This is a genomic window from Vibrio sp. Vb2880 (assembly GCF_033337975.1).
Taxonomy (GTDB): domain Bacteria; phylum Pseudomonadota; class Gammaproteobacteria; order Enterobacterales; family Vibrionaceae; genus Vibrio; species Vibrio alginolyticus.
In genome coordinates, this window is record NZ_JAWORT010000002.1 from 402,245 (window position 1) to 444,869 (window position 42,625).

The window sequence follows — 42,625 nt, forward strand, 5'->3', positions numbered from 1 at the left end:
CAACTTCGCGCTGGTTATGAAATTGACCTAGAAAATAATCTCGATAACTCAGTGACAGGTGGCATTGGCATCAGTCCTTTTGATGTGATCAGTTTAGACCTCGCTGGCTCTTACGCTGGCGATAACCAGTTTGGTGCGGCGGCGAATTTAGCATTTACGTTTTGAATATGAATGCCAATCTAAATTCACTTAGGTTGGCATTGTTAACAACCATCCTATATATCAATGTTTATCATTACTGACGTTTGGTGATGAACTGATAAAAATACGATCTCGATACAAGTATCGAGGTGTCTCCTACACTATTCTCAAGCAATAAATCCACAAACATTTCCTAAATATAAAGAGTGAGAAGCATGATTAAGTTTCCTGAACATTTTCTTTGGGGTGGTGCCATTGCTGCAAACCAAGTAGAAGGGGCGTACAACCTTGGGGGTAAAGGGTTATCGACATCAGACATGCTGCCAAACGGTATTTTGAGTCCGCATCAAACCCGTGAAGAGCGTACACCGGGTATCAAAGACGTGGCGATCGACTTCTACAATCGCTACCCAGAAGACATCGCGCTGTTCAAAGAGATGGGCTTTAACTGTCTGCGTCTCTCTTTGGCATGGAGCCGCATCTTCCCGAACGGGGACGAGTTAGAACCGAACGAAGAAGGTTTGGCGTTCTACGATAAAATTTTTGACAAACTTGCCGAGCACAACATCCAACCTTTCGTGACCTTATCTCACTACGAAATGCCTTACGCACTGGTTGAAAACTATGGCGGTTGGGGCGATCGTCGCGTCATCGAATTCTTCGAACGTTATGCTCGCACCGTGCTGGAACGCTACAAAGACAAAGTGAAGCTGTGGTTAACCTTCAACGAAATCAACATGTCTCTACACGCACCATTTACTGGTGTTGGTTTGCAAGAAGACGCCAATGAACAAGAGATTTACCAAGCGATTCACCACCAGCTAGTCGCAAACGCAAAAGCGGTAAAACTGTGTCAGAAAATCGTACCAAACGGCAAGATTGGTAACATGCTGCTTGGCGCAATCAACTACCCATACACCTGTAACCCTGATGACGTGCTTGCTGCCATGCATGAAAACAACAAGTGGTTGTTCTTCGGTGATGTGCAAACACGTGGTCAGTACCCTGGCTACATGAAGCGTTACTTCCGTGAAAACGGTATCGAAATTCAGATGGAAGCAGGCGACTTAGAAGAAATTGCATCGGCAAGTGTCGATTTCATCTCATTCAGCTACTACGCAAGTGGCTGTGCAAGTGCAGACCCGAAACAGAAGGAAGTGGGTAACATTGTCGATAGCGTACCAAACCCATATCTTGAGAAGAGCCAATGGGGCTGGCTGATCGATCCAAAAGGCCTGCGCATTCTGCTGAACTTCCTTCACGATCGCTACCAAAAACCACTGTTTGTCGTAGAAAACGGCTTAGGTGCACGTGATGAAATCGATGAAAACGGTGAGATTCAAGATGATTACCGCATCGCTTACTTGAACGACCACCTTGTGCAAGCACACGAAGCGATTCTGGATGGCGTTGAGTTGATGGGCTTTACCAGCTGGGGGCCAATCGATTTGGTCGCGAACTCAACCGCTGAGATGAGCAAACGTTACGGCTTTATCTATGTCGATCGTCATGATGATGGGCAAGGAACGCTAGAACGTAAACGTAAGAAAAGCTTTTTCTGGTATCAAGACGTGATTCGTACTTCAGGCGGTTCATTGAAAAGCTAAGCCTGTTGTCTAGGTATAAAGTGCAACTAGGCATTCGCCTAAACCATCAAGCCCTGCAATTGCAGGGCTTGAATTTTAAGGTGTTTATTCATTTAGAGATTAAACTGCAATCTCTCCACCGTCTTCACGGCGAATAACCACTGTCGCCGCTCGTGGGCGCACAGAAACACCAGCAGGCGTTTCTTCGGCTGCATCTTCACTGTATGGCCAGTTGCCTGGGTGCTGAATATTCACAAACAATGATTTGTAATCAGGGCTGATGGTAAAGCCTGTTACTTCACAACCATTTGGTCCGACAAAGAAGCGTTTCAATTCAGCTTGATTATCCGCACCAATCACAGCTTGATCACCATTCTCATCTGTTAGCTTAGATGGCACAACAGCCAACATTTGATCATTGGTGTAAGACGTAACTTCATCTGCGCCGTTATCAGTCTGAATCCACAAAATACCACGGCCATCAAACGCTAATCCGTCTGGGCTCGCGAACTGGTTAAGCTCGGTCAAGCTCGAACGGTTAGTGTCCGCATCACCGTTTGCCGGAGAGCCAAACACGAAGATATCCCAAGTAAAGTCAGTTGCTGAAGCACCTTCATCCCAACGAATAACATGACCAAACTTATTATTCAAACGTGGATTCGCAGGATTGGTTTCATCTGTACGGCGCGTATTGTTCGTCAATGTTAAATATACTGAACCCGTGAATGGATCAACCGTACACCACTCTGGTCGATCCATTGGTGTTGCCCCAACTAAATCCGCCGCACCCGCAGTATTGATGATAATTTCAGCCAGTGAATCAAAGTGATCCGCTAACGTACCACCAGCGGTTGTTACGCTATCAAGCGTTAATGGTAACCAAGTACCTGTGCTGTCTTCATTGAAGCGCGCCACATACAGTGTGCCTTCGTCCATGTACTTGTCACCCATCGCCAAGCGATTATCAGGGTTAGCATCTGCTGGATCCCACGCTGCCGCAGATTCAAATTTGTATAGGTATTCAAAGCGAGAATCGTGGCCAGAATAAAATACCACTGGTTTGCCTTCTTCAAGCTTACCGAAAGTACAGCCTTCGTGACGGAAACGACCTAGCGCAGTACGTTTCTTCGCACGTGAGTTTTGCGTGTAAGGGTCAATCTCGACAATGTAACCGTGACCATTGGCTTCATTACGGTAATCATCCATCGCACTTGCTCCTGTTGGAGCCACATTAAAGCGAGAGAACTCATCAAGACGCTCTTCTGCATTTCCTGCTAATGTCTCCCACAAGTAGCGTGTACTTTGATCATCGACACCAATGCGATCTTGCTCTTCTGTACGAGTCCCGGCATTAACAAAGTAACCTGGCCAGTTCTCTTCACACGTTAAGTACGTGCCCCACGGCGTGTAGCCGTTGCCACAGTTGTTTAACGTACCACGCGCTTGGCTGCCATCTGGCGAGAAACGAGTGACAGTTAAAGATGTGTGGGCCACCGGGCCAGACAAATCCATGACGGTCGCACCAGTATAACGACGGTTTAGTGGATCGGTATCAACCAACTTCCACATGTTGTCTTCCAGTTGAATGCGAACCACTGACACACCGTGCGCGTTAATCTCTTTACGCACTTCATCTACAATGGTACGTACGCCATTTTCAACCGTCGGACCATTTGGATGCAGTGCTGATGTGTCGATGTACTCGTGGTTAATACATAGCAAGCCATCTGTAGTGCTATCGTTCAATGGGAAAAAATGCATGCCGTCATGGTGCATGCCTAGCGCATTTAACTGATCGGTACTGGTGTTGGTACCATCATTTTGCCATGCGCTGCCTTGTGCATTAAGTGGTGTTCCCCAAGGTACTAGTACTTGTGCGGTGTAACCTTGTGGAATTGAAACTGCGTCAGTGAGTGAGCCAGGGATAGATTCAAAGTTAAGAACGGCTTTAGATGCGCCCGAACCACTGCTTACTGTACTCCCTGAGTCAGACGAGTTACAACCAGCCAATCCGAAAGCACCAAACGCTGTCATCGCACTGATACCTAAACCACCTTTCAGAATGCTGCGTCGAGATAGGCTCGCTTCTAATACTTCTTCAAATGGTTTGTTTTCACTTTGGTTATAACGCGTCGCGTCAAAGGTTTCCTTGCTCATTTTTACTTTCCCGATCTTATAGTTTAATTAATAAATAAGTGATTAGTTGAACGGCAAGAAGTTTGGATAAGAAAAATGACAAAAGTGCTTAAAACATATGAAACTTGTGTTTCAACAATACTGCGAACCAACCAACACAGCTAACGAAGCAATTAAATTCTGGTCACATAATCACCAACTGTATCGCTTCATTCTGATTTTACTTGGGCTAAAGTGTGATAGAAGGTATAAGGTGTACGAAATCAAATCATCTACGAGAGATAATCATGAAATTAGACAAGATCGATAACAAGAGCCGTCGTATCCGTAAAAAGCTGTTCTTAGGTGAGTTCGCAATCCTAGGTTTCGAGATCAGCTGTGAAACAGACATTAACGACTTCGACCGTTACGATGCATTCGTTGATGACTTTATCGACTACATTGACGAGCTTGGTCTTTGCTTCGGTGGCGGTGGTCTAGAACTGTTTGAAGGCTTCCTATGTTCTACTGACCGTTACGGCAGTGCGACTGAAGAACAGAAAGCGCAAGTTATCAAATGGTTAGAAGCACGCCCAGAAGTGAAAAGCGCGCAAGCGGGCGAACTAGTTGACGCCAACTACCTGTAACTAAAGGGCAACCTGTAATACGCAGAGCTCAGTAAATGGTAGAGAAAGCTGGTCTTAAGACTGGCTTTTTTATTTTTTGAAGAATGCGATAGTGAAAATAGGGTGCTTGGGAAGTTGCGCGGAGTGATTGTGGCGTTTTTGAGCTGGCAATCAACGGGAAACTGCGTTCCACAGCCAGCTCGTGCCTTTAGGTATAATTAACTATGATTTTTTAGCTGGGGCGTCTTTCGTGTCTTTCCAGTATTGAATACGCACACGATGTAGCTGAGCTCTTCTAGTCTTTTTCATAGTAAAGTCCCTCATCTTATATAAGTAACGCTCCTCATGGAGCTTATTGTCTAAGGTCGTATCCCCTTCAATCTATAAGGGAATCAATCATTTAACCGTGACCAATTTCACAACATAATGATAATTACCGGTTTCTTGCAGCCTGTTTTTACTGGCAAACGGCATATTATCTATCTGACACAGTTAACTTACTCACCAGATATGACAGAAAAATGGCAATCAAGTTCCCTACTTATACTGTCATTGAATCTTAATAAGGATTAACAAGGTGGGCATTTCAGATTTACCATACTGTTTATAAAAACCGCAAGATTTTTTATTTCTTTTCAAACAAATCTCTACTCAAGATCAATTCACTTTCATCTTTATCGTCTCCCTTTTAACGCATTGTGATCCAGTTCAATCCACAGAACTCGGAACAAAAAGCGCTCATTAATACATTCACCACCAAACTTGTGCGAGATCTCTTACAAGAGTTGTAAGCAAATAGATTAACCACGTCTAAGAGCAATGCCAGAAAAAACATTAAACATATGATTTAACGGTAATATTTAAATTCACTTAAAATAATAAGTAAAAATAATTTAGAAAAGTTAATTGAGTCAAATCAGCAAAACATCAATACTCAATTTGTCGACAGGATGTTGGCGGGAACAGGAAAAAAGCCTAAAGGATTGGGTATCTTCAGGATGAAGGTTTGATAGCTTAGGATGAGTTGTCAGCAAGGATGTAGTTAAGCTCTAGGATAGAGTTCGCCCGTCAGGATGATAGGCAAGAATGGACACCGCTAGGAAGGCGATGAACAAGGAACTCGGTTAAAGGACTTAGCCACAATCAAGGATAGATGCAGGGAGCACCTATTAGTAGCTGGATTGCTGCGAAAAAGAATAAGCCCCGTCTGGGAAACCAGGCGGGGTTTTATTTTGTCTGTAATGTATTGATAACGATTCATCTTTTATCGTTTAAGTCTTCTCTGTTTTCATAAAACACCGTGCTATCATTTTCTTTACGTCTCCCAACAAAGCTCTCAGAAAATCACACACTATGCTTAATCCTGTTTGGTTACATACATTTAAGACATTGATTGAAGTCGGTCATTTTACGCAAACGGCAGAAAAACTTTTTATGACTCAGCCTGGCGTCAGCCAACACATCAAAAAATTAGAGCAAAGTTGTCAGCATGCCTTGATCAAGCGCGAAAACAAAAGCTTCGAATTAACCGAGCAAGGCAGGATTGTCTACGCATATGCGCTCGAGTTAGAAGATAGAGAGAAGAAGTTGCTCGAAGAGCTCAGTTTTGATGATGCGTTTTCAGGCCATTGTAAACTGGCTTGTTCTGGTGCAATGGCGTTAATGTTGTATGGGCCCATTTTGGAGAAGCAAAAACAGCACCCGAGCTTATCGTTACATTTAGAAGCCGCGCCAAATCAATCTATTCTCAATGCCATAACGCAAGGGCACATTGATATTGGTATCGTGACTGACGTTCCCAACAAAGGTCTGTTTCACAGTGAGCGAATTGGTAAAGAGAGGTTGTGCTTGGTTCTGCCAAAGCATTATCAAAATAAGCAGATAACGCCACAACTCTTGCATGACTGTGGTGTCATTAGCCACCCTGATGCCGAGCATTACATGACACTTTTTTTTGACCAATGTGAAGAACCACAGCTCCAAGAAATTAAGATGAGCGATTTACCATTATCCGGCTACGTAAATCAATTGAGCCAAATTTTGCTGCCTGTCAGCAAAGGACTTGGCTTCACCGTGCTGCCTCAAAGTGCGGTCGACAATTTTCCACTAAAAGACACGTTATACATTGCTCAACTGAAAAACACTGTATGTGAAGAGCTATTTCTGGTTCGTAAGCGCAGTCGTGCTCTACCTCTCCGCTATCAGACCATCAAAGAAGTGTTATTGGATGTGATCGGTGGCGCGCATCAATGATGTTAGCCACTCTTCGCTGGTAATGGGTTCCTCTTGGCAATCCACCCAATATGGTTTGCCAGATAACCAGCTCTTTGACGCGACCTCTTTTATAAACACATCCACGGAATCAACGTCATCTTTGGCGTAATCCCATTTATTGCGCATGTGTTCTGCCGCTTCTTGATTAGTGTACGCCTTGCCGTTGCGGATAAAGGTGCAAGAGGATTGCTCAACTCGTTTTATCAACGTCGAGATATCTTGCTCTACCCCTGCTAGTGCAAAGGTAGGCAGAATGCTTAATGTAAGTAACAATGTCCACTTTGCTTTCATCGCACCTTTATCCTTATCCCTGACCACGTAACTACTAATAGTAACTACTGATAAGTGACTTAACTATTCTGATGTTTGGCTGCTTAGCTCAGCAATTATTGCCACCATGCCTTAGCAGGCTGAGGCTCCGCAATCGCCAAGCGTTGACCAATCTCAGGGCTCACTAACGTTACACCGCGCTCTTCACTAATATCTAACGCGCGTTGCATCGGTTCATTCCAATCGTGCATCGACAGATCAAACGTGCTGTTATGGATCGGCATCATCACTTTGCCCTGCACATCGATGTGTGCTTGAACGCTTTGCTCTGGGAACATGTGAATGTCTGACCAGAGTTCATTGTACGCACCTGTTTCAATCATGGTGAAGTCAAACGGACCGTACTTTTCGCCAATCTCTTTAAAGCCATTGAAGTAACCAGAGTCACCACTGAAGAACACTTTATGTTGCTGTGCATTGATAACCCAACTGCCCCACAGCGTCGTATCGCGGTCTGTCAAACCTCGACCAGAGAAATGCTGAGTCGGAGTTAGTGTATATTCAATGCCGTCAACAGAGTGTGACTCCCACCAGTCTAGTTCGATCACTTTCTCTTTGGGTACACCCCAATTCACCAGTAATTGGCCAACTTTTAACGGCACCAAGAAAGTGCCCACCTTGTCGCCTAGCACTTTAATAGAAGCTTTATCTAGGTGATCGTAATGGTCATGACTGATCACCACCACATCGATAGTTGGCAAATCTTCTATCGTGATGGGGGTTTGGTGAAAGCGTTTTGGCCCTGCCCATTGTACAGGAGACGCGCGATCACTGAATACAGGGTCGGTCATCACCAGTTTTCCATCGAGCTTCATTAATACGCTTGAGTGACCCAGACGATAGATGACGTCATCTTGCTCTTCTAACAGTTGCCGCGCTGTGATCGCATGCACTGGAATTTCAATCGTTGGTGTTGGGTTAAGGCGCTCAGTCGTAAAATACGCTTTCATGATTTCGAACATGTCGCCCAAACCGCTTTTGTATTCCAACTCTGTATTTGCAAATTTGTCCGGGTATGTTGGCGCTTTTTCAGTATCAACATTAGAACAAGAAATCATTGATGTACCCATCGCGAACGCTCCTACTGTGGCTAGCAAAGTTTTTTTCATAAAAAGTTAACCCGAACAAAAGTAAACTACACGGTGCAGTTTACATTCTAATTATCAAAAGTAAACTACTTAGTGTAAAATAGATCAAGAAATGATCTTCTTAACTTAGCAAGCTTATGAATGTAAAAAGAAAAAGTCGTAGCGAAACCAAAAGAGAAGCCATCTTGTGCGCGGCAAGGCAAGCGTTCCAAGAGTTTGGGGTGCAAAACACCAGCATGGATAAGCTCTCTGCAATCGCACAAGTCTCTAAGCGCACGGTCTATAATCACTTCCCTTCTAAGGAAGCGATCGTGACGGAGTTGCTGACTGAGCTTTGGCGTTCGTCAATGATGGAAAGCGATATTAAACGCTTGGCCACTCTGCCACTCAAAGATCAATTGATTGAATTACTCTACAGCGAGATCATTGTGGTAACGGAACCAAACTATATTGAGCTGGCAAAAGTGGCATTTGGGCACTTCTTATTTAAGCCGGAAGATCTCAAAGAACAAGCAGAACAAATGTCGAAACAGGAAACCGCCCTGTACCGCTGGCTTACGGAGAAATCGAACAGTGGCGCTTTGCAAATTGATGATGTACATATAGCAAGCACTCAATTGCACAACTTACTTAAAGGCAGTGCATTCTGGCCGCAGTTAATGGGAATTCGCCCCTCTTTGTCGAATGAAGAATCTAGGCTGTTAGCTACCCAAACGGCGGAACTTTTTTTAAGTCACTATCAAAACAGCTAAAAACAGCGGTCAAATTGGCCGCTTTTTTAAGCGATAATTCGTGACAAAACGATGAAATTTTTGCTCAATTTTATTTATCTCACCCTTGACAGTCTCATACCGCAAGGCGTGAGCGTTCGATAAAATATTTTTGTCGTGTCGACGATGCTTTTTCGTTTTCATCTCACAAAAAAACGCCCTAAGGTGCGCACCTCTGACGACGTGGTTGTTCAACCACAATTCTAAATCGTTGAAGTAAGTAGGTTATGTCATAACATGATCACCTGCCTACTGCATTCTATGCTCTATACTTATATTTTAATTTGGTACTGACTTACTAAGGAATTGCCATGCGTATTGCTATTCTCTCTCGTAATGAGAATTTATATTCAACCATGCGCCTAAAACAGGCGGGTGAAGAACGTGGGCATCAAATCGATGTGATCGACACGCTTCACTGTTATATGGACATTACGAGCAACAACCCTAAGATCCGCTACAAGGGTGAAGAATTACCGCAATACGATGCTGTTATTCCACGTATTGGGGCATCTATTACGTTTTACGGCACTGCTGTTGTACGTCAGTTTGAAATGATGGGTACATTTTGTGTCAACGAATCTGTCGCGATCAGCCGCTCTCGTGACAAGTTGCGCTCATTACAACTGCTATCACGTAAAGGCATCGGTTTGCCACGCACTGGCTTTGCTCACCATCCTGACAACATTCAGGACGTGATCAAAAACGTTGGTGGCGCACCTCTAGTGATTAAATTGCTAGAAGGCACTCAAGGCATTGGTGTTGTACTTGCTGAAACAAATAAAGCGGCAGAAAGCGTGATTGAAGCTTTCATGGGTTTGAAAGCTAACATCATGGTGCAAGAATTTATCGAAGAAGCAAAAGGCGCGGACATCCGTTGTTTTGTTGTCGGAAATAAGGTGATTGCCGCAATGAAGCGCCAAGCAAAAGAAGGCGAGTTCCGTTCCAACCTTCACCGTGGTGGCTCTGCACAACTCGTGCGTTTGAGCAAAGAAGAGCGTGCGACCGCTGTAAATGCAGCGAAAGTGATGGGCTTGAACCTTTGTGGTGTGGATATCCTTCAATCTAAAAATGGCCCAGTGGTAATGGAAGTGAACTCTTCCCCTGGTCTAGAAGGCATCGAACTAGCAACTGGTAAAAACATTGCAGGTATGATCTTCGATTTTATCGAGAAAAACGCTAAGCCAAATTCAAACCGTACTCGCGGTAAAGGTTGATTTTTGTTTAACGCACAAGAGAGCCAAAAATCGGCTCTCTTGTTACTCGTCGCTAGGATGACACTATGAATCAGAAAATGATCATTGGGAATGCCGAAGCTATTTGCTTGCCAGAGTTAGGGATTACTCACCTTGAAGCGCGTATTGATACAGGCGCTCAAACCTCTTCATTACATGTAGACAATATTGATTGCTTTGAAAAAGATGGTCAGTCTTATGTTGCATTCGATCTACACCCAGATGTATACCATTTAGAACAAGTGGTTCGCTGCACAGCGAAACTAAAAGCAAACCGTAAGGTTAAATCTTCTAACGGTACTTTTGAGCACCGCTGCGTGATCACAACGATACTGCGTATGGGCGACCAACAATGGCCAATCGACATTACGTTGACTAACCGTGAAAAAATGACTTACATGATGTTGTTAGGTCGTCAGGGCATGGCAGACAAAGTGCTCGTTGATCCTAGCCAATCTCACTTATTGGCATCTTAACCCCGTAGCTTCAGATGAGTGATCGAACGTTTTTGTTGAGCATCACTCGTCTGGCTTTATCCTCGCCTACTTCCTACGAAATAACGCAAACAACAATCCCTTCGCTTTAACTTTTGTCACTCGCCAGTGCGTCATTGGCTTAGTCGGCGCTGTATTCAAAATGTGCTGATACGCTTTTTCATCCAAAGTCACCTCTCCCCCATGTGCCAAAAGCAAACATTGCGGATTCATCTCAAACACACGCTTTAATGATTGCCGATATTGATTCGGATGAAATATGGGAAACGGCGCAATCAGATGCTTTTTCACCTGCACCATTAAATCCGCCACATACAACACATCTTGTTCAGAATGATAAACCGACAGATCTCGGTCGGTATGCCCTAGCGTTTCTAGCACCTGCCAATCATCAAATCCAGGAATAAACTGTCCATCAATAAGTTCAATATCTGGCTTTAGCTTGCGGGAATACCACAGGTTTTGCTTTGGTTTACGCATCCGATTCGCCATCCAGCGTGCTAACATCAAATCGGTCAAATGCATTAGCCAACCGTCTACACCGCTATACCACTGGTTCTCTCGCTTTGCGGCCAATAGCTTGCATCCTGTTAAATCACGTAGTTTGTGCGCACCACCAGCATGGTCTGGATGCATGTGGGTCACAACAACCAACTTTAGGTCAGAAAAAGGACGATGGAGTTGATGTTCAATAAAGTCTTTAAGATGAGGGATGTCTGCTCGACTGGCACCATCAAGCAACAATAATTTATCGGGATATTCGGCGAGATACATGGTCTGAATGTACCCCTGAATTCTGTGCAGCTGCAAAATATGTCCTTATTTTAGTGAGATGCTTCATGACCGAATCCTTACTGGTCAGACCAACTATAACAGCAGAATGGACGCTTCGGTAAACAAATATTCACACGTAGCGACGACAACAAATCATAATCGAGATGATAGATTTTAATCATTAGACTCAAGGGCCCTTTTATCCGTTAATGCGCGCACACGGAGTTCGTGTCAGGGTATGAGGTAAATGCCTCATGATTTGCTTTTTTGTACTTTTCCTTCTAATTAATTAAGGAGTTAAGTACATTTTTGTGAGAATCGAGTTGGAAAAAGCAACTAAATTAGACCGCATCCGCGCGGACTACAACGTTCACTACTGGAGCCAAGGTTTCTACGGCATTGATGACCAAGGCGAAGTATATGTATCACCACGTAGTGATCGTGCACATCAAATCCCTTTCAGCGCTATTGTAAATGAGCTAGAAGCGAAGCAGTTAAATCTGCCTGTATTAGTACGCTTCCCGCAAATCGTGCACCAACGTGTGCATGGTATTTGCCACGCATTCAACCAAGCAATTGAAGAATACCAATATCCAAACAAATACTTGTTGGTGTACCCAATTAAAGTAAACCAACAACGTGAAGTGGTGGATGAAATTCTAGCGAGCCAAGCTCAACTAGAAACCAAGCAGCTTGGTCTTGAAGCGGGTAGCAAGCCAGAATTGTTGGCGGTACTTGCATTGGCTCAACAAGGTAGCTCCGTGATCGTGTGTAATGGCTACAAAGACCGTGAGTATGTGCGTCTTGCACTGATCGGTGAAAAGCTGGGTCACAAGGTATTCATCGTACTAGAGAAGCTTTCTGAGCTGGATCTGGTACTAGAAGAAGCGAAAAGTTTGGGCGTAAAACCGCGCCTTGGTTTACGCATTCGCCTAGCCTCTCAAGGCGCAGGGAAATGGCAAGCAAGTGGCGGTGAAAAATCGAAGTTTGGTTTATCAGCATCGCAAGTGCTTAGCGTTATTGAACGTCTTAAACGCGAAGGCAACCTAGACGCGATGCAACTGGTTCACTTCCACCTTGGTTCACAGATGGCAAACATCCGTGATGTACGCAATGGTGTGAACGAGTCTGCACGTTTCTACTGCGAACTACGCGCACTCGGTGCAAACATCGAGTACTTCGATGTGGGCGGCGGCTTGGCAGTGGATTATGACGGCACACGCAGCCAATCATCTAATTCGATGAACTACGGCCTTGCAGAATACGCACGTAATATCGTCAACACAGTGGGCGATGTGTGTCTGCAATACGAACAACCAATGCCAGTGATCATTTCGGAATCGGGTCGCTCGCTAACAGCGCACCACGCTGTGTTGATTTCTAACGTAATTGGTACCGAGTCGTACCTACCGGAAGAAGTACATGAGCTTGATGATGACGCTCCGCTTTTGCTACAAAACATGTGGCGAAACTGGGAAAACTTGCAAGATGGTACAGACGCTCGTGCGTTAATTGAGATTTACAATGATACCCAAAGTGATTTGGCAGAAGTGCACTCTCAATTTGCTACAGGTGTGCTTAACTTGGAACAACGTGCGTGGGCAGAACAATTGTCACTACGCATTTACTTCGAATTAAGCCGCAAGATGAGCACTAAGAATCGCTTCCACCGTCCGATTCTGGACGAGTTGAGCGAACGTCTTGCGGATAAGTTCTTCGTGAACTTCTCTCTCTTCCAATCTCTACCAGATGCTTGGGGTATTGATCAGGTGTTCCCTGTTCTGCCACTTTCTGGTCTTGGCGAGGCGGAAGAGCGTCGTGCAGTGATGTTGGACATCACATGTGACTCTGATGGCGCGATCGATCACTACGTTGATGGTCAAGGCATCGAGAGCACGCTACCTGTACCAGCTTGGAGCAAAGACAAACCGTACCTAATGGGCTTTTTCCTAGTAGGCGCATACCAAGAAATCCTTGGTGACATGCACAACCTATTTGGTGATACCCACAGTGCTGTAGTCAATGTTGATGAACATGGTCAATTTGAGATCAGTTACATCAACGAAGGTGATAGTGTAGAAGACATGATGCGCTACGTTCATATCGACGTGGATGCGATTCGTGACAATTATAAACAATTGGTTTCACAGCGAGTTGAAGCCAATGAACAAGCACAAATCCTAGCAGAACTAGAACAAGGTCTAGCAGGATACACCTATTTAGAGGACTTCTGATATGAATGATTTGTTTACTAAAACTGATTATTCGCTTTACTCCAACTCTATGTCGTTTTTACGTCTGCCGTACATTCGTAACCCGGTATCGGCAGACGCAGACGTTGTGGTGTTGGGAGTCCCTCTGGACATGGCAACATCTGGTCGTCCAGGTGCGCGTATGGGTCCAGATGCAATTCGCCGTGCCTCAGTCAACTTGGCATGGGAAGGTAAGAAGTTCCCGTGGAGCTTCAACGTATTGGATAAACTGAAAGTGATCGACGCAGGTGATCTCGTGTTCGATTGCGGTGATGCGGAAGATTTTACTTACCGCCTTGAAGCGGCAACCAGTGAAATTCTAAAAAGTGGTAAAACCATGTTGGGATTGGGCGGTGACCACTTCATTACGCTACCTATCCTGCGTGCCTATGCGAAGCATCATGGCCAAATGGCGTTGATTCACTTTGATGCTCATACGGACACCTATGCAAATGGCAGTTCATACGACCACGGTACGATGTTCTACCATGCGCCGAAAGAAGGTTTGATCTCAGCAAAGAACTCAATACAAATCGGCATTCGTACGGAGTACAAACAGCAAGATCACGGCTTCAATGTGATTAATGCGATGCAAGCGAATGACATGTCGGTGAACGAGATCCTAGAAGAAATTCGTCGCACCGTCGCAGACAAGCCAGTATATGTCACTTTTGACATCGACTGCTTAGACCCGGCCTTCGCACCGGGAACTGGTACACCAGTTTGTGGTGGCTTGAACTCAGACAAAGCGCTGAAAATTATTCGTGGTTTAGCCGGCATGAATATCGTGGGTATGGATGTTGTCGAAGTATCGCCTCCATACGATCACAGTGATGTTACCGCACTAGCGGGAGCAACCATCGCACTAGAAATGCTTTACGCATATGCATCTGAGCGCGAATAGACATAATCATTTCTAAGGGAGCTTCGGCTCCCTTTTCTTTCTGATGCCTTCCTCTACCTTTTATTCACTCGTTTCATCTTGAACTCACCTCAACCGATCAGACGCTTTATTTTTGCACTTTAACCATTAAAACCAGTTACCTATAAGGCTCATACTATTCACGAAAAGCAAAAGATTTAACGTAAATAGACAAAGAAATGCACCTCTTTTTGAAAACAAAATCGGATTAGTTTTTCTAATTGAAATCATAGATTTTTATCTTGCTCGACTTCACACTTTTCGATTGCTAATTATACAAGCAAGCACTATTATCTCGCGCAAATATCCCCGCAACACAAGAAGTCAGTTGGCACTCTGTAAAAGAGCGCTAAGGGTTTTTACGTCTTAAACTTTTTGGAGAGATACGCAAATGTCTGCTTCGTTTCCATTAGCGAAACTTACCTTTTTAATCGCTATATTGACTGCCGTGGGTCAAATGACCCAGACAATGTACGTGCCTTCAATCGGTCATATGGCGGGCGAGTTTTTGGTATCTGCGTCATCACTTCAAGCTGTGATGGCTTGTTACCTAATCCCATATGGCTTGTCGCAATTTGCGTATGGCACACTATCGGACCGCTTGGGACGCAAACCGATCATCATCGTCGGGCTGCTTATCTACATCGCGGGTACACTGGTAGCATTATTTGCACATCAATTTGAATGGTTCTTGATTGGTAGCTTTATCCAAGGCTTAGGTATTGGTTGCGGCGGTGCGATGTCACGCACTCTGACTCGCGATTGCTTTGAAGGCTCTAATCTACACAGAGCAAACAGCTTAATTAGCATGTGTGTGATTTTCTCACCATTAATGGCACCAGTATTAGGCGGCTACCTAACAGAAGCTTTCGGATGGCGGTCGAGCTACTTGTTCTTAGCGCTATTTGCTATCGCGGTTGTGATCACCATGATGACAAGCATGATGGAGACGCTACCAAAAGAGAAACGCAAATTCGAACCAGTAGCCAAAAGCTACAAACACGTTTTGTCTGACCGTCGCTTTCAAGGCTTTTTAATTTGCCTGGTTGCAACATTCGCAGGTGTGGGTGTATTCGAAGCGGCGGCTGGGGTGTTGTTAGGTGGGGTATTAGAATTACCTGCAACAACGGTAAGTTTGCTGTTTATATTGCCGATCCCAGGTTACTTGGTGGGTGCGGGCTTATCTAGCTACATCGCAAGACGTCGCTCTGAGCGTCGTGCTCTAAATGTAGGCTTGGTCTCTATTTTTGTAGGCTCTGCTATTGTGCTCATCCCAGGCTTGTTTGGTTTAACCACGGCATTAACGCTGGTTGGAGGCGCAACCGTGTACTTTTTGGGTGCGGGCATTCTCTTCCCAGCAGCAACAACTGGAGCGATTGCGCCATTCCCATACCATGCAGGAACAGCAGGCGCGACATTGGGTGGCATGCAAAACTTGGGGGCAGGTGTAGCAACTTTGCTCGCGTCACTATTTCCAGCGCATAACCAGATGCCTTTGGGCATTTTGATGATGGCAATGTCGGTAATTGCAATGCTTGGGTTAATGTGGGTGAATCGAGCACACAATCACTCAAACGAAGTACCGCAAGTTATCTGATCATTATCAGCTTACTTTCAAAATCCAAAAGGGACACACTCAACAAGTGTGTCCCTTTTTTCATATCACACTATATCGATTTCCCGATGAGAATGATTTAACTTTCGAATTGATATTTGTTAAAAATAACAGCTGCTTACACAATGTGTTTTCAGCTTCCTTCAAATTGAGTAGCCAACTCGAAAATATTGAGGATTCTCACTTTTTCGGCATACCCCATAACAAAGAATGGACAACTGAAAACCACTAACAAAATGAAAGCCCAGCCCTCAGGATGAGGCCACTTGAGTGTACAATAAGGATAAAATCAGATGCGTTTCACTTTAACTACGTTGGCCGTCTCGGTCGCGCTTGTCGCCGGATGCAGCAATCAAGGAATCCCCAGCATGACTCAATACTCCCAAACACAGATCGTTGCTCAACAAACTCAAGCTCCGGTTGCGAAAAAAGTCCCTCACTCGATGACTATTCATGGCGATACCCGCGTTGATAACTACTACTGGATGCGTGACGACGAACGTAAAGACCCTGAAATTTTACAGCACCTAGAGAAAGAAAATCAGTACGCAGAAACCGTTCTAAAGCACACTGAAACACTTCAAGATACGCTATTTGAAGAAATTAAAGGGCGCATCGCAAAAGACGACAACTCAGTACCGGTTCGTAAAGGCAACTACTTCTACTCCAGTGAAGTGACCGGAGATAACGAGTACGAAGTCCATTTGCGAGCTAAAGACTTTGCAGGCAAAGACAAACAAATCATTTTAGAAGTCAATGAACTAGCAAAAGAACATGAATTTTTCAGTATCGGCGGCCTATACGTTAGTCCGAATGAAAACTTATTGGCGTATGGCGAAGACACATTAAGCCGCCGCGTGTACACCCTTAAGATCAAAGACCTGACAACAGGCAATTACCTACAAGATGAAATCGAAGGGGCCTCAAGCGCTGTCGCATGGCAGAACGATAACAACGCCTTTTACTACATCAAAAAAGATCCACAGACCTTATTGGGCTACCAAGTTTATCGTCATGTATTGGGCACACCACAAAGCAGCGATGAGCTGATTTTTGAGGAAACCGACAGCGCCTATTACACCTCACTAAGCAAAAGCAAAGATGGCGAAGATATTTATATCTGGCATTCGAGTACAGAAACCAGTGGGGTCTCTATCATTGATGCGAACAACCCTAAAGCAAAGGCGAAACCGTTCTATCCTCGTGAAGATGGCATTGAATACAGTATTTCTAAGCTAGGCGATTGGTACTACATTTATACTAACTATCAAGCCGTCAACTTCCGTTTGATGAAAGTTCATCAAAATGACATGCATGACCGCTCTAAATGGCAAGATGTGATTGCCGCAGACGACAACACTCAACTTGTCGACTTCGAGTTATTCGATGATCACATCGTCTATGAGCAGCGCTCTAACGGCCTAGCAAGCGTCACTGTACGTCAGCTTTCAACAGGAAAAGAACTCCCCCTCACATTTAATGACGATGCGTTTGCTGCCTATTTGACAGGTAACCTAGAGCTGGATAACGAGAAAGTTCGTATTTATTACAGCAGTTTAACCACTCCAGGAACCTACTACGATTTCGATCTAAAAACGGGCGGGTCAGAAATCATGAAGCAAACACCTGTACTTGGTGATTTTAATCCTGACAATTACCAATCAGAACGCATCATGGTCACAGCCCGTGACGGTAAAGAAGTACCCGTTTCTTTGGTGTATCGTAAAGACTTATTTAAGAAAGATGGTACAAATCCACTCTACCAATATGGTTATGGATCTTATGGCGCAACCATTGAGCCAACTTTCCGCTCGACACGTTTGAGTCTATTGGATCGCGGCTTTGTTTACGCCATTGCTCATATTCGTGGATCTGAAATGCTTGGCCGCCCTTGGTATGAAGACGGTAAAAAACTAACCAAGCAAAACACATTCAACGACTTTATTGATGTGACTAAAGGTTTGGTTGAACAAGGCTACGGCGCGAAAGATAAAGTCTTCGCTGTTGGTGGCTCTGCAGGAGGTCTCTTAATGGGGGCTATCATCAACCAAGCACCAGAACTGTACCGCGGTATCGGTGCACATGTTCCGTTTGTGGACGTGGTAACCACTATGCTCGATGAATCAATTCCATTGACCACCAATGAGTATGATGAATGGGGTAACCCAAATAACAAAACATACTATGACTATATGTTGAGTTACTCGCCTTACGACAACATCAAGGCGCAAAACTACCCGAACATGTTGGTAACGACTGGCTTGCACGACTCTCAAGTACAGTACTTTGAACCAATGAAGTGGGTCGCCAAACTTCGTGAAATGAAGACAGACGATAACGTCTTATTGTTCAAAACCGATATGGAAGCCGGACACGGCGGCGCATCTGGTCGATTTAAGCGCTTAAAAGAAGATGCGCTAGAGTATGCCTTCTTCCTCGATTTACTCGATAAAAAATAAGCGTATTAATAGAACTGTATCTCTAACAACAAAAAATGCCCGCAAGTTGCGGGCATTTTTATAGACGCACTCTCTAAACAAAGAGTGGGGTTACCTAAGCACAGAATGACTAGCGTCTCTTATAGCCAAAGGATAGCAGAAAGAAAAACGCCTACTCACAACGAGTAGGCGTTAACACAATAAATGTGTTTAGGCAGTAGAAACTGGCCTATTTATTAGAAGTAGTAACGAGCACCTAGAGTCCAGTAGTCGTTCTCTTCATTGTTGTAGTCGTTACCTAGATCAAACTGGTAAGCTGCAAACGTTACGAAAGCAGGAGTTACAGCGTACTCTGCTTGTAGCGCAGTTTCGCTTGAAACTGTCTTATTGTCTTCTTCGTCTTCTACGCCTTCGTAGTTAACGCTGAATGTCCAATCGTTTACGCCGTATGCCAAAAGAGCTTCAAGTTGAGAAGTGTCTTTACGCATTTGGTAGAAGTACTCGTTCATACCGTATACTACTGCTGCGTATAGACCTGAACCGTACTGACCGTAGTTTACAGAGAATAGGTGTGATTCAGCGTTCTTAGTACCTAGAGTCGCGTTTTTAACATCACCACCGCTGTATACGTAGCCTAGACCAAAGCCAGCTACAGAACCGCTCAATGCAACTTGACCACGTTGCTCGTATGTTGTTGCATCTGAAGTTTGCTCACCTTGCCAACCTAGACCTAGGTTGAAAGCAAAACCTTCACCAAATTCAAAACCTTTACGGTAGCTAAGCATTTTATCAGCACGAGCTGAGCCTAGGTTGCCGTGGTTGTCGTACAAAAAGTCGTTCGCAAACGCGATTGGTAGATCCGCAACGCCAGCGACATCGTAGTAAGGTGACCATTGAGTACCTGCTACTAAACGGCCAAACTGCTCATGAGTAGCACCGATGTAACCTAGACGAGTTTTGAACGATTGCTCGCCACCGTTTAGGTAGTTAAGCGCCCATTCACCTTTAGCGTCGATAGTAATACCGTTGCCAATGTCTTTCTTACCCGCAACGTTAATACGTGGAGACACTTGGTGAACTTTTACATCTTCTTCGAAATACTCACCCACGCCAACTGAAACGTGACCGCCGATCGATAAAGATGTACCATCGCTGTTGTAAACTTCTGCTGCGAAGGCCTGTGAACCACATGCTAGTGCCGCCACTGCAACGGCTAGAGTTTTCATTTTCATTGTTAACATCCGTATAGTTGTTTGTACCGGTTCGCTTAGAAACAGATTAAATCCGAATCAATCGCAACGAACACATAACAAAGTAGTAATGAAATAGAAATGAAACAAACACTTTCTTATGCAACCAGTGGTATTAATGTTCACATTTTGAACTGAGTCACAAAAAAATAGGGAACTTTTCATTCCCCATCATAAAATCTGTGGCTTTTTACGTGTCACATCTCCCAACGTGCGAGTGGCTTCTCAGTTTTGATACCCTTACTGCCCCAGCGGTCAATAACATCAATTTGCAGTATACGACTCGGTTTAATAAGCGATGTCAAGGTTTTCGACGGTCGTTTATCCGTCACCAACCATAGCGTTTTATCTTGTTCAAACTGAGCTTTTAAAGATAATTTGTCTTCTTCTGTCCACTCGAGTTCCGGCTTAAATTCGCGCCCAACCACAAACAATTGGTTGCCAGAGGCAAAGTCCTCTAATGACTCACTCATCAGTACCACTGAATCGATGCCTTTATCGAAGATCTCTGCCTGTTGTTGGTTGATCAGTTCACGCACATTGAGCATAAGAGCCTGTTGATTCGTTTGAATCGTCTTTTGGTGTTCAGGATATACACGTTGTAGATCCTCTCCAACAATACCCGCCATTCGGATTAAGTTTGTAGGGTTAAGCCACGCGTACTTCGATGTTGACCCGTTTTCCAATGTCAGTACTGCAACTCCTTGAGCTCTAGGAGAAATGGCCTGCGATGCATCGATTTCAATCAAGTGAATGTTGCCCTGTCGAGCGTAAACATAAGTCGGGTCTTGTTTCCAAATCGCACCAAGAGTAATAGCAACCGTCGCGACTTGACCCGCTTGCTTAACTTGCTCTGTACCTTTATTTGCGAACCAGTTTTCAAGACGCTCAACGCCGTAACGCTTTGGAGGCAGATACTGAGTCTCTATCCCTGTACCTTTCATGAGTTGCTCAGACAACATGTACGTGACGGGAGTGCTGGTTAAAATGTCTTTGGCGCTTGCCAACGATGGAAGTGTTGTCGCTATAACCAAACCAAAAGTTATCGCTAATTTTTTTATCTTCATGTTCATTACTTTATAAAAAGGGTTACGCTTTTTGGATAATTCGGTAAACCGTTGCTGTTAGGAAAAATGCCGCAGAAACAATGATGATGGATGCGCCTGATGGCACTGGTAGCTCAAGCTCCATCGGCAGTATGGTTCCTACTAAACACGCAATGGTTGCCAATAAAGAAGAAAGGAGAACAAAACTGCCCATGCGTTTAGTCAATAACCTAGCCGTTGCACCAGGAATCAGTAGCAATGCACCAACCAATACCGCGCCAATAATCTTTACAGCGGCAATGGTGACCAAGGTGATCATCATGACAAATAAGTAATCATAAAAGCTGGTATTAAAGCCGCGTACACGTGCAATATCAGGGCTAATACAAGTCAGCAAAATGCGGTTAAACGTTGGAATAAGAAGCAGTAATATGATCAAACAACTGATCGCTAAAATAAGGATATCGTTGTCCGTCACAGTCAAGATCGAGCCAAACAACACGTTCTCCAACATGTGAATGTTGATCTTGCGAGCAACGTACATTAACAGCGCAGCACCAACCGCTAACGCTAGTGCAAGAAAAACCCCAACCAGTGTGTCATAAGGTACATTCGTACGATTACGAACAAAGTGAAGCAACAGCGCAAAAATCATACAAAAGCTAAACAATCCGATGATCGGATTCTCTGGCGGCTCACCGAGCAACACACCAATCGCGATTCCGGTAAGCGCAGCGTGCCCAACCGCTTCAGAGAAAAAAGCCAGTCGCTTGGCGATGACTAATGTACCAAGACCACCAAGTAATGGTCCTAATATCAGCGCTGCCACAATTGCGTTCACCATGAAAGCATAAGAAAAGCTATCGCTTAACCATCCAGCTTCAACGCCGCTAACCGCTAACTCTCGCAACCAATCCATTATGCAGCCTCCACTTTTGCTGTGTAGTGCTTGAATAATGTTTCTATACGATCAGGACTTAGCACATCTGAATGGTGCCCTGACGCCACAATTTGACGATTTACAACATGGACATGCGCATCTAAACGGCGCACTGCGGTCACGTCATGGTGTACTGCCAGTACCGTTTTGCCTTCTCCAACGACTTCATGAATCAAACCTTCAAGATATCGAACACCTTGCTCATCCATGCCAGTTGTAGGTTCGTCTAAAACCAATAAATTGGGCTCATCCAGTAAAGCTTGCGCAAACAAAACACGCTGTTGCTCACCGCCAGAGAGTTGCCCCATACGACGGTCGCTACGCGTTGCCATACCCACGCGATCCAGCTGGGCCAGGGCATGTTGAGTTTGTTTCGTTTTACGTCGCCAAAATAGAGGGATACGAGTTTGGTTAAGCAGTACAAAATCCATCACGGTTAACGGGAGGCTTGCTTCAAACATCGCTTTTTGTGGCACATACCCTATCTTCCCCGATGCAGCTGATGGTTCTGGCCAATTGAGCGCTATGTTTCCCGAAAATGGCGTGAGTCCAAGTACCGAACGAAGCAAAGAGGTTTTACCACCGCCGTTCGGTCCCATAATCACGTGACATTTCGCGTTCTCGAATTCGGCGCTGATGTTCTGCAAAATGATATTGTCGGCGTATTTTAGGCCCACGTTACTTAAGGAAACGGAAGGTCCAGTCATTACGCCTTTTCCCCTGCTCGCTTACTCGCCACAAATTTCATGGCTTCGATTAGTGTTTCCACATTATCTCGCATCTCAACCTCAACTTTATCGGCCTCATACTCACCGTGAGTCATGTGAGAAAAGCGATAAAGCTGCACCCCAGTCGCCTCTTCGATGGTATCAACAAAGCGATTCGGCATATTGAGCTCATAAAACAGAACATCAATGCCCGATTCACGAATTTTCTCTATCGTTTCCTGTAGCTGACTTGCACTTGGTTCTACACCATGAGCAGGCTCAATGACAGCGGCAACGTCAACACCAAACTCCTGAAGGATATATCCGTAAGCATTGTGGGTTGTCGCCACCTTCATACCAGCCGTGTCCAACTCACCAAGAGACAACATTGCATCACGCTTCATCAGGCGAAATGTTTTCGCGTATTTACGGGCATTTTGGCGATAGAACGCAGCATTGTCTGGGTCCAATTGGCTTAGCTCACTCGCGATGGTGTAAACCTTTTGAATGGTTGTTGATAGACCGACAAAGGTGTGAGGGTTCACTGCTCCTTGACCAACAGACTGCCCCATAGCGGGCAATAAAGGCACTTCTTTGTTCGCTTCGATAACCACGAGATCATCACGCTGAGAAGCCTTGATCACTTTCAGTGCAAAATCGTCATGACCAATACCATTGATCACTATTACGTCCATTTCATTTAAGCGTTTAAGATCATTAGGTTGTGGTAAATAGTTGTGAGGATTAAAACCAGCATCAACCAAAGGAATGATGTCCGCCTTCTCACCCACAACGGCTTTAACATAGCTGTAATAAGGTTGTAGCGTAATACCAATACTGAGTTTTTCGGCAGCAAAGCCTGTAGAAGACACCGCCAATAACGCGGTGGCTGTAAGAATACGACGTAAAAGAGAGCGTTTGATCATAGTACTTATCAATTATGTTGTCTTAATGGGCGTGAGAGTGAGAGGAAGAGTCTGACACAACGATTTGTTTCCAACCGAAATCGTGGCGTTTTGCTAGCTCGCTTAGTCCCTCCACATTTAACGAACGGCTAGAATCATTAAACCAAATATCAGCTTGAGAACTGCGGCTATCCAACAGCATGGAAGCAGAGCCTTGGGCACTGGTCTTCACGCCAATGTAGACACCGTCATCAATTCGTTGCCACTGATGAGAACCTTTACGCTTCCAATTTTGGTCTTTCACGAATGGAGCAATCCAAAGCGCCTCCATATCAGAGATCTCAGGCCAAGTTCCGGTATCTAACTGCAAATCACGAATCTCTTCATGAGCGAGCTTAAGTTCAGCGATCAACCCCAACTCATTTTGATGTAAATCCGTGATTAACACTTGATGAGACTGCATGTCTGGCTTTTCAGTCGCGACCTGATGGTAGGGCATAAGTATGGCTGCTGAACTGAGAATCGCTGCGATTGTCAGTGCGACCCACTTTCCTTCTCGGTTACCATCATCAGGGCGAACTTTCTGAACGCTCATTTCTCTTTCAGCTCAACGATATCCACTTCCACCGGGCTTTCATGTCCGGCATCAAATACCAAATAGAAATCTGTTTCAGGGTGAGTAAATTCTGCGATGGAACGCTTATCTGTTTTTTCTTTGGCGATCAGATTGTCGTCGTAATCGTACATTTCGACATCGTAGTCGACCGCTGTCGATCCATCCGAGTAGCCCGCTTCACAAATCACTTTATCTTGCGCCAAGTGACAGCTCATCAGAGGAAAATGTGCAGCAGCGTGAAAGGACGCAAATCCAGAAAAAAGCAAAACCGCTTTTAGAAGAGAAGTGTTAATCATGATAATTCCAAAATGGCCCAGAAATTGCTGGGCCTAATTCGATTAGTTAAGTTGAGTTTCAAACGTAAGATGAACATTGGCACTCGCTTTATCCGCCAATGGATTATCTTTCAATTCACCTTTGTAGTTCGCTTTCATTAAGTAGCGCCCGGCGACTTCTGGCGTGAAAATCACTTTGCCATCTTTATCGCTCACCACATCGATTTGTTCTTGATGGTTTCGGTACATGGTCCCTTCACGTGTAATCTCAGCAGTAACGCCCTCTTGTGGCTCTCCGTTAAAGAAAAACTGGAAAGTCACAGGCTCACCTTCAATGATGTCCGATGGATGCGTGATCGGTTTCATCTCCAGCATTTTGCCTTCAATCTCCAACGCTTTGTCCGTTGGCATACCAACCGTAATGTAGCTTTCTGCTCGGGTGTAACTTAGTTGAGTAACCACATCACGCGCTTGCTCAGGAAGCACGTCACCACGCTCAGCTTTGTTTGCTCGCGCCCATTTCACCGTATCACGACGGCCCGCTTTGTATTGTGTGTAGTAGCTCGGCTGATTATTAATCGCGACTTTGTGCGTGCCTTCTTCTGTAAAAAAGAAATCAAACATAGAGCGACGCTTGCCACGAACAACAAAGTTAGGACGCTCAGAGCGGCCATCCGGCATCACCACAAATGCCTGGTCACTACCCGCAGGCTTATCAAAAACAAACGTTCCGTGAGAGGCAGTAACATCAAATGTCAGCCAGTCACCGCCTTCTTTAGAAACCGTAAAGTGAGAGGGCAGAACCCAACGTGGATGTGCTTGTGCGGTGGTGGTTACAGCCAATCCCATTGCCATTACACTCGCCAATGCCACTGCTTTCATTTTGGTTTTCATTGTTGTGTCCTTTAATCACTTAACTTGATAATTGACGGTGATGACACCCGTCTCTTGTGTTGGTTTAAGCTCATAGCGCACGTCACTGTCCGCTAGCGTTATTTTTTGACGTAAGTAGTTTCGCCCACCGTGTTCACGAACGACTTCGACGTACAACGTGTAATTTCCTTGTTCCAAACGCTCCCCTGAGTCATTGGTTCCATCCCAGACAAAGCGGTATTGACCAGCAGGACGTGTTGCAGAAGTCACCGCATCAACAAGTTCACGATCATAACGACCCGCTTTTCTCCACCAGCTGCGTAGATCTTTTAACCATTCGTCTTTCCCTACCCATAACTGAATGGTTTTAACCGGTTTACGCTGATCGTTTTCAACCCAAACCGCCACATAAGGGCGTGCATACATTGAGGTATCTATCTTTGGAAGTTCGAGTTCGAAGTCGACCTTCGCGTTATCTGGTAGAGGCGCCGCGGAAAGAGAGAAAGGAGCAAAAGCCGCGATCAAAGCGGCTTTACAAAAGTGATTACGGCGGAAAAATCTTCCTGTGTTCAACATAAGTGTTCTCTAAAAAAGCTGTTATGGAACAGCAACAAAATAAATTACGAGCGACAGTAACGTACCAAAGCTCATCCATTGCATAGACGTTCTGAGCGTCTTCTTCTTAGGCAGTAACAAGCACACGCCTGTAAGAACAAAAAACACCATCAAAAGCGCAGTGACGTCGATAAACCACTTCCAAATCCCACCACTGTTGCGCCCTTTATGTAGATCGTTCAGCAGCGCAACAATACCGTAGTGCGTCGTTTCAACATCTGCCGCACCAGTAGTCATATCAATAAAGACCGTAGCGTTATAACCTGGGCCTTTAAAATCCATAGACAGCTCTCCGAGTAACAACTCACCTTGCTCAACTTCGGTATACACATCTAGTGCGGAGGGAGTGCCGCGAAGCTCGGTTTCTTTAGTCAAGAAAGCCACCAGTTCTTCACGATTAGGTTGAAAGGTATCTGAATGTGAGAATAGAACTGAGTGCGGAACCGTCAGAGTATGTTGTTGAATGATAGGTTCACTGCGTTCAAACAATTCGGGGCGATTGAGGGTAATACCAGTTACTGCAAAAAACAGCGTAACTAAGAGAAGAGCCATCGAAATATAGATATGTAGGCGGCGAGCCCAAGTTTGAACACCTTTGCTTTTAAGCAACATAGAAACAATCATCACCAATAAATGTGGGGCATAATTTAGGTGATAATCATTCGTATTGGCATTTAATTTACATTGTTTACTTTTTCAATTCAGCTTGGCTTGCGCATGTTTTAGCTATTTGGGCCAATGCGAGTTACAGGTTGCCTACCTTTTAGATAATAATCATCTCAATTAAAATAACTAAAAGTTAAACCACTTCCTCAATTCGCAAAAATGACATAGATCTCATATAAACGTAGGTTACTATGTTCTTTTTAACCTAATTACTTTCGGTGTAAAACATGAATAAATGTCCTGCGATCATCGGTATTGTATTTGATGAAAAGAGTTTGAAAGCTATCGATAGAATAAATGAATTACATGAATTAGAGAGATCGGCCAAAGTATTTATTAGCTTGGGTAACCTTTGGAGTATTTTTGGAGGAAACTCCCTGAAGGGGACAGCGAGTAGTGGCCTATCTAAAGCAATTACTGCTATTCCCGCCAAACCAGGATGGGAAACCGCTAAAAATGTTAGCATTGGATTAGGAAGAGGAATTTCTTCTGATGCAAGCCAAACTGCTTGGAGTATATCACAAGCTAATTGGGAGTATTACTTCAAATCATATAGTGCCTTAGATCAGATCAAGCTGAGAGAAATCGAAAAAATCGCCACTTTCCAAGCACTTGATCATGTACACGATAGCAAGCAATATAGATTTTGGAAAGCGATCTCAGATGGATGTAAAATATGAACAAGAACGCTGTAATAATACTCTTATCATTTTTCTCAAGTGTCGCTTTAGCAAATGCAAAATTTGAAGACAGTTTATTTAAAAATGTAAGCCAATCTATTGATAATTATGGTGCTAAGATAAAACAGTGTGAGTCTATGGCAAAACAGAATACGCCTGACAAAAAAACCCTAGAGTATTCAAAGAACCATATAGAAGCATTAACTCCTGTTCTGCCTTTTTTAAGCGAAAAAGCTTTTGAAGCTTGTGTCTTAAAAGAGAAACAAGAACTAGCATATTACTTATTAATAGCAAAAAATAACGCTTCAAGAACCTCAACATTAAAGCTTGTAGAATCGACTGAAAGCCTTACTTTTCATATCGAACCTACATCTATAGAAAAGTTTGAAACACTGAGCAAAGTACATCAAGAATATATAGAGAAAAGCCCCTTTTTCTCCCGACCATTTGATGCGTTAGCCTTTTATGAAAAACTCATGCAGTAAATAGCCTTTATGACTTTAGACAAAAAAATACCCGAGACTGAGCTCGGGTATTTAATAAAAATGTTCGCTATGAGTTCTGCGTCGATTCTACTTTGCGTAGCTGAGATAGATACTTAACCCAACTTTTTGCCTGATTCGATGGCTTAATCTCATTCGCTCTTTTGGCATTAGCGAGCGCATCGTCAAACCGCTTAAGTTTGTAGTAAGCGCGAGTTTTGATAAGTGCAACATCCGCTTTACGACCTCTGACATTATCGAGCGCGGCAATGGCATCTTTATAATGGCCTTCTTGCACCAACAGTTGAGAATAGTTCCAGTAATACTGCCTATCTAGCTGAGCTGCAATACGCCAGCTATCAATAGACTCTTCCCACTCTTTTGCCATTTGCCAATACGTTGCTTGCTGAGCTTTTAGCTTACTATTCGAGTTTACATCCTCTAGCTCGTTCATCACCAACGCAGCTCTCTCAGGAATACCTCGTTTCGCGTACAATTGTGCCAGCAGCTTTAAGTCATCTTGGCTAAGTTGTAACCCTTTCAGTTTTGCCAACGCCAAAGAGTCTAGGGCACGTTTGTTGTCATCAACCCGTAGGTATAGAGCAACAAGCTGACGCCACCATTCAATTCGCTCAGGTTCAATCACGATTAAGCGTTTGATGGTCGAGATTGCCGGCTTCCACTTTTTCAGTTCTAGCTCAGCAGAAAGCTTTATCGACAATGCGCCAAGCTTGTCTGGCTGACCAAATTTCTCATAACGAGCCATTGCTGAAAGCACTTTTTGCCACTGACTCAGTTGATAATGAGATTGGGAAATACGTAGCCATAGCTCATGCGCTTGTTGACCTTTAGGAATGTTTTGGCTCAAGGCATAGTAATGAGGTAACGCCTTAGAAAAACGTTGCTCGTTCAGCAGTATATCAGCCAACATTTTTCGGGTTTGCCATGCTTGCTCATCTTGTAGCAAACCACTATTGACTGCCAACTCAAGTTGCTTAATCGCCGCTTGAGTTTGCTCGTTCTGCCAGTAAAAAATACCCAACATTCGAGCAACATAAGCTTGGTCATATCCACGAGAAAGCTCCATAGCTTCAAGAGATGAAATCGCTTCTTTTAGTTTCTCCTCTTGAGCCAAGTTGTGTGCTCGTTGAACTCTCGCTGCGGTGTATTGGCTTAACTCACTGGCAATGGTTGAGAGTGCACTCAGGCTTAATACCGTACCGATTAAGAATTTTTTCATCATTTGGCTAACTTGAACTCCACTTTAGCGGTTTGTCCGAACTGCTCAATTGACACACCATCCTCAACTTTTGGCTGATACTTCCATTTTTTAAGCGCACGGATTGCTTCCCTTTCAAACATGCGCTCGGGCTCAGCCTCGATCACTTCAATATCTTTTGGTCGTCCAGTTGCATCGATCGTGAAACGCATAATGACATAACCTTCCACTCTACGTTTCAGCGCCTTACTTGGATAGCGAGGATCAACACGATACAACGGCAGTGCTTGCTGGTTGCCCATTGTTCCCTTCAAGTTTGGGGCGCTAATCGCAATGCCTTCAAGGGCAGTGTTTAAACCTAAAGCACTGACTGGCGTCATCTGACTCATTGGTTCCATTTGAGTATCAGCTTGAGATAGATCCATTGGCTCCGGCGCTTGAGGTGGTTCTGGTTGCTCCGGCACTGAACGTTGACGACGCTGCACGTCTGCTTCATTCTCTACCATCACCATATCAAAACGAACGGCTTCTGAAGCTTCTGGTGCACGCTGGTTGCCTTTATCAACCATCCACGCCATAAAGCTAAACAAGCTCACAGAAATTAACAGTGATGCTGGTAGTGCAAGTAACAGCCTGCCCATTAAGGTTTCTCCGCCGCCAATGCAATGTTCTTCACACCCGCCGCCTTTGCAGCGTCCATCACTTTCACGACAGTGCCATTGTAAGCATGCTCGTCAGCTTGGATAACTAACGAGGCATCAGGTTGATCAAGTAACAGGTGCTCAATAGAGGCCTCAACACGCTCAATATCAACCACTCGTTTGTCAATGTACACATCATTCGCTGCCGTTACTGCGATAAAAATGCCCGCATCTTTTTGGCTTACTACATTAGAAGCCTGAGGGCGATTCACTTCTACACCGGATTCACGTACAAACGAACTGGTCACAATGAAGAAGATCAACATGATGAAGACGATATCAAGCATCGAGGTTAAATCGACTTGAGCTTCATCTTGTTGGTTAGGTCTGCGTCCGAGTCTCACTTTTGACTCCTTAAAGATTGTTCTAACTGGATAGCTTTTCGTTCACACACTTTGCTAAGGCGAGCATGAATAAACATGCCCGCAAGCGCTGCTACCATACCTGCCATGGTTGGCAGCGTAGCAAGTGAGATACCAGAAGCCATCAATTTCGGATTGCTGCTGCCTTGCGATGCCATTACGTCAAACACCGTAATCATGCCTGTCACCGTCCCTAACAACCCTAGCATTGGGCAAACCGCCACAAGTAGCTTAATAGTCGATAGGTTTTGGCGTAGTTCGATTTGCGCTTTTGCAATCCATCCTTCACGGATTTGATGCGCGTACCAAGAGTGGTGCTCTGATCTTGCTTGCCACTGCTCACAAAGCTGTTTTTTTACCCCAGGGAAAACCGTTGTGAGATAAATAACTCGCTCCATAACCAACAGCCAGCACACCGCCACGACGGCGGCCAGCCACCATAGGATTTGACCACCTTGCTGCATAAAGCTCATCAAGGTTGTGGCCCAATCCTCACTGATCAAACCCAATGTGCTGAGTAGGATCTGCTCCATTACGCTGCGTTCTCCGCTAAGGTGTTAGAGTGACTTTTGTTACTCGGCATATCACGCTCAGCTTGTTCTGCAACTAAACCGATGCCTTGTTTTTCTAAGATACTGCGAATATTTTCTGCTTGAGAGCTCAATACGTTATGCGCTAATAGCAAAGGCATGGCTGAAACAAGGCCAAGTACGGTAGTCACAAGTGCCATTGAAATACCACCCGCCATTACTTTCGGATCACCATTACCAAATTGAGTGATGACTTGGAAGGTTTCGATCATACCCGTTACCGTGCCTAGTAGGCCAAGCATAGGAGCTAGAGCAGCAAGAAGCTTAAGCATCGACAACCCTTTTTCTAGGTGGGTTTGCTCATCAACAACAGCTTCCAAAAGACGTAGTTCTAACGCTTCTACGCTGCGATGCTTGTCTTTCTGGTATACCGCAAGCACGCGACCCAAAGGGTTGTTTCCTGGCTGCGCTGGGGTTTTCAGTTGCTTCATGATTTTCTGACGCGAAATCATCAGTGATGCACCACGTACGAGCGCAATCAATAGGCCGATAGCCAATAAGCCAAGGATGATTTTGCCGACAACGCCACCCGCATTTAGGCGATCAGCCAAAGTCGGTGAGTTTGCAAGCTGTTCAAGAAGAATGCCACGTGACGGATCAATGACAAGTGCATCAATGTCACCAGAGGAAATAGTATTCGCTGTTGGACCGTTCTCAGGCTGACGAAGATAGTTTACCGCGTCTCCGCGTTGACCATTCCACTTAACGTAGCCAGTCTCATCCAGCAGCGCCATAGAACCAAGACGAACACCATTAACCGTTTGTTCACGACCTTCGCCATTTAGCAGTGTGAAAGAGACGTTTGCCATTTCACCGCTTGCTTTGATTTGTTCTTCCATGCTGCGCCACATCGCCTGAAGTTGGGTCAACGTTGGCAGTGATTTAGCCGCAACAATAGCATCGATATCTTTCTGATATGAGTTTGCATCTACACCGGTTACTGAGCTTTTTAGCTCAGACTCTAGCTCTTTTGCGTTCTGGCGAACGACGCCAAATAACTCACCTAGGCTCCCGGTTTCTAGACGCAACTTTTCTTCTAGCTGTGCCAGTTCTGCTTCATTTTCACCGAAGGTAACACTTAATGAGTCCGCTTCTGCTTGAAGAGCAGCCCGCTCTGCCACCAATTTATTCTTTATAGCCTGTAGCTCTTGCTCTGTTTGCTTAAAACCTGATTCACGCGCGACATTGTGCGATTGCTGTTGACGATTTTCTTGCTGCGCCTTTTGTAACAACGCATCACTAGCAAGAGTTGTATGAGGCATTAATGCGGCTGTCGAGATTAATGCAACCGATAACCATTTTTTCATCATTTATTTGCCCTCCGCAGCGGTTAACGACACTGGTAGAGTTAACATGCTCGGCGCGATCTGTTTATTCGCCATAGCGAACGCTTTGTCTAGCTCTGATTTTTGCTCAGAACCCACTTGTTGCCATGCTTGTTGTTGCTGTGACCAGCTCCAAAATGTGTCACCAGATAAGCTACGCGCTACCAAAGACAAACGCCCTAAATAGAGAATGTCCGCCTCCACAGCTTCATTGTCACCTAGGTTAATCTTGCCTTGGTAAACGCCAAGCTTGGTGCCGTAATCCATTTCAATTTGGTACGCTTCTAAAATACGACGAAACTTCTCTGCATCCGCAACGTCTGCACGCGTCATCATGGAATCCAGCTTTGCAATTCGCTCCTCACGTTGCGTTTTGCGTATAGGCTTGTCGTTAGCGACGAGCACTTTTAAGCCCTCAAGCATGTGATACATCAAAGGCACGACACCTTGACGAGTTTGAGCAATCTGCTCAATTTGCTCGTTCAAGCTATCAACTTCTTGATTTTGACTTTCAACAAGGCTTGCAAGATGATCGCGATAAATCTTCAAGTTACCGACTTCCTCTTGCAGCTGCTCAATTTCAGCTTCTAGAGTAAGTGATTTTTCTGCGCTTGCATCAATACGTTTTTGGCTTACCGCCGACGACTGGTTTGTTTTACTCTGCACAGCTTGTGCATCGTTTAAGTTCGCCGCGTGAGCGGGAATCAAAACCGATGATATCAACAGAGCGATACTTGATTTCATTAGATTCATACGAGTTATATTTCTGTGTTCCAAAAACGACCAAAGGGGAAGACTACCCTTCCCCTTTAATAATCAAATTGTTATCAGTACTTGAACTGGATTGTTGCCATGTAGTTGCGGCTTTCTCCAACCACAACCCCACTCGCACCTTTTTGCTCGCCATTCGTGCTACCACCACCTGCGAAGTAGTCGGTATCGAACAAGTTTTCGACATTGAATCGAGCAATAATATCCAAGTTTTCATCGTACTTATGTTTGTATGACACACCCATATCAACGCGAGCGTAGCCATCTTTCTTGAAGGTGTTCTTTGCATCACCGTAGCGATCACCTTCATAAATCAAACCAAGGTTTAAGTTAGTGTTGTCTTGAACCTTGTAGCTAGACCATAGACTTGCCGAGAACTCTGGCACGTCTACAGGGCGGTTACCTTCATATCTTTCTGCCTTCTTAAGCTCTGCATCCAAATACATTGCAGAAGCGGTTAGCGACAACTCTGGGGTCACAAAACCTTGAGCCATTAACTCAGCGCCTTTGTGAACTTGCTCACCACCTTGCGTTTTCTTGTGTAGGAGATTGCCGCCCGCGTCTTTGCCGCTTTCAACATCCAGCGAGATGTTCTCTAACGTGATATCAAACACAGCACCAGATACAAATAAACGCTGATCAAACAGTTCCCACTTCGTACCGATTTCATAAGAGATACCACGCTCAGCGTCGAGTTTCTCACCTTCATTGATGTAGGTACGACTACCGTTGCTGACTTCACCTTGAGGCATGAAGCTTTCAGAATACTGAACGTAAACCGAGCCATTCGTCGATGGGTGGAAAATGACACCAAATTTTGGAGAAACCTGGTTTTCGGTCAGTTCATCATCACGCTTTTCGTCATAACGAACACCTGCAAGCACTTGCCAGTAATCATTAATCGTCATCATATTTTGCGCGTAGATACCCCAAGTATCGTACTCAGCAGTTGGTGATTTCTTCGAACTACGATAGCTAGGCTTAGGCACCGTTTCTCCTGGCGCAATACTCGCCTCATTATGAAATGCCATAAAGCGATCATAACTGTAATCTAAGTAGTTAGCGCCCACTAACAACGTGTTTTCCGTACCGAACAAAGTAAAGTCCGTCGTCACATCTATATATGCAGTATCAAATACCCAATTATCGGAGCGATCGTTGCCTCGATGCTTAATCGTATTTAACTCTTCATACTGATCAAACTTAGGGTAAGACTCTACATCAAAACGCTTAAAGTCTTGGCGGTTGTAACCTGCTTTTACGTTCACGTTATCCGTGACTTGCGCATTAATATCGACACCGTAGTTTTCTACTTCGTTATCAATTTCAGACCACTGCGCATCCCAAATGTACTTATCACCGCGAACCGCTTTGCCATCAACAATGTATGCGCCAGAGTCCACGCTACCATCGTCTTTCGTGCGATCGTAATGAGCCGATACCATAAAGTTGTCTGTGATATCGTACTCAACCACTAGGCCCGCAACCGTACGATCCGTTTCTGGCTCGGTGCCATCACCGTACCTGCGCCAAGAGCCGTAGCTTTCTTTGGCAAAAATTGCGCGCGCTCGCAGTGTCTCTGCATCATTTAGCGCGCCACTCACATCAAGCACAGTGCGTGAGTGATCATTCGAACCTAGATCTTGACTCAAACTTGCTTGTGTTTGAGTTGTTGGTTTTTTCGAAACCATGTTTACCAAGCCACCTGGCTCAGATTTACCGTATAGCAGACCTGATGGACCTTTAAGCACTTCAACACGCTCTAAAAGCTCAATTGGCTGACGGTAGTGTGACCAGTGTTGACGACCATCACGAAGAAAACCGTCTGAACTGCTAAGTTCAAAACCACGTAGAGAGAAACGTTCGCGGTTACGGCTTGTACCACCCGCGCTAACACTTGCATCGTTACGTAGCACTTCACCAAGTGTACTTGCACGCTGCTCATCAATTACCGTTTCATCGATAACCGCTACTTGTCCCGGCGTTTCCAGCTGCGTCATTTCCATGCGCATTGCTGTACTGTTTGTATCTGCCTTGTAGCCGAACTCTCGACCTTCTACAACTACATGTTCGTCTGTTTGAACTTCCGCCACTGCAGGTGTTGCTAACACTGCACCGATCACTAACGCCAAATGGCTCTTAGTAAACATATCCTTTCACTCCGATTATTATTTTTCGGGTCACATACTTGTTGAATGCGATTCCCTCTTAATTATTTCGCGGGTGAATATAAGTGATAAGTATTACCATTTGCATTAAATTTACATTCTTTGCATTTGCAAACTTTTGTAAAGTACTCTCTGATGATGCGCTATGATAATGTGATATTAATCACAAAAATTACGACTTAATCATACTTATTGCTTGAACACTAAAGTAACCCTCAGACCACCTTGCTCACGGTTTTTCGCCGTAACTGCTCCACCCATAATACGCATGGATTCTTTGACAATCGCAAGACCTAAACCGTAGCCACCAAGCTTTTTATCTCTAGAAGCATCTAAGCGTGTAAACGGATCAAAAATATCGACCAGCTTGTTATCTGGAATACCAGGCCCATCATCAGATACTGACATTATGGTGAACTGCTGCCCTTCTTTGACATAATTTTCCAGAGAAACTTCTATCTGAGATGCTTGTCCTGAATATTTAATGGCATTACCAATAAGATTGTTCAAACAACGAATGACCAGCGTTTCTTCACAAATGGCTTTAGCACATACAGCTTCTGAGCGGAAAGACAACGTCTGTTCTGACTTCAAATCTATTTTGCAACGTTCTACTTGCGGGGAGAGCAAAACTTCTAAATCACAGCGTTTCGTGGCTTTGTCGAAGCGCGCATTTTCCAAGCGACTGAACTCCAATATATCGCTGATCAAATGGTTTAGCTCTTTTGCTTCATCTTCTAGCCTTGTCACTAGGCTTTGCTCACTTTCTCCAACACGCTTTCGCAAAAGATGCAGAACCAAGTTCTGCCTCGCTAACGGCGTTCTCAATTCGTGAGAGACATCTCTTATAAGCAGTCGCTGCTTTTCAGCGAGAGAATGAATCTGTTGCGTCATGTGATCGAAATCTTGCGCTAACTCGTTAAACTCACGCGTGCTCGACTTCAGCTCTTTCACGACACTGACATTAAAATCGCCATTAGATAGCTTTTTGCTTGCTTCTCTCAATCGATCCAATGGTTGCTGTAAGTTACGTGCCATTAGCAGCGAAAAGAGCGCCAAAATAACCACTGCAATCACGACTTTGAGAATAGAGAAATACAGAATGAAGTCATTTGCAGGGTGCAGTCGATGTGGCAATTGAATCACTAAAGTATTGCCATGAACTAAAGGAATATTGATGATGGGGCGATTCACTTTCCCCTCAAGTTGATCATCAATGCTTCTCTTAAATTGAAGTTTGAACTCGAAGTGCGGATGCATCAGACGGTGCGTAACTGGTTGCTGATGTTCATTCAACACAAATAAATAAAAGTTTTGCGCATTTGCCCAGTCAGCAAGTTCGTCCATGTCTCCGTGCTCAATCAATACGTTAGCTTGATGTGCAAGGTCTAGCATTTCTTCTCGCACACTATCGGGCACTTTCAACATGGCTTTCACCAGAGCTTGTTCCGCTAAGGATTGCACGACCAAAATGCTAATGACAATTGCGGTCATGCAACTAAATAACTTGAACGCTAAGCTGTCTTTACGTTTTGCAATAAAAGGTGGACACCGGAGCTTCATTAACAGTTTACAGCCTCTAAATAACTGTAACCTTTGCCACGGAAGGTTTTGATATGTTGCTTGGAAAGCCCCGCTTCAACTAACTTGCGACGTATGTTACTGATGTGCATATCAAGGTTGCGATCAAAAGGACTCAGCTCTTTCTTTAACACTTCAGTTTGAAGCTCTGCTTTTGAAATCACGACTCCTTGGTTTTTTACCAAGTAGCTCAATAGTTCAGCTTCCGTACTTGTGAGGGGTAAGCTATTAAGCTGGTCACTGATCGTTTGAACGGTACTACACATCGTCTGACGTTGACGTTCCAAGCCAACACGACGAAGAATCGCTTTGATGCGCATTAGAAGCTCAGCGACATTAAAGGGCTTTCCGATATACTGATCGGCCCCCGCTTGGTAACCATCAAGCATCGAGTTTTCATCGTTGAGAGCGGTAAGCATTAGAATAGGTGTCGCGAAGCGCTGACAGATCCTACGAGCAACTTGCATGCCGTTAAGGTTTGGTAACATGACATCAAGCAATACAAGATCTACAGGCGTTTTTTCCATATATTGCAGCGCACTTTCACCGCAATGCACAGAAGATACGATGTAGCCCTCCTCTTGCAAAACCGCTTCTAACAGCTCACACAAAGGAACGTCATCATCGACTATCAAAACTCGTGACATTACCACTCACCATTCAAATAAAAATGGTTCGCATTTTATTACTCATTTACCAATTAAACAACTACACACTCTAAGGCTTTAAGTCCACAGGACTCTGTCCAAGAAGCAGCAACGTACTATTAGAGTTTAATGTTCACTTGTACTAAAGGTTCCTAACAATATGCACCTAGATATATCTTCATAGAAAAAACGAGTACAATCAGGCAACCGCAAAGCAAAAGATAAAGCGAATGGAAACGTTATTAATTGGTCACCGTGGCGTGGCAGGTTCATACCCTGAGAATACAAAAATAAGCATTCAGGCAGCCATTGACCTGGGGTTGAAGTGGGTGGAAGTGGATATACAGCCTACCAAAGATAATGTTTTAGTGGTTTGCCATGATCATACCGTCAATCGATGCAGCAATGGACAAGGGCGTGTTGATGAGCTCACCCTGGAAGACTTAAAAGCATTAGATTTCGGTAGTTGGTTTAGCACAGACTTTTCAGGCGAGAAGATCGTGACACTAGATGAACTGCTCACTTTAGCTACTGAGAATAAGCTTAACTTGAATATCGAAGTTAAAGTAGACAACCATCCAGCGGAAGAAGTGGCGCAGACTCTCGCCAATGCGTTAACAAAAAGTCCAATGCCGCAAGAGAATGTACTCCTATCGAGCTTTAGTCATGACGTCATTAGAGCGATGCACAAATACTGCAGTGGCTACCGATTGGGTGTGTTAAGTGAATTCTTTACGAGAAAAGATAAACGCCTTTTGGAAGAAGTTAGTGCCTATAGCTGCAACCTAAATATTAACTGGGTTCGTACTCGCCAGATAAACAAACTCCAACAAGCCGGTTACAAAGTGATGTGCTATACGGTGAACAATCCAAATAAACTGAAATACCTGCCTCAGTTAGACGGTATTTTTAGTGATCATCCACAGCGCTTTATGCCATAGCCTATAAGAGCCAGAACATTAAAGGGGACCTTTTGTTACCACTCAATCTGAATTGGTGTCCCCATCTCGACAAGCTGGATAAATTCGTCCATCTCCTCGTTGGTAATCGCAATACACCCATTAGTCCAATCAAAACTTTGGATGTAAATCGGCAACTGACTCTCACCGTTTTTTAAGCCATGAATTTTGATGTTCCCTCCAGGGGACACACCTCGGCGCTTCGCTTCCAACGTATCAATCGCATCAGGGTAACTGATATGCACAGAACGATAAAAAGCAGAGTCCTCTATAACATAATCTAGAGTGTATTCGCCCTCTGGTGTGCGATTGTCTCCCTCTTCTTGTTTATGTCCTTGAGGGTTCGCTCCTAAAGCAATTCGGTATTCTTTTAGCACTGCTCCTTGTTCCATCAAATACATTCGACGCTTAGACTTGTCGACTTTAACGAGGTCAACAGCTGCGTGAGTGCCAGAAGCAAACACACAACACAAGAACATAGAGCACCATTTTACTGACATTGTCGTAACGCCTAAGCTAATAAAGTGAACAAGAAAAGAGCGATAATGCTAGTCAGTTAATGCTCGTAAAGCAAACAGTATCTAATGCGGAACCATAAGATAGACTCGCTGAAAGGCGTACTTCTTATCGTTATTTGATACAACAAAAGTCAAAGAGAAGATTTCTCTATTCATTGCGGCTAAGTTGCATTACTTTATAAGCATATTTATTTATAAAGTCCGCACTTTTTGAGAGGGAACCATGATTAACATTGCTTTTTTTAGTGCAAAATCCTACGACGAAGCCTCTTTTAATAAAATTAAAAATAACCGCGATTTTGAATTTCACTATCACGACTTCCGACTAACCGAAAAAACAGCCAAGATGGCGCACGGCAGTGATGTCGTATGTGCGTTTGTTAATGATGATCTTTCAGCTCCTGTCCTTAAACAGCTTTCTCTGGGCGGGACCAAGCTTATTGCTATGCGCTGCGCGGGATATGATAAAGTTGATCAACAAGCAGCCAAAGAACTAGGCTTACAAGTGGTTCGAGTTCCTGCTTACTCACCAGAAGCAGTGGCAGAGCACACGGTTGGTTTAATGATGTGCCTAAACCGCCGTCTTCACAAGGCCTACCAACGCACACGTGACGCCAACTTCTCGCTAGAGGGTCTTGTTGGCTTTAACTTTTTCGGAAAAACCGTTGGTGTTATTGGTACGGGTAAGATTGGTATCGCGACGATGCGTATCTTCAAAGGGCTTGGCATGGAACTGCTTTGCTACGACCCCTACGAAAACCCATTAGCGCTAGAAATGGGAGCCCGTTACTGTTCGCTTGAAGAAATCTACGCTAATGCGGATATTATCTCTCTCCATTGTCCAATGAGTGAAGAAAACTATCACTTATTGAACGAAAAAGCCTTCGCGCAAATGAAAGATGGTGTAATGATCATTAACACCAGTCGAGGCGAGTTGCTAGATTCACTAGCGGCGATAGAAGCGTTGAAACAAGGTAAGATTGGTGCGCTTGGCCTAGACGTGTATGACAATGAAAAAGACTTATTCTTCCAAGATAAATCTAACGATGTCATTGTCGATGATGTTTTCCGCCGTTTATCGGCTTGTCATAACGTGCTGTTTACTGGCCACCAAGCATTCTTGACTCACGAAGCACTTAATAACATTGCCTCTGTGACGCTTGATAACGTCGAAGCCTTTTTCTCTGGTAACGTATCGGGCAATGAACTGATTAACTAAAGCCAGACAATCGAGAAGTATAGTAGAGCGTGTGATCTCAGCTATGCTATACTCCTCGACTATTTAAAATTTGAGCCAAATTACCATGAGCATAAAAACTGATATTCAAAAGCTGCACAACCGTTTAGATACATGCCAACGTAAACTTGATGCGGCACGTTCTCGTGGTGATCACGAAATGATTACAAAGTTCACGGATGAAGTAGAACAGCTTACCAAAAAGCTTAACCAGTTAAAGCACAAGCAAAACTATGAGCTGAACAAAGAACGTAAAAGCTTACTTGATATGCCTTTCTCTCGTGAAATCACCAAAGCAGAACAAGCGGACATCGGCAAACTGAAAAAACGCGTACGCGGCTTAGTAATCGTTCACCCATTAACAAAAGTTGGTAAAGAACTTCGCCTTGATGTGATGACAGGCTTTGCGCCAAAAGAGTTTTAAAACTCGCATTAACATTTATGGAGCCCAAGCATTTGCTTGGGCTTTTTATTTTGTACTGCTTCATTAGATTTCATCGAAATATCAATCCATAAGCTATTAAAAAGGCCAGCGACAAAAGCCACTGACCTATTTCGACCAATATCGTCCGCATTATATCTCAACGTTACGACAGTTGCTGCAACTTGTGCTCCACAACGGGGTCATTCGGAACTAACTGCTGAGCCACTTCCAAAAGTTGTACTGCATCTTGCGGATTGTCATGCTCATGCTTCATCGCAATATCAACAAGTGGCTGAATATCGATTTGCGCTTGATGCTCCTTCACATGTTCTTTCTTTTCTTCAATTAACACATTATGAGCGGTACTCAGTAAGTTCAAACGATGCTGTGAACTCGCATTCGCCTTGTTAAGGCACTGATAGTAATCTTCTTTTAATCGCAGCGTTTTAGTCTGATGACGAAACTGCGCTATATCTATCTTCTGATAACGTATAAAGTCTACAGCCACTTGCTTATAAAAACCGAATTTATTCAAATACGTCGCGTGGGTACCATGTCCCATCCCGAAGACTCTTAAGTGAGTGAGCTCTGGGTAGCGTTTGGCGTGAAGGCGGTCGATTTCATTAGTTGGATCATAAATGATGTAGCCTTTTGCATCGCCAAGGTCAAGGTCGTGATACTTTCCTTCCCAATCAAATTGTTGGGCTAGTTCAGTACTTGGCCTATCATCCCATGGCACCAAAACTCTGTTTTTTGTGCTGACCGGGTGAAACATCAATACTTGATCCAACTTTAATAGATTGGAAAAGGCACCAATAGCAAAACCACCGCGGCTAAGCCCATAACCTAAACGACATTCAAAAGGCTCAAGTAAAGTTGATAGCTGCTCTAGAAAGAAAATCAAATTACGGCTGCGAAACCAGTTACTTTTCCCAAGATGCTGAAATGAAATAATATTTACTTTTTGTTTCTGGGCTAAGCGATAGCCCCAAGGCGCAAAGTCTGAGTGTAAGTCCTGTACTTGTAGATTCGTACCAGCAGGGGAAAAGGTGAACAACAACGGTTTATTGCGGTCGACAAACTCATACTTAACAAATACATCATCAAGTAAGTCCTCCCCGGACATCGGTAGCCTGGTTTGCTGTTCTTCACGAGAAAGAGCCAGCCATTCATCCAACCAGTACAGTAACTTCATTAATCCTCCATCTAAATTGCGCCTAGCAATTGTGTTAAAAATCTAGTTTTTAGTGTGTGATCATCTCCCCCTGGTTACAGGGGACTCTGATATCAGTCCTCTTTTAAAACAAAGCGTGAATTTGCTTATTAAATTGGTCAATATCTAAGGTTTGATGGCGAACAAACTCCTGCGCCACCAGATTAAAAAATTCTAATTTATCTAATTGTGTGGATTGAGTGCCGTGTCCCATACCGACGACTTTTAAATGGGTAAGCTCTGGATAACGTTCAGCATGAAGACGATCAATGCGATTGGATGGGTCATAAATAATATAACCTTTGGCATTGCCCAAATCTCGATCATGGTAGCCGCTTTCCCAAGCAAACTGCTGAGCAAGCTCAGTACTCGGCCGATCATCCCAAGGCACTAACGCTTTATTTTTAGTGCTAACAGGATAAAACAACAAAAGATGTTCTAGTTTCAGCAAGTTAGCGAACGCGCCAATTGCAAAGCCACCTCGACTTTGCCCATAACCCAAACGACATTTGAAGGGATGAAGCAACTCAGATAGCTGCTCCAGAAAGAAAATCAAATTCCGACTACGGAACCAATTACTTTGTCCTAAATGTTGAAAGGCAATAATGTTTACTTGTTGTTGTATTCCGAGCTCGTAGCCCCAAGGAGAAAAATCCGGAGTTAAATCTTGTACCTGCACATCAGTACCGGAAGGAGAAAATGTAAACAACAATGGCTTGTTAAGATCGACGAGTTCATACTTCACAAACACATCATCAAGTAAATCGTAGCCAGAGATAGGTAAAGCCATCTCTTGTTCTTGTTGAGTAAGAGCTTGCCATTCATCTAACCAGTAAAGTAGCTTCATTTTTTCTCCAAGTGCATCCGCAGTATTTAGACTGGAACTCTATCAAAATGCGTTTAAGCATCCCACGTTGAGACTTAAGAAAGCTCTATTTGAAGCCCAAATGAGACGTATGGAAATGTCTTCGATTGAAGGTATTACTGCGTAAACTAAACCCAAAGTAGGTACGCAAAAACTTGGAGAAAGAGCTAGAGAAAAATCAATTAGAAGTTTCGATAACAGCGGTTAAAAAACAGCAGATACAAAAAAACCGCTGTAAGAACAGCGGTTTTTTTAAAAGTGGCGGAGAGATAGGGATTTGAACCCTAGATACGCTATTAACGTATGCCGGTTTTCAAGACCGGTGCTTTC

At 44.2% G+C, this 42,625-nt stretch carries 42 protein-coding genes (1 of these 42 only partly in view); 16 read left to right on the forward strand and 26 right to left on the reverse strand.

Annotation, left to right across the window (positions count from 1 at the left end; all coding sequences use genetic code 11):
* Both R7M92_RS03765 and R7M92_RS03770 read left to right on the forward strand, forming a co-directional pair.
* Nucleotides 1-165, forward strand: the end of a protein-coding gene (locus tag R7M92_RS03765; protein ID WP_318132735.1) for a conjugal transfer protein TraF. It extends 963 nt beyond the left edge of the window; only the last 165 of its 1,128 coding nucleotides appear in the window; its start codon lies off the left edge, out of view; its stop codon occupies nt 163-165.
* 191 nt (nt 166-356) lie between these two features.
* The gene (locus R7M92_RS03770; protein WP_213874393.1) at nt 357-1,748 is read left to right on the forward strand and encodes a glycoside hydrolase family 1 protein; all 1,392 of its coding nucleotides are present in this window, start codon (nt 357-359) and stop codon (nt 1,746-1,748) included.
* 99 nt (nt 1,749-1,847) lie between these two features.
* Here R7M92_RS03770 and R7M92_RS03775 read toward each other — a convergent pair whose 3' ends face one another.
* Nucleotides 1,848-3,884: a PhoX family protein gene (locus R7M92_RS03775; protein WP_149192196.1), complete on the reverse strand. Its 2,037-nt coding sequence runs from the start codon at nt 3,882-3,884 to the stop codon at nt 1,848-1,850.
* Between the two features lie 266 nt (nt 3,885-4,150).
* Between R7M92_RS03775 and R7M92_RS03780 the strand changes: the two genes are divergently transcribed.
* Both R7M92_RS03780 and R7M92_RS03785 read left to right on the forward strand, forming a co-directional pair.
* A complete protein-coding gene (locus R7M92_RS03780) occupies nt 4,151-4,489 on the forward strand; it encodes a YggL family protein (protein ID WP_005374208.1) in 339 nt (112 codons plus the stop codon).
* A gap of 1,332 nt (nt 4,490-5,821) precedes the next feature.
* Nucleotides 5,822-6,721, forward strand: a complete 900-nt coding sequence (locus tag R7M92_RS03785) for a LysR family transcriptional regulator (protein ID WP_017635526.1) — start codon at nt 5,822-5,824, stop codon at nt 6,719-6,721.
* Here the strand turns inward: R7M92_RS03785 and R7M92_RS03790 are convergent.
* Both R7M92_RS03790 and R7M92_RS03795 read right to left on the reverse strand, forming a co-directional pair.
* Nucleotides 6,689-7,033, reverse strand: a complete 345-nt coding sequence (locus R7M92_RS03790) for a DUF5329 family protein (protein ID WP_318132737.1) — start codon at nt 7,031-7,033, stop codon at nt 6,689-6,691. The genes R7M92_RS03785 and R7M92_RS03790 overlap by 33 nt on opposite strands.
* Before the next feature lie 95 nt (nt 7,034-7,128).
* A complete protein-coding gene (locus R7M92_RS03795; protein ID WP_031780877.1) occupies nt 7,129-8,142 on the reverse strand; it encodes an MBL fold metallo-hydrolase in 1,014 nt (337 codons plus the stop codon).
* Between the two features lie 155 nt (nt 8,143-8,297).
* On the opposite strand from R7M92_RS03795, the gene R7M92_RS03800 reads away from it, so the two are divergent.
* The 3 genes from R7M92_RS03800 to R7M92_RS03810 all read left to right on the forward strand — a co-directional run bounded on the left by R7M92_RS03800 (nt 8,298) and on the right by R7M92_RS03810 (nt 10,641).
* Nucleotides 8,298-8,912, forward strand: coding sequence for a TetR/AcrR family transcriptional regulator (locus R7M92_RS03800; RefSeq protein WP_025768062.1), 615 nt, complete (start codon nt 8,298-8,300; stop codon nt 8,910-8,912).
* A 329-nt stretch (nt 8,913-9,241) separates the two neighbouring features.
* Nucleotides 9,242-10,147 (forward strand): 30S ribosomal protein S6--L-glutamate ligase, encoded by a 906-nt coding sequence (rimK, locus tag R7M92_RS03805; protein WP_005374224.1) that lies wholly within the window; start codon nt 9,242-9,244, stop codon nt 10,145-10,147.
* 65 nt (nt 10,148-10,212) lie between these two features.
* The gene (locus tag R7M92_RS03810; RefSeq protein WP_005374226.1) at nt 10,213-10,641 is read left to right on the forward strand and encodes an ATP-dependent zinc protease; all 429 of its coding nucleotides are present in this window, start codon (nt 10,213-10,215) and stop codon (nt 10,639-10,641) included.
* A gap of 66 nt (nt 10,642-10,707) precedes the next feature.
* Here the strand turns inward: R7M92_RS03810 and R7M92_RS03815 are convergent, their stop codons facing one another.
* Nucleotides 10,708-11,433, reverse strand: coding sequence for an MBL fold metallo-hydrolase (locus tag R7M92_RS03815; RefSeq protein ID WP_044129549.1), 726 nt, complete (start codon nt 11,431-11,433; stop codon nt 10,708-10,710).
* A gap of 323 nt (nt 11,434-11,756) precedes the next feature.
* On the opposite strand from R7M92_RS03815, the gene speA reads away from it, so the two are divergent.
* From speA to R7M92_RS03835, 4 genes are all read left to right on the forward strand, one after another.
* The gene (gene speA, locus R7M92_RS03820) at nt 11,757-13,667 is read left to right on the forward strand and encodes an arginine decarboxylase (protein WP_033906546.1); all 1,911 of its coding nucleotides are present in this window, start codon (nt 11,757-11,759) and stop codon (nt 13,665-13,667) included.
* Between the two features lies 1 nt (nt 13,668).
* Nucleotides 13,669-14,589, forward strand: a complete 921-nt coding sequence (speB, locus tag R7M92_RS03825) for an agmatinase (RefSeq protein WP_005374233.1) — start codon at nt 13,669-13,671, stop codon at nt 14,587-14,589.
* Nucleotides 14,590-14,998: 409 nt separating this feature from the next.
* Complete coding sequence (gene emrD / locus R7M92_RS03830) at nt 14,999-16,204, forward strand: multidrug efflux MFS transporter EmrD (RefSeq protein WP_318132738.1); 1,206 nt, start codon at nt 14,999-15,001, stop codon at nt 16,202-16,204.
* 311 nt (nt 16,205-16,515) lie between these two features.
* Nucleotides 16,516-18,681 (forward strand): S9 family peptidase, encoded by a 2,166-nt coding sequence (locus R7M92_RS03835; protein WP_318132739.1) that lies wholly within the window; start codon nt 16,516-16,518, stop codon nt 18,679-18,681.
* 215 nt (nt 18,682-18,896) lie between these two features.
* Here the strand turns inward: R7M92_RS03835 and R7M92_RS03840 are convergent, their stop codons facing one another.
* From R7M92_RS03840 to R7M92_RS03885, 10 genes are all read right to left on the reverse strand, one after another.
* A complete protein-coding gene (locus R7M92_RS03840; protein WP_017635534.1) occupies nt 18,897-19,892 on the reverse strand; it encodes a porin in 996 nt (331 codons plus the stop codon).
* Between the two features lie 215 nt (nt 19,893-20,107).
* A complete protein-coding gene (locus R7M92_RS03845) occupies nt 20,108-20,977 on the reverse strand; it encodes a metal ABC transporter solute-binding protein, Zn/Mn family (protein ID WP_158155663.1) in 870 nt (289 codons plus the stop codon).
* A 22-nt stretch (nt 20,978-20,999) separates the two neighbouring features.
* Entirely contained in the window at nt 21,000-21,875 is an 876-nt protein-coding gene (locus tag R7M92_RS03850) for a metal ABC transporter permease (protein ID WP_005393560.1), read from the reverse strand.
* Nucleotides 21,875-22,603, reverse strand: a complete 729-nt coding sequence (locus tag R7M92_RS03855) for a metal ABC transporter ATP-binding protein (RefSeq protein ID WP_318132741.1) — start codon at nt 22,601-22,603, stop codon at nt 21,875-21,877. The genes R7M92_RS03850 and R7M92_RS03855 overlap by 1 nt, the downstream gene beginning before the upstream one ends.
* Entirely contained in the window at nt 22,603-23,529 is a 927-nt protein-coding gene (locus R7M92_RS03860) for a metal ABC transporter solute-binding protein, Zn/Mn family (protein ID WP_171344285.1), read from the reverse strand. Before R7M92_RS03860 ends, R7M92_RS03855 begins: the two co-directional genes overlap by 1 nt.
* Nucleotides 23,530-23,551: 22 nt before the next feature.
* A complete protein-coding gene (locus tag R7M92_RS03865) occupies nt 23,552-24,103 on the reverse strand; it encodes a DUF6162 family protein (RefSeq protein WP_206955127.1) in 552 nt (183 codons plus the stop codon).
* Complete coding sequence (locus R7M92_RS03870; protein WP_318132743.1) at nt 24,100-24,420, reverse strand: hypothetical protein; 321 nt, start codon at nt 24,418-24,420, stop codon at nt 24,100-24,102. The genes R7M92_RS03865 and R7M92_RS03870 overlap by 4 nt, the downstream gene beginning before the upstream one ends.
* Before the next feature lie 42 nt (nt 24,421-24,462).
* Complete coding sequence (locus tag R7M92_RS03875) at nt 24,463-25,293, reverse strand: DUF4198 domain-containing protein (RefSeq protein WP_005374252.1); 831 nt, start codon at nt 25,291-25,293, stop codon at nt 24,463-24,465.
* Nucleotides 25,294-25,308: 15 nt separating this feature from the next.
* Nucleotides 25,309-25,848, reverse strand: coding sequence for a DUF2271 domain-containing protein (locus R7M92_RS03880; RefSeq protein ID WP_262665139.1), 540 nt, complete (start codon nt 25,846-25,848; stop codon nt 25,309-25,311).
* Between the two features lie 21 nt (nt 25,849-25,869).
* Nucleotides 25,870-26,499, reverse strand: a complete 630-nt coding sequence (locus tag R7M92_RS03885) for a PepSY-associated TM helix domain-containing protein (RefSeq protein WP_021035904.1) — start codon at nt 26,497-26,499, stop codon at nt 25,870-25,872.
* 281 nt (nt 26,500-26,780) lie between these two features.
* Here R7M92_RS03885 and R7M92_RS03890 point away from each other — a divergent pair, with 281 nt between their 5' ends.
* Nucleotides 26,781-27,233, forward strand: coding sequence for a hypothetical protein (locus R7M92_RS03890; protein ID WP_033906230.1), 453 nt, complete (start codon nt 26,781-26,783; stop codon nt 27,231-27,233).
* Nucleotides 27,230-27,718: a hypothetical protein gene (locus R7M92_RS03895; protein WP_064354474.1), complete on the forward strand. Its 489-nt coding sequence runs from the start codon at nt 27,230-27,232 to the stop codon at nt 27,716-27,718. The genes R7M92_RS03890 and R7M92_RS03895 overlap by 4 nt, the downstream gene beginning before the upstream one ends.
* 67 nt (nt 27,719-27,785) lie before the next feature.
* Here R7M92_RS03895 and R7M92_RS03900 read toward each other — a convergent pair whose 3' ends face one another.
* The 9 genes from R7M92_RS03900 to R7M92_RS03940 all read right to left on the reverse strand — a co-directional run bounded on the left by R7M92_RS03900 (nt 27,786) and on the right by R7M92_RS03940 (nt 37,079).
* Nucleotides 27,786-28,958, reverse strand: coding sequence for a tetratricopeptide repeat protein (locus tag R7M92_RS03900; protein ID WP_213903174.1), 1,173 nt, complete (start codon nt 28,956-28,958; stop codon nt 27,786-27,788).
* Nucleotides 28,955-29,575 (reverse strand): energy transducer TonB, encoded by a 621-nt coding sequence (locus R7M92_RS03905; protein WP_005374256.1) that lies wholly within the window; start codon nt 29,573-29,575, stop codon nt 28,955-28,957. The genes R7M92_RS03900 and R7M92_RS03905 overlap by 4 nt, the downstream gene beginning before the upstream one ends.
* Nucleotides 29,575-29,979: an ExbD/TolR family protein gene (locus R7M92_RS03910; RefSeq protein ID WP_005374257.1), complete on the reverse strand. Its 405-nt coding sequence runs from the start codon at nt 29,977-29,979 to the stop codon at nt 29,575-29,577. Before R7M92_RS03910 ends, R7M92_RS03905 begins: the two co-directional genes overlap by 1 nt.
* Nucleotides 29,976-30,530, reverse strand: coding sequence for a MotA/TolQ/ExbB proton channel family protein (locus R7M92_RS03915; protein ID WP_017635540.1), 555 nt, complete (start codon nt 30,528-30,530; stop codon nt 29,976-29,978). The genes R7M92_RS03910 and R7M92_RS03915 overlap by 4 nt, the downstream gene beginning before the upstream one ends.
* Nucleotides 30,530-31,897, reverse strand: a complete 1,368-nt coding sequence (locus R7M92_RS03920) for a MotA/TolQ/ExbB proton channel family protein (protein ID WP_017635541.1) — start codon at nt 31,895-31,897, stop codon at nt 30,530-30,532. Before R7M92_RS03920 ends, R7M92_RS03915 begins: the two co-directional genes overlap by 1 nt.
* The gene (locus tag R7M92_RS03925; protein ID WP_053304675.1) at nt 31,898-32,665 is read right to left on the reverse strand and encodes a DUF3450 domain-containing protein; all 768 of its coding nucleotides are present in this window, start codon (nt 32,663-32,665) and stop codon (nt 31,898-31,900) included.
* A gap of 74 nt (nt 32,666-32,739) precedes the next feature.
* Nucleotides 32,740-34,833, reverse strand: coding sequence for a TonB-dependent siderophore receptor (locus R7M92_RS03930; protein WP_136976328.1), 2,094 nt, complete (start codon nt 34,831-34,833; stop codon nt 32,740-32,742).
* A 207-nt stretch (nt 34,834-35,040) separates the two neighbouring features.
* Nucleotides 35,041-36,414, reverse strand: coding sequence for a sensor histidine kinase (locus R7M92_RS03935; protein WP_136976329.1), 1,374 nt, complete (start codon nt 36,412-36,414; stop codon nt 35,041-35,043).
* Nucleotides 36,414-37,079 (reverse strand): response regulator transcription factor, encoded by a 666-nt coding sequence (locus R7M92_RS03940; RefSeq protein WP_017635544.1) that lies wholly within the window; start codon nt 37,077-37,079, stop codon nt 36,414-36,416. Before R7M92_RS03940 ends, R7M92_RS03935 begins: the two co-directional genes overlap by 1 nt.
* Nucleotides 37,080-37,309: 230 nt before the next feature.
* Between R7M92_RS03940 and R7M92_RS03945 the strand changes: the two genes are divergently transcribed.
* The gene (locus tag R7M92_RS03945; protein WP_017819703.1) at nt 37,310-38,020 is read left to right on the forward strand and encodes a glycerophosphodiester phosphodiesterase family protein; all 711 of its coding nucleotides are present in this window, start codon (nt 37,310-37,312) and stop codon (nt 38,018-38,020) included.
* Between the two features lie 35 nt (nt 38,021-38,055).
* On the opposite strand, the gene R7M92_RS03950 is transcribed toward R7M92_RS03945, so the two are convergent.
* Nucleotides 38,056-38,538 carry a L,D-transpeptidase family protein gene (locus R7M92_RS03950; protein WP_017819702.1) on the reverse strand — a complete coding sequence of 161 codons (483 nt, stop codon included), beginning with the start codon at nt 38,536-38,538 and terminating at the stop codon, nt 38,056-38,058.
* 241 nt (nt 38,539-38,779) lie between these two features.
* Here R7M92_RS03950 and R7M92_RS03955 point away from each other — a divergent pair, with 241 nt between their 5' ends.
* Together R7M92_RS03955 and R7M92_RS03960 are read left to right on the forward strand one after the other, a co-directional pair.
* Entirely contained in the window at nt 38,780-39,775 is a 996-nt protein-coding gene (locus R7M92_RS03955) for a 2-hydroxyacid dehydrogenase (RefSeq protein ID WP_054579202.1), read from the forward strand.
* A gap of 85 nt (nt 39,776-39,860) precedes the next feature.
* Nucleotides 39,861-40,217 carry a YibL family ribosome-associated protein gene (locus tag R7M92_RS03960; protein ID WP_005374274.1) on the forward strand — a complete coding sequence of 119 codons (357 nt, stop codon included), beginning with the start codon at nt 39,861-39,863 and terminating at the stop codon, nt 40,215-40,217.
* 163 nt (nt 40,218-40,380) lie between these two features.
* On the opposite strand, the gene R7M92_RS03965 is transcribed toward R7M92_RS03960, so the two are convergent.
* Nucleotides 40,381-41,412: a hypothetical protein gene (locus tag R7M92_RS03965; protein WP_025768076.1), complete on the reverse strand. Its 1,032-nt coding sequence runs from the start codon at nt 41,410-41,412 to the stop codon at nt 40,381-40,383.
* 103 nt (nt 41,413-41,515) lie between these two features.
* A complete protein-coding gene (locus R7M92_RS03970) occupies nt 41,516-42,277 on the reverse strand; it encodes a hypothetical protein (protein ID WP_005374276.1) in 762 nt (253 codons plus the stop codon).
* Nucleotides 42,278-42,625: the final 348 nt, after the last annotated feature.

Bases quoted from the DNA above. Each gene is read 5' to 3' on its own strand.
- R7M92_RS03930 (WP_136976328.1), bottom strand. From the start codon at position 34,833: ATGTTTACTAAGAGCCATTTGGCGTTAGTGATCGGTGCAGTGTTAGCA.
- R7M92_RS03945 (WP_017819703.1), top strand. From the start codon at position 37,310: ATGGAAACGTTATTAATTGGTCACCGTGGCGTGGCAGGTTCATACCCT.
- R7M92_RS03850 (WP_005393560.1), bottom strand. From the start codon at position 21,875: ATGGATTGGTTGCGAGAGTTAGCGGTTAGCGGCGTTGAAGCTGGATGG.
- R7M92_RS03970 (WP_005374276.1), bottom strand. From the start codon at position 42,277: ATGAAGCTACTTTACTGGTTAGATGAATGGCAAGCTCTTACTCAACAA.
- R7M92_RS03965 (WP_025768076.1), bottom strand. From the start codon at position 41,412: ATGAAGTTACTGTACTGGTTGGATGAATGGCTGGCTCTTTCTCGTGAA.
- R7M92_RS03865 (WP_206955127.1), bottom strand. From the start codon at position 24,103: ATGAGCGTTCAGAAAGTTCGCCCTGATGATGGTAACCGAGAAGGAAAG.
- emrD (WP_318132738.1), top strand. From the start codon at position 14,999: ATGTCTGCTTCGTTTCCATTAGCGAAACTTACCTTTTTAATCGCTATA.
- R7M92_RS03890 (WP_033906230.1), top strand. From the start codon at position 26,781: ATGAATAAATGTCCTGCGATCATCGGTATTGTATTTGATGAAAAGAGT.
- R7M92_RS03875 (WP_005374252.1), bottom strand. From the start codon at position 25,293: ATGAAAACCAAAATGAAAGCAGTGGCATTGGCGAGTGTAATGGCAATG.
- R7M92_RS03815 (WP_044129549.1), bottom strand. From the start codon at position 11,433: ATGTATCTCGCCGAATATCCCGATAAATTATTGTTGCTTGATGGTGCC.
- R7M92_RS03900 (WP_213903174.1), bottom strand. From the start codon at position 28,958: ATGATGAAAAAATTCTTAATCGGTACGGTATTAAGCCTGAGTGCACTC.
- R7M92_RS03905 (WP_005374256.1), bottom strand. From the start codon at position 29,575: ATGGGCAGGCTGTTACTTGCACTACCAGCATCACTGTTAATTTCTGTG.
- R7M92_RS03795 (WP_031780877.1), bottom strand. From the start codon at position 8,142: ATGGGTACATCAATGATTTCTTGTTCTAATGTTGATACTGAAAAAGCG.
- R7M92_RS03840 (WP_017635534.1), bottom strand. From the start codon at position 19,892: ATGAAAATGAAAACTCTAGCCGTTGCAGTGGCGGCACTAGCATGTGGT.
- R7M92_RS03775 (WP_149192196.1), bottom strand. From the start codon at position 3,884: ATGAGCAAGGAAACCTTTGACGCGACGCGTTATAACCAAAGTGAAAAC.
- speB (WP_005374233.1), top strand. From the start codon at position 13,669: ATGAATGATTTGTTTACTAAAACTGATTATTCGCTTTACTCCAACTCT.
- R7M92_RS03780 (WP_005374208.1), top strand. From the start codon at position 4,151: ATGAAATTAGACAAGATCGATAACAAGAGCCGTCGTATCCGTAAAAAG.
- R7M92_RS03950 (WP_017819702.1), bottom strand. From the start codon at position 38,538: ATGTCAGTAAAATGGTGCTCTATGTTCTTGTGTTGTGTGTTTGCTTCT.
- R7M92_RS03860 (WP_171344285.1), bottom strand. From the start codon at position 23,529: ATGATCAAACGCTCTCTTTTACGTCGTATTCTTACAGCCACCGCGTTA.
- R7M92_RS03955 (WP_054579202.1), top strand. From the start codon at position 38,780: ATGATTAACATTGCTTTTTTTAGTGCAAAATCCTACGACGAAGCCTCT.
- R7M92_RS03790 (WP_318132737.1), bottom strand. From the start codon at position 7,033: ATGAAAGCAAAGTGGACATTGTTACTTACATTAAGCATTCTGCCTACC.
- R7M92_RS03785 (WP_017635526.1), top strand. From the start codon at position 5,822: ATGCTTAATCCTGTTTGGTTACATACATTTAAGACATTGATTGAAGTC.
- R7M92_RS03940 (WP_017635544.1), bottom strand. From the start codon at position 37,079: ATGTCACGAGTTTTGATAGTCGATGATGACGTTCCTTTGTGTGAGCTG.
- R7M92_RS03895 (WP_064354474.1), top strand. From the start codon at position 27,230: ATGAACAAGAACGCTGTAATAATACTCTTATCATTTTTCTCAAGTGTC.
- R7M92_RS03870 (WP_318132743.1), bottom strand. From the start codon at position 24,420: ATGATTAACACTTCTCTTCTAAAAGCGGTTTTGCTTTTTTCTGGATTT.
- rimK (WP_005374224.1), top strand. From the start codon at position 9,242: ATGCGTATTGCTATTCTCTCTCGTAATGAGAATTTATATTCAACCATG.
- R7M92_RS03885 (WP_021035904.1), bottom strand. From the start codon at position 26,499: ATGTTGCTTAAAAGCAAAGGTGTTCAAACTTGGGCTCGCCGCCTACAT.
- R7M92_RS03810 (WP_005374226.1), top strand. From the start codon at position 10,213: ATGAATCAGAAAATGATCATTGGGAATGCCGAAGCTATTTGCTTGCCA.
- R7M92_RS03770 (WP_213874393.1), top strand. From the start codon at position 357: ATGATTAAGTTTCCTGAACATTTTCTTTGGGGTGGTGCCATTGCTGCA.
- R7M92_RS03920 (WP_017635541.1), bottom strand. From the start codon at position 31,897: ATGATGAAAAAATGGTTATCGGTTGCATTAATCTCGACAGCCGCATTA.
- R7M92_RS03845 (WP_158155663.1), bottom strand. From the start codon at position 20,977: ATGAAGATAAAAAAATTAGCGATAACTTTTGGTTTGGTTATAGCGACA.
- R7M92_RS03800 (WP_025768062.1), top strand. From the start codon at position 8,298: ATGAATGTAAAAAGAAAAAGTCGTAGCGAAACCAAAAGAGAAGCCATC.
- R7M92_RS03855 (WP_318132741.1), bottom strand. From the start codon at position 22,603: ATGACTGGACCTTCCGTTTCCTTAAGTAACGTGGGCCTAAAATACGCC.
- R7M92_RS03915 (WP_017635540.1), bottom strand. From the start codon at position 30,530: ATGGAGCAGATCCTACTCAGCACATTGGGTTTGATCAGTGAGGATTGG.
- R7M92_RS03960 (WP_005374274.1), top strand. From the start codon at position 39,861: ATGAGCATAAAAACTGATATTCAAAAGCTGCACAACCGTTTAGATACA.
- R7M92_RS03925 (WP_053304675.1), bottom strand. From the start codon at position 32,665: ATGAATCTAATGAAATCAAGTATCGCTCTGTTGATATCATCGGTTTTG.
- R7M92_RS03935 (WP_136976329.1), bottom strand. From the start codon at position 36,414: ATGAAGCTCCGGTGTCCACCTTTTATTGCAAAACGTAAAGACAGCTTA.
- R7M92_RS03835 (WP_318132739.1), top strand. From the start codon at position 16,516: ATGCGTTTCACTTTAACTACGTTGGCCGTCTCGGTCGCGCTTGTCGCC.
- R7M92_RS03880 (WP_262665139.1), bottom strand. From the start codon at position 25,848: ATGTTGAACACAGGAAGATTTTTCCGCCGTAATCACTTTTGTAAAGCC.